43 protein-coding genes and 1 pseudogene are annotated in these 45745 nt (G+C 42.8%); 24 read left to right on the plus strand and 20 right to left on the minus strand.

Annotated features, from left to right (window positions below; genetic code table 11):
• Nucleotides 1-67 precede the first annotated feature (67 nt).
• The 5 genes and pseudogenes from U2P91_RS15970 to U2P91_RS15990 form a co-directional block, all read left to right on the plus strand.
• A pseudogene (locus U2P91_RS15970) lies at nt 68-373 on the plus strand (PLP-dependent transferase); the annotation flags it as partial.
• A 158-nt stretch (nt 374-531) separates the two neighbouring features.
• On the plus strand, nt 532-1452 hold the full coding sequence (locus tag U2P91_RS15975; protein WP_322520004.1) for a homoserine O-acetyltransferase/O-succinyltransferase family protein: 921 nt from the start codon (nt 532-534) through the stop codon (nt 1450-1452).
• Nucleotides 1449-2489, plus strand: a complete 1041-nt coding sequence (locus U2P91_RS15980) for a uroporphyrinogen decarboxylase family protein (RefSeq protein WP_322520005.1) — start codon at nt 1449-1451, stop codon at nt 2487-2489. The genes U2P91_RS15975 and U2P91_RS15980 overlap by 4 nt, the downstream gene beginning before the upstream one ends.
• Nucleotides 2490-2507: 18 nt before the next feature.
• On the plus strand, nt 2508-3668 hold the full coding sequence (locus U2P91_RS15985; protein ID WP_322520006.1) for a PLP-dependent aspartate aminotransferase family protein: 1161 nt from the start codon (nt 2508-2510) through the stop codon (nt 3666-3668).
• Nucleotide 3669: 1 nt separating this feature from the next.
• On the plus strand, nt 3670-4581 hold the full coding sequence (locus U2P91_RS15990; protein ID WP_322520007.1) for a cysteine synthase family protein: 912 nt from the start codon (nt 3670-3672) through the stop codon (nt 4579-4581).
• Between the two features lie 103 nt (nt 4582-4684).
• Here the strand turns inward: U2P91_RS15990 and U2P91_RS15995 are convergent, their stop codons facing one another.
• Nucleotides 4685-5014, minus strand: coding sequence for a DUF2325 domain-containing protein (locus U2P91_RS15995; RefSeq protein ID WP_322520008.1), 330 nt, complete (start codon nt 5012-5014; stop codon nt 4685-4687).
• Nucleotides 5015-5181: 167 nt separating this feature from the next.
• Nucleotides 5182-7065 (minus strand): ThiF family adenylyltransferase, encoded by a 1884-nt coding sequence (locus U2P91_RS16000; protein WP_322520009.1) that lies wholly within the window; start codon nt 7063-7065, stop codon nt 5182-5184.
• A gap of 229 nt (nt 7066-7294) precedes the next feature.
• Here U2P91_RS16000 and U2P91_RS16005 point away from each other — a divergent pair, with 229 nt between their 5' ends.
• From U2P91_RS16005 to U2P91_RS16015, 3 genes are all read left to right on the plus strand, one after another.
• Nucleotides 7295-8434, plus strand: a complete 1140-nt coding sequence (locus U2P91_RS16005; protein WP_322520010.1) for a PLP-dependent aspartate aminotransferase family protein — start codon at nt 7295-7297, stop codon at nt 8432-8434.
• 3 nt (nt 8435-8437) lie between these two features.
• Nucleotides 8438-9622: a MalY/PatB family protein gene (locus tag U2P91_RS16010; protein ID WP_322520011.1), complete on the plus strand. Its 1185-nt coding sequence runs from the start codon at nt 8438-8440 to the stop codon at nt 9620-9622.
• A 130-nt stretch (nt 9623-9752) separates the two neighbouring features.
• Entirely contained in the window at nt 9753-10082 is a 330-nt protein-coding gene (locus U2P91_RS16015; protein ID WP_322520012.1) for a hypothetical protein, read from the plus strand.
• Nucleotides 10083-10142: 60 nt separating this feature from the next.
• Here U2P91_RS16015 and U2P91_RS16020 read toward each other — a convergent pair whose 3' ends face one another.
• The 9 genes from U2P91_RS16020 to U2P91_RS16060 form a co-directional block, all read right to left on the minus strand.
• On the minus strand, nt 10143-11315 hold the full coding sequence (locus U2P91_RS16020) for a pyridoxal phosphate-dependent aminotransferase (RefSeq protein ID WP_322520013.1): 1173 nt from the start codon (nt 11313-11315) through the stop codon (nt 10143-10145).
• A gap of 12 nt (nt 11316-11327) precedes the next feature.
• Entirely contained in the window at nt 11328-12656 is a 1329-nt protein-coding gene (locus U2P91_RS16025) for a phenylacetate--CoA ligase (RefSeq protein WP_322520014.1), read from the minus strand.
• Entirely contained in the window at nt 12653-13564 is a 912-nt protein-coding gene (locus tag U2P91_RS16030) for a thiamine pyrophosphate-dependent enzyme (protein ID WP_322520015.1), read from the minus strand. The genes U2P91_RS16025 and U2P91_RS16030 overlap by 4 nt, the downstream gene beginning before the upstream one ends.
• Nucleotides 13557-14726, minus strand: a complete 1170-nt coding sequence (gene porA / locus U2P91_RS16035) for a pyruvate ferredoxin oxidoreductase (protein WP_322520016.1) — start codon at nt 14724-14726, stop codon at nt 13557-13559. Before porA ends, U2P91_RS16030 begins: the two co-directional genes overlap by 8 nt.
• Complete coding sequence (locus tag U2P91_RS16040; protein ID WP_322520017.1) at nt 14719-15018, minus strand: 4Fe-4S binding protein; 300 nt, start codon at nt 15016-15018, stop codon at nt 14719-14721. The genes porA and U2P91_RS16040 overlap by 8 nt, the downstream gene beginning before the upstream one ends.
• A 1-nt stretch (nt 15019) precedes the next feature.
• A complete protein-coding gene (locus tag U2P91_RS16045) occupies nt 15020-15553 on the minus strand; it encodes a 2-oxoacid:acceptor oxidoreductase family protein (protein ID WP_322520018.1) in 534 nt (177 codons plus the stop codon).
• Nucleotides 15554-15576: 23 nt separating this feature from the next.
• The gene (locus U2P91_RS16050; protein ID WP_322520019.1) at nt 15577-16236 is read right to left on the minus strand and encodes a methionine ABC transporter permease; all 660 of its coding nucleotides are present in this window, start codon (nt 16234-16236) and stop codon (nt 15577-15579) included.
• On the minus strand, nt 16226-17239 hold the full coding sequence (locus tag U2P91_RS16055; protein ID WP_322520020.1) for a methionine ABC transporter ATP-binding protein: 1014 nt from the start codon (nt 17237-17239) through the stop codon (nt 16226-16228). The genes U2P91_RS16050 and U2P91_RS16055 overlap by 11 nt, the downstream gene beginning before the upstream one ends.
• A 68-nt stretch (nt 17240-17307) precedes the next feature.
• Nucleotides 17308-18141 (minus strand): MetQ/NlpA family ABC transporter substrate-binding protein, encoded by an 834-nt coding sequence (locus U2P91_RS16060; protein ID WP_322520021.1) that lies wholly within the window; start codon nt 18139-18141, stop codon nt 17308-17310.
• A gap of 323 nt (nt 18142-18464) precedes the next feature.
• Here U2P91_RS16060 and U2P91_RS16065 point away from each other — a divergent pair, with 323 nt between their 5' ends.
• The 6 genes from U2P91_RS16065 to U2P91_RS16090 are packed head-to-tail and all read left to right on the plus strand — an operon-like array spanning nt 18465 to nt 22369.
• Nucleotides 18465-19166, plus strand: a complete 702-nt coding sequence (locus U2P91_RS16065) for a glutamine amidotransferase (RefSeq protein WP_322520022.1) — start codon at nt 18465-18467, stop codon at nt 19164-19166.
• 42 nt (nt 19167-19208) lie between these two features.
• A complete protein-coding gene (locus tag U2P91_RS16070) occupies nt 19209-20399 on the plus strand; it encodes an aminotransferase class I/II-fold pyridoxal phosphate-dependent enzyme (RefSeq protein WP_322520023.1) in 1191 nt (396 codons plus the stop codon).
• 21 nt (nt 20400-20420) lie between these two features.
• On the plus strand, nt 20421-20900 hold the full coding sequence (locus U2P91_RS16075; RefSeq protein WP_322520024.1) for a pyridoxamine 5'-phosphate oxidase family protein: 480 nt from the start codon (nt 20421-20423) through the stop codon (nt 20898-20900).
• 9 nt (nt 20901-20909) lie between these two features.
• Nucleotides 20910-21320 carry a hypothetical protein gene (locus U2P91_RS16080; protein WP_322520025.1) on the plus strand — a complete coding sequence of 137 codons (411 nt, stop codon included), beginning with the start codon at nt 20910-20912 and terminating at the stop codon, nt 21318-21320.
• A gap of 1 nt (nt 21321) precedes the next feature.
• Nucleotides 21322-21618, plus strand: a complete 297-nt coding sequence (locus U2P91_RS16085; protein WP_322520026.1) for an NADH-quinone oxidoreductase subunit I — start codon at nt 21322-21324, stop codon at nt 21616-21618.
• Nucleotide 21619: 1 nt separating this feature from the next.
• The gene (locus U2P91_RS16090; protein WP_322520027.1) at nt 21620-22369 is read left to right on the plus strand and encodes a VOC family protein; all 750 of its coding nucleotides are present in this window, start codon (nt 21620-21622) and stop codon (nt 22367-22369) included.
• Nucleotides 22370-22427: 58 nt separating this feature from the next.
• Here U2P91_RS16090 and larE read toward each other — a convergent pair whose 3' ends face one another.
• Nucleotides 22428-23234 carry an ATP-dependent sacrificial sulfur transferase LarE gene (larE, locus tag U2P91_RS16095; RefSeq protein WP_322520028.1) on the minus strand — a complete coding sequence of 269 codons (807 nt, stop codon included), beginning with the start codon at nt 23232-23234 and terminating at the stop codon, nt 22428-22430.
• Between the two features lie 287 nt (nt 23235-23521).
• On the opposite strand from larE, the gene U2P91_RS16100 reads away from it, so the two are divergent.
• Nucleotides 23522-24208 carry a DUF2786 domain-containing protein gene (locus tag U2P91_RS16100; protein WP_162624366.1) on the plus strand — a complete coding sequence of 229 codons (687 nt, stop codon included), beginning with the start codon at nt 23522-23524 and terminating at the stop codon, nt 24206-24208.
• A 196-nt stretch (nt 24209-24404) separates the two neighbouring features.
• A complete protein-coding gene (locus U2P91_RS16105; protein WP_322520029.1) occupies nt 24405-25088 on the plus strand; it encodes an L-2-amino-thiazoline-4-carboxylic acid hydrolase in 684 nt (227 codons plus the stop codon).
• Nucleotides 25089-25226: 138 nt separating this feature from the next.
• On the opposite strand, the gene larC is transcribed toward U2P91_RS16105, so the two are convergent.
• The 8 genes from larC to U2P91_RS16145 form a co-directional block, all read right to left on the minus strand.
• Nucleotides 25227-26378, minus strand: coding sequence for a nickel pincer cofactor biosynthesis protein LarC (larC, locus tag U2P91_RS16110; RefSeq protein ID WP_111886503.1), 1152 nt, complete (start codon nt 26376-26378; stop codon nt 25227-25229).
• Nucleotides 26379-26426: 48 nt separating this feature from the next.
• Nucleotides 26427-27176, minus strand: coding sequence for a nickel pincer cofactor biosynthesis protein LarB (larB, locus tag U2P91_RS16115; protein ID WP_322520030.1), 750 nt, complete (start codon nt 27174-27176; stop codon nt 26427-26429).
• A 44-nt stretch (nt 27177-27220) separates the two neighbouring features.
• On the minus strand, nt 27221-29080 hold the full coding sequence (locus U2P91_RS16120) for a non-ribosomal peptide synthetase (RefSeq protein ID WP_322520031.1): 1860 nt from the start codon (nt 29078-29080) through the stop codon (nt 27221-27223).
• 33 nt (nt 29081-29113) lie between these two features.
• Nucleotides 29114-29857 carry an SDR family NAD(P)-dependent oxidoreductase gene (locus U2P91_RS16125; protein WP_322520032.1) on the minus strand — a complete coding sequence of 248 codons (744 nt, stop codon included), beginning with the start codon at nt 29855-29857 and terminating at the stop codon, nt 29114-29116.
• Nucleotides 29858-29860: 3 nt separating this feature from the next.
• On the minus strand, nt 29861-30097 hold the full coding sequence (locus U2P91_RS16130; RefSeq protein WP_111886507.1) for a biotin/lipoyl-containing protein: 237 nt from the start codon (nt 30095-30097) through the stop codon (nt 29861-29863).
• A 27-nt stretch (nt 30098-30124) separates the two neighbouring features.
• Entirely contained in the window at nt 30125-30811 is a 687-nt protein-coding gene (gene lipB, locus U2P91_RS16135) for a lipoyl(octanoyl) transferase LipB (RefSeq protein WP_322520033.1), read from the minus strand.
• A gap of 3 nt (nt 30812-30814) precedes the next feature.
• Nucleotides 30815-32800 (minus strand): sigma-54-dependent Fis family transcriptional regulator, encoded by a 1986-nt coding sequence (locus U2P91_RS16140; protein ID WP_322520034.1) that lies wholly within the window; start codon nt 32798-32800, stop codon nt 30815-30817.
• A 107-nt stretch (nt 32801-32907) separates the two neighbouring features.
• Nucleotides 32908-34209, minus strand: a complete 1302-nt coding sequence (locus U2P91_RS16145) for a DUF362 domain-containing protein (RefSeq protein WP_322520035.1) — start codon at nt 34207-34209, stop codon at nt 32908-32910.
• Between the two features lie 385 nt (nt 34210-34594).
• Here U2P91_RS16145 and U2P91_RS16150 point away from each other — a divergent pair, with 385 nt between their 5' ends.
• The 8 genes from U2P91_RS16150 to U2P91_RS16185 all read left to right on the plus strand — a co-directional run bounded on the left by U2P91_RS16150 (nt 34595) and on the right by U2P91_RS16185 (nt 45674).
• Nucleotides 34595-36250, plus strand: a complete 1656-nt coding sequence (locus tag U2P91_RS16150) for an NAD(P)H-dependent oxidoreductase (RefSeq protein WP_111886511.1) — start codon at nt 34595-34597, stop codon at nt 36248-36250.
• A 53-nt stretch (nt 36251-36303) separates the two neighbouring features.
• Entirely contained in the window at nt 36304-37500 is a 1197-nt protein-coding gene (gene ilvA, locus U2P91_RS16155) for a threonine ammonia-lyase (RefSeq protein ID WP_111886512.1), read from the plus strand.
• Nucleotides 37501-37744: 244 nt separating this feature from the next.
• Nucleotides 37745-38140, plus strand: coding sequence for a hypothetical protein (locus tag U2P91_RS16160; RefSeq protein WP_322520036.1), 396 nt, complete (start codon nt 37745-37747; stop codon nt 38138-38140).
• On the plus strand, nt 38127-39758 hold the full coding sequence (locus tag U2P91_RS16165; RefSeq protein WP_111886514.1) for an ABC1 kinase family protein: 1632 nt from the start codon (nt 38127-38129) through the stop codon (nt 39756-39758). Before U2P91_RS16160 ends, U2P91_RS16165 begins: the two co-directional genes overlap by 14 nt.
• Nucleotides 39759-39980: 222 nt before the next feature.
• On the plus strand, nt 39981-42605 hold the full coding sequence (locus U2P91_RS16170) for a methyl-accepting chemotaxis protein (RefSeq protein WP_322520037.1): 2625 nt from the start codon (nt 39981-39983) through the stop codon (nt 42603-42605).
• 189 nt (nt 42606-42794) lie between these two features.
• Nucleotides 42795-43346, plus strand: coding sequence for a hypothetical protein (locus U2P91_RS16175; RefSeq protein ID WP_111886516.1), 552 nt, complete (start codon nt 42795-42797; stop codon nt 43344-43346).
• A 197-nt stretch (nt 43347-43543) separates the two neighbouring features.
• A complete protein-coding gene (locus tag U2P91_RS16180) occupies nt 43544-45469 on the plus strand; it encodes an FAD-dependent oxidoreductase (RefSeq protein WP_322520038.1) in 1926 nt (641 codons plus the stop codon).
• Nucleotides 45462-45674, plus strand: a complete 213-nt coding sequence (locus tag U2P91_RS16185) for a hypothetical protein (RefSeq protein WP_322520039.1) — start codon at nt 45462-45464, stop codon at nt 45672-45674. Before U2P91_RS16180 ends, U2P91_RS16185 begins: the two co-directional genes overlap by 8 nt.
• Nucleotides 45675-45745 lie beyond the last annotated feature (71 nt).

The following is a 45745-nucleotide window of genomic DNA, read 5'->3' on the forward strand; positions in this document are numbered from 1 at the left end:
GCTGCCTGATCAAAATGCGAAAGGAGATTTATCTAAATATTTCTGATTTCGTGTCTTGACAAGCGTGTACATTATACTGGGTCAAAAATATCTGCCATTGGGAGCCGGTTCCATCTTTACATTTTCCATTGATGGTACCATTGATCAGGCCAAAAAGTTCATTGACAGCCTTGAAATCTTCTCGTTGTTGGCGAATGTCGCAGATGCGAAATCGCTCGTTATTCATCCGGCGTCCACAACACACCAGCAGTTAAGTCCGGAAGAACAGGCAGCCGTCGGATTCGCCCCGGATGTGATCCGTTTGTCAATTGGGGTTGAGGATGTCGATGACTTGATTTACGATATCGAACAAGCTCTGGAAAAAGCACTTTAGTAAATGATCCCCCTTAAATAGTTTAGATATGAAAAAAGACATCTGCTGTTAGTGGCAAAGCAGCAGATGTTTTCTTTTCGGGCTGATAAGATTTCCACGAACCATTTTAAACTCAGTCAAAAAATTGATTTAAAACACTATGAATTAGAGGTGTCACTATGCCAATCTGTGTAAAAGAAGGTTTGCCTGCCATTGAGACCCTTGCCAATGAAAATATCTTCATTATGTCTGAAAACCGGGCAAAACGCCAGGATATGCGAACACTGCAAATATTGATTGTTAACTTAATGCCAACGGTGATTGCGACTGAAACCCAATTATTGCGGTTACTGAGTAATACTGCCCTACAGTTAAATGTTGAATTTTTAAAGATTTCCAATTACACAAGTCAGGAGAGTTCATTAAATCATTTCAAACAGTTTTATCAAACTTTTGATGAAATCAAAGAAAAACACTATGATAGGGTTATTATAACGGGAGCCCCGATTGAAAAAAATGAATTTGAAGATGTGGATTACTGGCAGGATCTATGCCGGATAATGGAGTGGACCAAATCGCATGTGTTTTCATCCTTATATATTTGTTGGGGTGCTCAAGCGGCACTATACCATTATTATGGGGTGCAAAAATCTGCTCTGCATGCCAAATTATCCGGGGTCTATTCGCATCTCGTCAATAATCAGCGACATCCCATTGTCAGAGGATTCGATGATCTCTTTTTTGCCCCACATTCTCGCTATACAGCCATCTCTCGAGATGATGTGTTAGCGGTGCCAGAACTGGAATTGTTGGCGGAATCCCCTGATGCTGGTGTTTATCTGGTTTCAGATACAAACAATCGACAATTGTTTGTTACCGGGCACTGTGAGTTTGACCGGGTAACCTTAAAGAATGAGTACATTCGAGATTATTTACAGGGATTAAAGCCTGAGCTTCCCAAAAATTATAAACTTAAGGGTGAGATTCGTTTGTCAGATCAAACCAGTTGGAGTAGTCATGCAACCCTGCTTTTTACAAACTGGTTGAATTACTACGTTTATCAGCAAACACCCTACTACTTAAAGGAGTTGAGTTCTTGACACATAAAGAGATAATACTTTCAGGAATTGCATTAAAAAAGACCCCCAGACTTCCGGTTATGATTCTTTCAAGCGGGGTTTGGACAGATTATCGCAATGGACTAACCCTTCAGAACGTCTTGGAGGATGCCCCGGAAAAGATTGCTGAAACCATCATTGGTGATAACCGTAAAGTTGAGTCGGATGTTGTCTGGGTTGGTGCTGATTGCAGCAATGTCGTTGTAAAAGCTATTGGCGGAAAATGTACCTTTAATCTGCTGGGAGAGGCATCAACCGTTGATGAACCGCTGATCACGCGACCTGAGGATGTTGATCGGCTGAGGGTTGAAGACCTGGAAAACTCCCGAGAGATCGCTAATCTTTTAAAAACAGCAAGTCTCGTGACCGAACGAATCGGCGCAGAGTATCTTGTGGCAGTCAGTCAGTGGGGTGCATTCACGATGGCAGGGCAGCTTTTGGGAATGGATAACATGATGAAGATAGCCATTAAAGACAAATCTGGACTTGCTCATATCATGGAATTTACGGAGAGACTCCTCTTAAAATATTTGAATTTGTTCATAGATGCCGGAGTCGAAATGGTCAATCAGGCAGAACCCCTCTCATCAGGGGATGTCATTTCAGCTAAATTGTTTAAAGAGTTGTCTTTTCCACGAATTAAATCTGCTAACCAGGCAATTGCCAGGCGGATTAATACAAAATCGCTGCACATTTGCGGAAACACAACCAAGATTCTGGATTTAATTACAGAGTCGGAGACAAATCTTTTTTCAATGGATTACAAGGTTGATTTAAACACTGCTAGAGAAGAACTTTCGGGTAAGGTTGCTTTTGGCGGACAATTGGATCCCATCAGAGTTTTACTGGAAGGGACGACCTCTGAAATTGAGGCCGAATCACTGGCCTGCGTCAGAGCTGGTGGAGCACCAGGTTTCGTTTTAATGCCAGGTTGTGATATTGCCCCTAAAACAAAACTCGCAAATGTCCAGACGATGATTCACACGGCACATCATTTTGATGTTGAAGAAATAATATAAATTTTGAAGGAGCATAGCATGAGTAAGTACAACAATATAAATTCGCAATTAATTCACGGTGGTATTGATGGGGATGAAAAGACCGGAGCAGTGAATGTTCCTATTTATCAGACCTCCACTTATAAACAGGATGCCCTCGGCAAGGATCGGGGTTATGAGTATTCTCGATCCGGCAATCCGACCCGGGAAGCCCTGGAAGCACTGATTAACGAATTGGAAGGCGGGAGTGCCGGGCTTGCCTTTGCTTCAGGTATGGCAGCGACCACTGCAGTACTTAGTCTTTTTAAAACCGGAGACAAGGTAATCATTTCCAGCAATGTCTACGGCGGCACCTTTCGGGTGCTCGACAAGGTCTTTAATAACTTTGGCCTGACCTATGAAATTGTTGAAACATCCGATCTCAAGCTTCTGGAGGATAGTCTGACAGACGATGTGAAAGCTATTTTTATCGAAAGCCCGGCCAATCCGATTCTGACCATTACCGATATTAAGGCGGTGGCAGATATCGCCAGAAAACACGGAGTTTTAAGTATTGTTGATAATACCTTTATGACGCCCTACCTCCAAAGACCGATCTCACTAGGTGTTGATATTGTCGTTCACAGTGCCACAAAATACTTGGGTGGTCACAGTGATCTAATCGCAGGTTTAGCGGTTGTCAACAGCAAAGAGCTGGCAGAACGACTCTGGTTTATTCAGAATGCCACCGGTGGCGTATTACAACCCTTCGATTCATTCCTACTAATCCGGGGGATTAAAACGCTGGGGGTTCGAATGGATCGTCACATTGAAAATGCAACATTTATTACCGAGGTACTTAAAAGCAATCCCGGGGTCAAAGCGATTTACTATCCCGGCTTGCCGGACAGTCAGGGCTACGAGATCAATAAACGTCAGGCGGACGGTCCTGGGGGGATGTTCTCTTTTGAGCTGGATGAACAATATGATCTTAGTAAATTTGTCGAATCCCTGGAGCTAATTACCCTGGCAGAAAGTTTGGGTGGGGTGGAATCACTTATTTGTCATCCATCGAGTATGACCCATGCCTCCATCCCCTATGAAATACGACAAAAAGTTGGAATTGTTGAAAACCTGATCCGCATTTCGGTGGGGATTGAAGATAAAAATGATATCTTAGCGGATTTAGAACAAGCATTTGAAAAGAGTTTAGAGGCATAGTATGGCTTATTATAATGATATCAGAGAATTGATCGGCAATACGCCAATGATTAAGCTCAATCAGTTTCAGGTAAAAGATCAGGTTAATATTTTCGCAAAGCTGGAACTCTGGAACCCCGGCGGCAGTGTCAAAGATCGAATTGGCCTTTCGATGATTGAAGATGCGGAAAAATCGGGTTTGCTAAAGCCGGGTGGGACGATTATTGAAGGGACTGCCGGAAACACCGGTTTGGGGGTGGCGCTGGCCGCTATTAACCGGGGATACCGGGTGATCTTTGTGGTGCCAACTAAATTTTCGGTGGAAAAACAGACCCTGATGCGAGCCTATGGCGGAGAAATTGTTAATACTCCAAGAGATTTGGGAATGCTGGGCGCAACAGCGAAAGCCCAGGAATTACTTAAAACAATTCCCAATGCCATCTCGCTACAGCAGTTTGACAATCCCTCAAATCCAGCCATTCATTATCAAACAACCGGACCGGAAATTTATGCCGATCTTGATGGAAATATTGACTACCTGGTGGCCGGTGCTGGCAGCGGTGGAACCTATTCTGGCGTTGTGCGCTATTTAAAAGAGAAAAACCCTAATCTCAAAGGGGTTCTGACCGATCCGATAGGATCGATTATGGGTGGCGGTACAGCAGGCTGCTATGACATCGAAGGTATTGGCAATGATTTTATTGCCGGGACAATGGATATGAGCCTGGTGGATGAAGTGATCAAAGTAGATGATAAAAATGCCTTTGAACTTGCTAAGCAACTGGCAAAAAAAGAAGGAATCATTGCTGGAACCTCTTCAGGGGCAGCCTTATATGGAGCACTCAAACTGGCTGAGAAAATTGACCGGGGAAATATCGTCACCATTTTTCCAGATCGGGGCGACCGTTATTTCAGTAAAAACCTATACGATTAAACACCGTAAAATAACGGCCGGTGAACATTGATACGAATAAAAAGCTTCAGTTAATTGGCATTAACTGAAGCTTTTTAGCATTTCTGAGTTTAGCGACCTGAGTTTATGAAACGGGTTGATTTAAATAATTGGGGCATCCGTGACAGTTTGTTCGGGAACAATAGTCATCCAGAATTTTATGGAGGGCACAGGCACTGCTGCTATGAGAACGAACAATTTTTGCACCTGTTTTCTCGCCACTCTTAAGTGCACTGTGAATCATCTTGTGCGAAACAGTATTGGTAAACAAAACCAGCAGATCCGGACTGCCAATGACATTTTTCATATTTGCTGGCATCTGGGTAAAAACCTTAACCTTACATTGATAGCTTTTGCAAATTTCTTTATACTTGCATACCATTCGGTCATGCCCTCCAATAATTACAATACCCATAGTCCGAACCTCCTTACAAATTAATCATACTAAATATATATGAATAGTATAGTATCACATTTTGTTCTGAAGGTCAAGCTTTTACGTCCGATTATGTGAATATTCTGATCCATAAATATAAAAAACAGAGCTATAATTTAGCTCTGTTAATAGAGATTATGTTTACACTAGACATCTTCGCAAACAAAAGAAAATAATCCGAGTTTATGAATACTGGGGTTTTTCCCACATAGTGGGCAGTCTTCGTATTTTTTAAAGTTGAACAAATCAAATGATGATTCTAGGGTATCAACCATTAAAAGTTTGCCTTTTAATGAAGGGGCAATTTCGAGTAGTTGCTTGATTGCTTCAACCGCCTGGAGGACGCCGATGACACCGGGTACCGGCCCCAGAACCCCAGTCTCAGAACAGCTGCCGGCAGTTTTTGTGTCTGCTTCTGGAAAGAGGCAACGAAAACAGGGTCCCTCATCAGGAATAATATCCGTCACTTGACCATAATAAGCCAGAGCACCTGCTTCAATCAGCGGTTTCTTTTCCAGATAACAGGCATCATTAAGCAGATAACGAGTCGGTAAATTGTCTAGTCCATCAATAACCAGATCATGTTGGCCAACCAATGCTCTGGCGTTCTCACTTGAAAAAGAACCAGTATAGGTATTCACATGAAGTAAAGGACTTACTGCTTCAAGTGCCATCTTGGCGGATTCAACCTTTAAATAACCGATACGTGAAGTTAAATGGAGGATCTGGCGATTTAGATTGCTGATTTCAACCTGGTCAAAATCAATCAGTGTCAGGTATTTAACACCAGCTTTAGCCAGCACCAGATTGGCTGGACAGCCAAGCCCTCCAGCACCGATGGTTAAAATTTTGGATTCTTTTAGTTTAGCCACTATTTCATTTTGGATAGGGTCGTAGTGGGTATAAAGAGTAGAACTAGTAGCGAATTGGTTGTCAAAAATCAGTTTTATCAGATCAAAATAGAATATATCAGTCTGCAAAGAACCCAAACCAAGACGAATCTTTACCAGCTCAATGGGGATAAGTGTCCCCAGAAAGCAACTACTTAGAAGTTTGCCAAGGGGGGATGATTCGGTTTTAGAACGATTTTGAGGGCTTGTTGGAAAACCTTTGTCAATAATGTTTTCCTGGAACAAACTCAAAGCATGCCAATTGTCACAATAGTTAAAGCATCCCTGCCAGCCTTCGCTAACAGCAATAATTGTCGGCACCAATGACGTTTCGGATGCGGCCTTTAATAATGATTGGGTTATTTTACAAGTAAAGCGGGAATCACCAAAAATAAGATTGAAGTCAATATTATCAGGCATTTCTTTGACTAACCCCAAAGTGACATCTGGGTTGAGATCTTTCAAGCTGTCAAAGACAGATTCCCATTTAGTGTCATTTTCTAAATAGCATTCGATGTGCCCAATCCCCAGAGCAGTTAGGTAACGAAGTAAAAAATCACAGTGATTGAGATCAGCAGCACAGACTAAAATCTTTGTATCCAGGAGCTTTTTCTGGCCATGGCCACCAATATCCGGCATGATGATATGTCTTAGATAGCGCTTTATCTGAGTGGGATCTGAAAGGCTTCCAGGTTCTTCTATCAGGTTATTCTGGACGTGTTCTTGTTCCTTAACAGCGATAGCGGGGAGTACTTTTTTTTGAGCAGTGTCTTTTTTTCTGGCTTCCATATAATTGTGAATCGCATCATGAAGGGCATCGGCAGCAATATTTGAGCACAGTAGTTTTTCGGGAGGAAGACCACCAAGGGCTTCGGCGACATCATCATTTGTAATTAGCAGTGCCTCGGATAAGGTTTTTCTGGTTGCCAACTGAGTCAGCATACTGCTGGCTGCAATGGCAGCACCGCAGCCAAAGGTTTTGAATCTAACACCGCTAAGCCGTAGATCATCGACCTTTATATAGATCGTAATTGTGTCTCCATCGATGGGATTTCCCGAGTGTCCGACACCATCAGGATTGGGGAAGTCACCGACGTTTCGAGGATTGGCAAAATGGTCAAGTACGGTATTGTTGTACATGGTAAACCTCCAATTTGTAATAACGTAATTATACTATGGAATTAATATGAAATACAAGTGCGACTAATAGTTTTTGTGCTAACAAAAAAAACGATTAGAATTGGTTTTCATATGATAGAATCAATATGATAGAATAAAAAAGAATCAGCTTGACAAAAAATCGAGAATCAGATAGTATTTATTAAACATATTGAAATGCTATGAATTAAATATAAGAATGGAGAAAATTATGAATTTTAGCACCCTTTGCGTACATGGAAACACAGAAAAATACGATAATACCGGAGCTGTCAGCGTTCCGATTTTTCAATCGGCAACCTTTGCTCACCCGGGGGTGGGAGAAAGCACCGGTTATGATTATAGCAGACAACAAAACCCCACCCGGGAGCATCTGGAGAACGTTATAAAAAAACTTGAGGGCGGCCTCGATGCGATTGCCTTTGCCACCGGAATGGCAGCCATTGGTGCGGTCATGGAGCTATTTTCACCAGGTGATCACATCATTGCTTCTGATGATCTTTATGGAGGTTCGCACCGCTTGTTTCACCATATTTCGATAAAAAACGGAATTGCTTTTGACCTGGTCAATACATCCAATCTTTCTTTGCTTGAAGCCCTAGTCGGGCCCAATACCAAAGCGCTCTTTGTTGAAACGCCAACTAATCCGATGATGCAGGTAACTGATATTGCCGCAGTGGCGGAGATTGCCAGAAAACATCAGCTTTTATTAATCGTTGATAACACCTTTCTGACCCCCTATTTTCAGCGGCCGCTTAAACTCGGGGCAGACATTGTGATTCATAGTGGCACCAAGTATTTGGGGGGCCATAATGATACCTTGGCAGGCTTTGCAGTTGTAAAAGAAGAGGCGCTCGCTGAGCGATTGCGATTTATATATAAGACCACAGGGGCTTGTTTATCGCCTTTTGACAGTTGGCTCTTAATCCGGGGAATAAAAACCCTGCCGATCCGGATGGACAAACAACAGGAAAACGCCGAAAAAATTGCCAATTGGCTGTGTCAGCAGGAGAAAATTACCGCGGTCTACTATGTCGGGCTTCCGACCCATGAAGGTTATGAAATTTCTAAACGCCAGGCCACCGGTTTTGGCGGAATGATTTCTTTTGAGGTCGACAGTGAAGAAACAGCTAAACATATTTTAGAAGGGGTTTCAATTATTCAATATGCTGAAAGTCTCGGCGGGGTGGAAACGCTGATCACCTATCCGATGCTACAGACTCATGGGGATATCCCGGAAGAAGAACGGGAAGCAAAGGGTATTAACAACCGTTTGCTGAGATTGTCGGTAGGAATTGAAAGTGCCCAGGATTTAATTGCTGAATTAACCAGGGTAATAAAGGGGGAATAAGACTTGAAATATAATTTTAATGAAATTGTTCAAAGGGATAACACCAATTCGATCAAATACGATTTTGCCCATCATCGGGGAAAACCGGAGGGGCTACTGCCGCTGTGGGTTGCTGACATGGATTTTAAAACTCCTGCACCAGTGGTGGAGGCCCTGGTGGAAAAAAGCAAGCATGGTATCTTTGGTTATTCGGAAGGCGGACAGGATTATTTTTTTATTTTAAAAGATTGGTTTAAAACTCGATTTGACTGGAATATCCAGCCGGAATGGCTAATCACCACACCGGGGGTGGTTTATGCCATTGCCACAGCAATCCGCGGTTTGACACAGATCGGTGATAGTATTATTATTCAGCAGCCGGTATACTATCCCTTTGCCGATACCATCACCATCAATGAGCGCAAACTGGTGGTGAACCAGCTTGTCTATGATAATGGTCGATATTCGATTGATTTTGCTGATTTTGAAAGTAAAATTATCGAAAACAATGCGAAGTTGTTTATTCTCTGCAATCCTCATAACCCGGTTGGTCGGGTTTGGACACGAGAAGAACTGGTTCGTTTAGGTGATATTTGCCTCGAACATGGGGTAATAGTCATATCGGATGAGATCCATCAGGATTTTATCTATCCGGGACATAAACACCTGGTATTTGCAGATTTGAAACCCGAATTCTTAGGGATCACCATTACCTGTACAGCCCCCAGTAAAACCTTCAATCTGGCCGGGCTTCAAGTTTCCAATATTTTTATCGAAAATAAGGAAATAAAAAGAAAGTTCAAAAAGGAAATGCGAAAAGGTGGCTATAATGAGATTAATATTATGGGCATTGTCGCCTGTACGGCGGCCTATTCAAAAGGCCGAAAATGGTTGGAGGAGTTAAAAATCTATCTCGGCGAAAATCTGGATTTTATCAGAGACTTTTTACGCGAACAGCTCCCTCAGGTTAAGCTCATCGAACCGGAAGGAACCTATCTGATCTGGCTTGATTTTAGCGAACTGGGGTTAAATGATGAACAGTTAGAAGATTTAATTATTAACAAGGCTGGTCTCTGGCTGGACGCCGGCACCATGTTTGGTGCTGGTGGGGAAGGTTTTCAACGGATTAATATCGCTGCCCCTAGACTTATACTAGAGCAAGCATTGACCCAGTTGGAACGGGCTGTGCTCAATCAGGATCAAGTATAATCATTAGTTGACAGGGGTTAAATGTTGTGAAATTCTTTTTTATTTGAAGAATCCACCCACTTGCTAAAATAAATGTTTTTTATAACTTAATAGGGGGTATAAAAGTAATAAATAAATTTAAGGAGATAGGGTGATTGATATGAACACTGAGTATGCAGTTAGTGTTGATAATGAAGTAATAGAGTATATGAAAAAAATGGATAAAAAAGAACTAAAACTTGATATTGTGCTGACCGGCGGCGGATGCTGCCCATTCTTTGATGTTTCAGAGATACAATTTGCAAAACCGGACCAGCCGGACTTGTATGATGTGTATGAGGAAGCTGATATAAAGCTTAATATCAGCAAAAAAACAAAGGTAATAGAACCACTTCTCCATTTCAAGCTAAAAGAAGTATTTGGCGGAGAAATGATTTATGTTGAAGGCATTGATGTAAAACAACAGTATTTTGAAGATTAAAAAATTGGAGCATCTGGTATAAAAACCAGGTGCTCCAATTAATTTTGTAAGCAAATTAATTTAGTAAGAAGAGGAATGCCATCTTTTGTCAACTTCAGATAACCGATTCAATGCTTCATAAAGGGTATCTTCTTTTTTGGCAAAATGCAGACGGATTAAATGGTTGACGTTTTCTCTAAAAAAAGTTGATCCAGGAACTGCTCCAACCCCGACATGCTGAGCCAGCCAGGTACAAAAGGCCAGATCGTCATCTGATTTGTATTTGGAAATATCAATCATCACATAATAGGCACCCTGGGGCCTGCTGTAGGTGAGCCCAATGTCATCCAGGCCAGACAAAAACAGGTCTCTTTTTTTTGTATATGTCTTTTTTAGGTCGCTGTAGTAGTCAGTGCCAAATTGCAGACCAACGGTGGCAGCTTCCTGGAGTGGTGCTGCCGCACCGACGGTTAAAAAATCATGAACCTTTTTAGCCACATCAATGATCGGCTCCGGTGCGATAATATAGCCTAAACGCCAGCCGGTAATGGAATAGGTCTTTGATAAAGAACTACATGAAATGGTACGCTCAAACATACCCGGCAAAGAGGCCAGATAAATGTGCTCATGGGGCTCGTAAACAATGTGCTCATAGACTTCATCGGTGATCACATAGGTATCATATTTTTTAGCCAAATCAGAAATAATCGTCAGCTCTTCGCGGTTAAAAACTTTACCGGTGGGGTTAGACGGGTTACACAGAATCAGTGCCTTGGGGTCTTGTTTGAAGGCTGCCTCCAATTCATCCGTATTAAAGTTAAACTCAGGGGGATGAAGCGGAACATAGATCGGAATAGCACCAGATAAAATGGTATCCGCCCCATAGTTTTCATAAAAAGGCGAGAAAACGATGACCTTATCACCCGGATTAGCAACGGTCATCATCGCCGCCATCATCGCCTCGGTACTCCCACAGGTCACGACAATTTCGGTTTCCGGATTAATGGATCGGCCCATTAATCCGGATTGTTTTTGTGCCAGGGCTTCACGGAAATTTTGCGCCCCGCAAGTAATAGAATATTGATGAGGACCCTGATGGGCGGCTTTTTCCAGGGCTTCAAGGATTTGTTTCGGTGGATCAAAGTCTGGAAATCCTTGGGATAGGTTGACCGCATTATACGAATTGGAAATACGTGTCATCCGTCGGATCACCGAATCGGTAAAGTCAGTGGTTCGGTTGCTAAGTGTTTTCATCATGCACCTTCTTTAGATTTCATAGATTAGGGTTCGTTCATCAATTAAGCGTTTTGCTTTATGGGTGGCCCGCTCCAAATCACCATCGTTTAAGATCGTGACGTCACCGGGTTTTACCCCTAACCGGGTTTTTAGTGAAGCGGCAACCCGCTCTGTTAAGATTTCGTCCGGTTCGTCGTTATCATTAGATTTTTCGATTTCAAGCCGATATTTGACCGAGTGATTCTGCTCGTACAAACGAATCATGTATTCACCGGTTATCCCTTTTGTTCCTCTAATAACAAATTCAATATCACTAGGGAAGATATTAACCCCAGAGACTATAAACATATCATCGAGACGGCCATGAATCTTAATCCGGGCGTGGGTTCTGCCACAGCTACATGGTTCTCGGTTAACAGAGCCTATATCACCCGTTCTGAAACGGATCAGCGGTCTGGCTTTTTTACGCAGGGTGGTATAAACAAGCTCACCCCGTTCACCGTCGACTACCGGTTCGCCGGTTTTTACATCCAGAACCTCAACTAAAATATGATCTTCAGCAATGTGGAGGCCATCTTTGGCTTCGCACATGCCGGCACAGGCCCCAAAGATGTCCGATAATCCAAAAAAGTCATACAGCTGTGCACCCCAGACTTTTTCAATTGTCTCCCTGGTGGTTGCGATCGATCCGCCTGGTTCGCCGGCCACAATAATGGTCCGAATGGCCAGATCCTTGGCTGGATCAATACCCATTTTAAGTGCTGTTTCGCCAAGATACAAAGCATAAGATGGGGTTGTCCAGATGATCGTTGGTTGGAATTCTTTTAATATGAAAAGCAGTCGTTCTGACGGTACGGTTCCGGCCCAGATACAAAGGGCACCCAAATTTTGGGCGCCAATGACATCCGGTCCGCCGACAAATAATGAGAAGTTCAGGGCATGGACATAACGATCATGTTTACGCATTCCGGCACCGTAAAACAAGCGACTCTCAACATCCTGCCACTCGTCAAAATCCTGTTTGGTAAAGGGGCTGAGTGTTGGCACCCCGGTTGAACCACTAGAAGCTGAGACAAAAACGACATCATCTTCACTGACCGCAATCATATCGCCTAAAAGCCCGCCTTTAGCCTGCCGTTCACGTTGAGTGGCCTTATTGGTAAACGGGAATTTTTGAATATCTTCGAGATGCTTAAAATCAGCAGGGCTCAGCCTAGCTTTGTCAAAGGCTTCTTTATAATAAGTAGAATTATTGTAGGCAAAAGTCAGCATTTCACTTAATTCGCGGCGCTGTAATTCTTCTAGTTGTACTCGTGGTAGGGTCTCTATTTTTTCGTCCCAATATTTTTTCTCGCTCATAAGTCCTCCTCGATGGTATTCCAATTTTTTCGTATCGCTGCCCACTTAGCATCCCTTTGTGCGGCCAGTATTTCAATATCGGTATCGTCTAAATGTTTAAAACGATTTTGTGATAGCAGATAATCTTTAATGGAAGAAAAGTCGCTGGGGTTTTTGTTTAGCTTAAACTGTCCATTTTCATATTCGGCCAGGTACCACAAACCACAATCCATCATTTTTCGGGCGATGTCGATGGTTTCATTGACGGGGATGCCCCAACCGATGGGGCAGGGGGCGACAACATGGATATAAGCCGTCCCCTTTATTTTTGAAGCTTTTTCAATCTTATTCATAAAATCTTTTAGATTGCCAATACTGGCTGTCGCAGCATAGGCAATGTCGTGGGCAGCCACAATTTCAAAGAGATTTTTCTTTGGGCGGAGATTGCCGTGAATATTCTCACCGCTTGGGGTAGTGGTGGTCTTGGCTCCAAAAGGCGTTAAACCGCTCTTTTGGATGCCGGTATTCATGTAGGCTTCATTATCATAACAGATATAGAGGATATCATCGTTGCGATCAATGGCACCGGATAAAGCCTGAATGCCGATATCGGCAGTGCCGCCATCGCCGGCCAAGCCCACGGCTTTGAAATTCTTGATTCCAACCGCCCGGGCACCGGCCTCCACGCCAGTCAGCATCGAAGCGGTTCCGGCAAAGGTGGAAATGATCGAATTATTGCTAAAACACAAATGCGGATAATTAAATCCAACGGCTGACATACATCCAGCGGGGAGTACCGAGATGGCCCCCTCGCCCAGAACTTTAAGGGCAATCCGCACGGCTAGACTGCCACCGCAACCGGCGCAGGCCTTATGGCCATAAAAAAATTCACTGTCCGTGATCGTTTTTGCATTTATTTGATTACTCATCAATATTTACTCCCAGTCCGATAAAATTAACATGTTGGCCACCGCTTTGAAGATGGCGAAAGATTGCTTTGATGTTTTCCCGGCTGATATCTCGCCCACCGAGGCCGGCAATAAAATTATAAGTTTCCAGACGCAGACCGTTTTTTGCAATAACCGAGTTGACATTGGTATAGACGGTGCCTTCATAACCAAAGGAAATATCTTTCTCTAACACCCCAACGGCTTTGGCCGATTCCAGTGCCGCAGCCAGGTCTTCATCGGGAAAGGGCCGCAAAAAGCGAAGCTTAAGCAGACCGACCTTTTCGCCGTTTTGTCGCAGTTCATCAACGACTTCCCGCCCAAGACCGGTGATGCTGCCAAGTGTAATTAAGATATAATCGGCATTGTCAATCCGGTAACCCTGGGTCAGACCGCCATAACCGCGGCCAAAAATTTCAGCGAATTTTTTGTCAGTTTCTTCGATAATTCGTTTGCTGTCCAGCATCGCTTTGTGTTGGAGGTATTTAAATTCCATATTATTGTCGGGACCAACGCTAAAAGCCAGGTTTTTGGGGTTATCCAAGCTCATTTTGTTTTCGGTATGGAAGGGCGGTAAAAATCGATCAGCATCCGTTTGATTTGGTATTTCCACGGTTTCGTAGGTGTGGGTAAGGACAAAACCATCCAGATTAACCATAACCGGGGTTGAAACTAATGGATTCTCAGCAATATAGTAACCTTGCAGAGCCATATCCAGACTTTCCTGAGCATCTTCCACATACACCTGGATCCAACCGCAGTCAAGCTGTGAAAGGGAATCCCGCTGGTCACCATAAATATTCCAGGGCAAGGCGGTGGAGCGGTTGGCGTTCATCATAACAATGGGAAATCGACCGCCGCTGGCATAGTGCAGACACTCGGCCATGTATAATAGACCCTGTGAAGAGGTTGCCGTAAAGGTGCGGGCTCCCATGGCACTGGCACCAATGGCACATGATAACGCCGAGTGTTCTGATTCAACATGGATGAGTTCACTTTTTAAGCTGCACTCCTCGACCATTTCTGAAAGTCTTTCAACCACTGTTGTCTGAGGGGTGATGGGGTAAATCGAAATAACCTGGGGACGGGCCAGCCTGACCCCTTCGGCAAAGGCGTCATTGCCTGATAAAAATGCTTTAGTCATGTGTTTCTACCTCCATTTTAATGGCTTGTTTGGGACAGATTTTTTCACAGATTCCGCAGCCTTTGCAAAAGTCATAGTCAATATCCAAACCGTGTTCGGTTTTAAAAATAACGCCATCAGGACAGTAGAGATAACATTGCAGGCAGTTTATGCATTCATCTGTTATAATCGGCCGTTCGTTTCGCCAACCGCTATTTTTGGTGACCAGATAGCCGGCTTCGCTGGCTGTCCCCAAGGGATAGTCTGACAATTTTTGGGGCTTTTGATAGGGTCTTAAATAGGGTTTTTTCATATCAGCGAACCTCCTTAAAATGCTCAAAGGACTCTTTTAGAATCAATTGATTTTTGGCCGTATTGTTGGCGGATAAATACAGATCACAGGCTTGCTGCAATGATGATAGCGAAACATCGTCTGAGATACTCGCCAAGGCACCGAGTATCGCCGTGTTACTGATCGGCTTCTTGATGATTTTGAAGGCAATCTGATTTGCATCAATTGACCTAATCTGCGAGAAAGGGCTGAACTTTTCTGGGGTTGTGGTATTAATGAGGGCGATGCCATCGTCTTTAAGATCTTTTAAATAGTCGGTAGAAAATAAAGTATCATCCAGAAAAATCAAATAATCACAGCTTTTTATTTCACTCCGATCAACAATTGCCTTACCATCAATTTTATTAAAGGCCTGAATTGGAGCACCGCGGCGTTCAGGACCAAAAGAGGGAAAAGCCAACGAAAATTTCTGATCAATTAATGAAGCGGCTCCTAGAATTTTAGCGGCGGTGAAGGCACCCTGTCCACCGCGTCCGTGCCATCGTATTTCAGTCATAATGATTCCTCAATTCTTATTTTTTATTTATTGGATTTATCCAGTTGTTTTGCGGATGAATCCCCAATAATTTGGAAGATCTGCACCAGTAGCACCAAAACGATCACACAGATAAACATCACTTCGGGCTCATAGCGCTGATAGCCGTAGCGAATAGCCAGATCACCAATACCACCGCCGCCAACGGTTCCAGCCATGGCCGAAAACCCGATTAATGACACCGCGGTCACGGTGATATTCTTAATCAGCGAGGGTAATGCTTCAGGCAGTAGAATCTTTAGTACAATCGACAATTTACTGGCTCCAGAAGCAATCGCTGCCTCCAGAACACCATTATCAACATCTGAAAAAGACGCTTCAGAAAGTCGGCCGAAAAAGGCGATTGCGGCTACCGCCAGGGGAATCACCACGGCGTTGGGACCAATGGAGGTATGAACGATTGCTTTTGAAACGGGAATCATCAAAACAAGCAAGATAAGAAAAGGGATTGAACGGGTGATATTAATAACGACACCGACAATTTGATTGATGATCCGGTTCTTGAGAAAAAGAGTATTGGATGTTAAAAACAATAACAGGCCAATACTACCGCCAATGATAATTGCGGCGAGGAGTGACGAAATGACCATTTGCATGGTTTGACCAAAGGTCAGAAGTAGTGCTGCTTTTAAATCAAAGTCCATGATTGATTACCTCCAAATCGGCTGTATTTTCGGCAAGATAATCAATTGCCAGTTTAAGGGTGTCCACTTCGCCGATTAACTGGACATAGAGTATCCCAAGCGGTAAACCGTTGATATATTCGATCTTTCCCAATAAAATATTAAAACCAATCTGAAAAGTATTGGCAGCGTAATAGAGAATCGGATTGTTGGCATTGTCACCCTTAAAGGTGAGGCGAATAATCGGACCCTCCATCTTGTCTAGAATTTCTTCGGGCAAGCTGAAATGATTGGTATGACTAAGTAATTGTCGGGTGAACTCTTCCTTGGGCTTTGTAAAAACACCATATACATCGCCGATTTCTACGACGGAACCTTTGTTCATCACGGCACAGCGGGTACAAATGTTCTTAATAACATCCAGTTCATGGGTGATAATGACAATTGTGATCCCAAATTTTTTATTTAAATCTTTTAATAAGCCCAATATGGATGAGGTTGTTTCCAAATCAAGAGCGGATGTGGGTTCATCACAGAGAAGTATCTTGGCATCATTAGCCAGTGCTCGGGCAATGGCAACCCGTTGTTTTTCACCACCCGAAAGATTGGCCGGATAGGAATTTGACTTATCTGACAAATTAACCAGACCCAGTAATTCAGAGACCCGAGCATCGGTTTCTGATTTTGATTTTCCCGCCGCTTTTAGAACAAAGGCAATATTTTGATAGACGGTTAGATTTCTGGCCAGATTAAAGTGTTGAAAAATCATCCCGATATTGCGGCGGAGAATGCGTAGTTGAGTTTTTTTATAATTGGTAACATTCTCCCCGTCGACAAATATTTGTCCGGACGACACAGTTTGTAATAAATTAATGGTGCGAAGCAGGGTGCTTTTGCCGGCACCACTTGAACCGGCGATGCCGAAGATCTCACCCTTTTTTATTTTAAAATTAGCATCATTAACAGCCGCAAAGATTTGCTTGTCCTGTTTAAAGCTGACAGAGATGTTTTTGAATTCGATCATAGTATTTACCTTATTTCTGTATTAATTTGGGGTAAAAGCTCAGTTGTAAAATCAACTGAGCTTAATTTTTAATAATCAGAGGGTCTTTGGAATGAAACATATTGTTTAGATGGATCTTCAATAACCTTTTTAAAGGCATCTGACTCAATCACAGCAATAACATCTTTGGCAAAATCGGCATCTTTGTCTTTAGTTCGAACAGCGACACCATTAATATAGCCTTCAGACAGTTTTTCATTATAAAGGGCATCAGAAAGGTTGAGTCCTGAGCTTAAGGCATAATTACCGTTAATTACGGCAAGACCAACACTATCTAGACTTCTTGGTAATTGGGGTGCTTCTATTTCAATAAATTGAAGATTTTTAGGATTGCTGGAAAGGGTGTTTTGGGTGGCTGTTTTAGGATCGACAGCCGGGTCGATCGTAATAATATTGGTTTGAGCCAAGACTCTAATGGCACGGGATAAGTTAGTCGCATCATTTGGAATTGCAACGGTAGCACCGTCTTCGATGTCATTAATTGTTTTGTATTTTTCCGAGAAAATCCCCATCGCGGCAGTCGGTATTTCCTTGATAAAGGTTAGTTCTAACCCGTTTTCTTTGGCAAAGTTAGTTAGATAGGTAGAGTGTTGAAACATATTAAGATCAATTTCACCTGCAGCTAACGCTTTGTTTGGCTGAACGTAGTCTGAGAATTCGACGATGTTAATCGTATAACCTTTTTCCTCTAAGGATGGTTGAATCGCTTCGATAAACATATCACCATATGGTCCAGCCGCCACGCCTACTTTCAAAACCTTTTCAGGTTCTACGGTTGAAGCCGTTGGTGAAGAACAACCCGTCAGGGTAATAAGCAAGATGCTTACAATTGTAATAAATCCGATCATTCGTTTAGTTTTCATTTGATATCCTCTCTTTTTCGAAGCATTAAATTTTTATTATTTTTGTATATCTACATAGGATTAAGACATGAGTCAACATATGGATTTATCCATTGGTACACCACCCTTCAAATCATAGTAATACTATATGATTAATGTGTTTTATTATAACAGCTACGACAAGTTTTTGCAATAACAAAAAACATAAAACATATAAAAATAATATGAATAAAAAAGTACATATTTTAAAGCCATTTCTATTGACAATTGCCAGATTTTTGTATAAAATTTATATCATATAGGAAAAGTATGAAAACGACGTACTAATTGGAGGAGGGGCTATTATGAAAAAACTACTTATTATTAAAACCGGATCATCGGATGCACATGTGATCAACAAATGCGGCGACTGCGACATGCGGATTGCCCAATGTGTTGGAATACCATATGAAGAAATCTGTGTGATCTCGGTCTATGAAAATGCAGTACCGATCTTGCCAGACGACATTGGTGGGATTATTATTACTGGTTCTCCTTCAATGGTAACTGATTTGGAACCCTGGGGAGTTGCTACGGCTCAGTGGTTAAAACAGGTGGTTAACAAGAACATTCCTGTTTTGGGTATCTGTTTTGGACATCAATTGCTTGCCCATACCTTTGGCGGTTCGGTTGACTATCATGAATTGGGAGAAGAAAAAGGAGAGGTTGAGATTCGTCTTACGGAAGCAGGTAAGAAAGACCCATTACTCGGGGTATTACCGGAACACTTCACCTCTTATGCGTCCCACTTTCAGACCGTTACCAGACTACCCCAAAATGCCGTAGTACTAGCTCATAATGATTTTGAATCGTCACATGCACTGCGGTTTAAGGAGAATGTATGGGGGGTTCAGTTCCATCCGGAATGTGTTGGGGATGTATTTTGCAATACGGTGGAACATAAAACATATGGGATGGCCTTACTCAAGCGCTTTTATGAATTAGCGATGAGCAATGCGGGCATGGATATTAAAATAAAAAACGAATTTAATACAGCTTCTTTATAATTTTTGCAGATTTGATAAAAGACAGAATTGGAGGAGACAGAAATGGGAAAGCGAACATATGGCAGAGAATTTGGTTTTCAAACCCGGGCTATACATACCGGGAACGATGTGGATCTGGAGTCTGGTGCCATCAAGCGGCCCATTACAATGGCCAATAGCTATGAGTTACCCTACGATCCTACCGATATAAACTGGAGCAGTTCTGATAGAAGTTTATATACGCGTAATGGTGGCACCAATCAAAAGTATCTGGAAGAAAAAATCGCGGCATTTGAAAATAGTGAAGATTGCATTGTTTTGGCTTCTGGGGTGGCAGCCCTTTCAGGACTATTCTTTGCACTGTTAGAAACCGGAGATCATGTTGTTTTTTCAAATGTTACTTATGTGGCAGCGTATCGGCTCTTAAATGAATTGTTAAACAACAAATTTAAAGTAGAAACAACAATTATCGATTCTACGGATCTAAAGGCAGTAAACGCTGCAATCAGACCAAATACGAAACTGATTCATATTGAAACACCTGGTAATCCAACAATTCGAATTTCAGATATTGCTGAAATTGCCAAGCTAGCTCATGCAAATGGTGTACTTCTATCGGTTGATAATACCTTTGCATCGCCGTACAATCAACGACCCATCGAGTTGGGTGCAGATTTTTCGATTGAAAGCTTAACAAAGTTTATAAACGGACATGGTGATGCAATGGGGGGAGCCATTGCAGGCCGCAAAGAAGATCTCGACAAAATTCGATTTCAGTCTCAAGTGAACTTAGGCGGTACGATCAGTCCCTTTAATGCCTGGCTGATTATGCGCGGAGCGGTTACCTTTCCACTCCGCATGAAACAGCATAACGAAAATGCCTTGAAAGTGGCTGAGTTTTTAGAAAAGCTTGATGCGGTCAGTTTTGTTGCCTATCCGGGACTACCCAGCAATAAAGGACATGAGGTCGCAAAAAAACAGATGAATGAAGGTTATGGTGGGGTATTATCCTTTGGACTGAATGCGACTCACGATCAATGCAATGAATTTGTCAGTCATTTGAACGTGATTACTTCAGCAGTCTCATTGGGTCATGATGAAAGTTTAATCGTATTTCTCGGAGAAAATGATGAAAGACAGTATCTCTATCCGGAAGAATTCGCTCGCGGTTTTTTTAGATTTAGTGTTGGATTAGAAGATGTAGAAGATATCATAAAAGACTTAGAGCAAGCACTGGCTAAAACGGGATTTTAATAAAATGAAAGAGGTAGGGCAATGGCTATATTAACAAATGAAATTAAAGACGCTTTAAAAGTAGTGGGTAAAGGTGGGTCGGTTGTACATCTGGCGACTAGTAGTGTTGATGGAAAAACCAATATTGTTGCCGAACGCTTTGTGACTAGTTATTTAGATGATTATATCCTAATTGCCGATATGTTCGCCCAAAAGACAAAGGTTAATCTCAATGAAAACCCTCAGGCTGCTATTTCGATTGCACACCCCATTGGAGAGCGTTCCTGGGTATTCAGAGGACCGGCGACAGTTATTAATATCGGGGCACCGTCGACTGAAAACTGGTATGATGTAAACTATGGTGAGGTATTAGACGAGTGGGGTGACTGGGCAGCAAAAGAGCCACCAGTGGAAGTGCCGCCGGATATTGCACCACCTAAAGTAGCACAACGTGGATTGATTGTCTTAAAAGTAGAAGAGATTATCTCTTCCAAGCTACAAAATTCTGGAGAAATCTTATAGGAGGAAGTCATGAAATTAACACTGAGAATTAAGAACTGGATTGAGCGTTTTGGCGTACATGCAGCACTTTCAGATGAAAAGGGGCAGATTACAATTATTGTGTCCGAAAAAGTGTCAGTTGATGGAAGCCTGGTCACCATCGACTTGTCTGAAAATCAAAGAAATCAGATTGAAGGAGTGTTGTCTCAAAACGACTATATCGCATTGGCACCGGGTCAGCTTGGTGCAATTCGGGCTCCCTACCAACTAAAAGGCAGTGCCCATCTTGTTAATGGCTATTTAGAAGTTGAAATATTTGAAATCTATTGTACAAAGCCTGGACCAGAAGCCGGTATTCGACTGGATGTGTTAGGGTATGACGGGATGAAACACTTTGATGAAAGTCGATGGACCGATTTGGCACCCGCTAATTCGAACTAAAATGAAACAACCGAAAAAACTGCCTTGGACAATTTCTTCTTTATGTGATGGCTGTGCCAGCTGTGAAAATGCCTGCCCAATAGAAATAATTACCATGGTAGAAACAGAACATAAGGGCTTTTCGATTCCTATTCTTAAAAAATATGAAGATTGCATCGGGTGCGGAAAGTGTGCTAATGCCTGTGCAATGGGAGGCATTGCCATGACGGCCTATATCAGTGATGCAATAGAAAAATGTGAACGCGATCGGAAACGATTTTTAGCTTCCGATTTTACACCTTGGGAGAGGAGTGAATAAAATGGGAGAACTATTGTGGGATCATACCATTCAATATGTCAATGACCTTCAAAAAGCCGGTGATATTCTTGAAGAGCATGGTTTAGCAGCCAAACCAGGTGGAAGCCATCAAGGGTTTGGTACCCATAATGTACTTAGTTATTTTTGGGCTTCCTATGTGGAATTTGTGGGAATTGAAGATTGGTCTGTCAACGAAAAACCGGTAGAAGATATTTTAATCTTCAAAGAAGCGGGAAGGTTTCTTCCTGAAAAAGAATCTTTCGGACGGGTGGGATTAAGAAGCCATGATATTGGGTCGTTGAGCGAGCACTTGGAATCGAAAAAGTTAAGCCTATCACAAATATTTAATGGAAACCGAATGACACCGGATGGCGTAAAAATGAGTTGGAAGCTACTCATGATAAATGGCGGATTTGGAGGTCTGCCATATCCGTTTATTATTGATTGGGAGATAACTGAAGAACAGCGATTTCGACAGCTTAAAGAAAAAGGGCTAATCAATCAACATCCACTTGGTCAGCAATTTCTATATAAAGGTGTTTTTAACGTCGAAAATCCGAGTGAGACTACAGCCCATTGGGCAGATGTTTTTGGTCTTGTTCCTAAAAATGAAACAACACTTCTTATTGGACAGCAATTGTTTTGCTTTGAGAAGGGAAAAGAAAATCGTTTAGTAGAACTTTGTTTTTTAAGTGACGGCGAAAAGGCCTTTGATTTTAATGTTGGTGAAGGACGTTATCGAAGCTTATAAAAAAGGGACGTAATAAAACGAATTCGTTTTATTACGTCCCTTTTTTTAAAATATCAGATTACAGGGTTTCATTCATACTGCCGGTGCGATAACCCTTTAAATCAAGGCTGATATAGGTAAATCCGATACGCTTAAAGTGAGCATGGATTTTTGTACGGGTATTCTGATTGAGTAAAGTATCAAAACCGGCTTCATCAGTTTCGATCCGGGCTAGATCGCCATGATATCGAACGCGAACCTGATGGAAGCCCAGATCAAGCAGATATTGCTCAGCCTGGTCGATCATATGCAGTCGATCCGGGGTAATACTCTCACCATAAGGGAATCGAGACGACAAACAGGCGAAGGATTGTTTGTTCCAGGTTGGCAGGTCCAGTTCTTTTGACAACTGACGGATTTCTTCCTTGGAAAGATTGGCAAACCGTAGCGGACTTTTTATACCCAACTCAGTTACCGCTAAGAGACCCGGCCGATAATCACCATCATCATCGGTGTTGGAGCCTTCAACAACGTAGTTAAGTTTTTGAATCGCAGCAATTTCTTTGATCTTTGTAAAAAGCTCAGATTTGCACAAATAACAGCGGTTCTTGGGATTATGAGAAAAACCTTCAATGTCCAGTTCTTCCGAATCAATAATAAAGTGATCGGCACCTAATTCTTCGGCATAAGCGGTGGCTTCTAACAATTCACGTTTGGGAAAACTCTCTGACCGAGCTGTCACGGCAACCGCCTTTTTCCCTAAAACATCATAGGCGACCTTTAGTAAAAAGGTCGAATCAACGCCACCAGAGAAGGCCACTGCCACACTTTCAAGTGCAGTTAAATAATCTTTTAAAGCTCGATATTTATTAGTCAGGTTATTCATAACACACTCCTTGATAATATTAATCATATATAGTTACTATGATTAATATTTTATTTTATTTTTATGTCGTTGTCAAGTTTGATTATAGGGAATCACGGATTAAAGCAGTGATTGGCATCACTTTAAATAATTAAGAATTTAAAATTTATTCGTCTTCGTTCTTGACAGTTTAAGACTTACCAAATAAAATAAGAGATATAGAATAAAATGATATTTAATTAAGATGGATTCTATATTGAGGTATTTGTTTTTGACAAAAAAACAGAAAGTTCATAAAGAGGAAGAAAATGGAAGCCAATATAAAAGATCGAATCAAAAAATTGTTAGCTCTTGGCAAAAGTCCCAATCCCAATGAAGCAAATTTTGCGATTCTAAAAGCAAAAAAGTTGATGGTTGAATATAAATTGACAGATCGGGATTTATTAAGATATGATGAAAAACCCATAAAGGTTGACACGGACATTTATTATACCACTCGCAGTGAACACTGGATGACCGGTTTGGCTGATGTCATTTCAGAAAATAATTGTTGCGTTTTCTATATGATCACACCGCCCGGGACTCAACGGCACTATATTATTTTTTACGGTTATGAAGAAGACGCCCAAATCTGTAGCAGTATTTTTGCTTATGCGGTTGATTGCGTCCGTTCTCAGCTTAAAGCAATCAAGAAGGCGATGAAACTTGATGAAAAACCAAGTGCCATCATTAATGAAGCCTGTGAAACCTACGGAAAGGGTTTTTACGAGGGTTTGGATGACGCATATACGGTTCAGGATTTTGAACATCAGGAATGGGGTCTGGTGATGACAGTACCGCCGGAAGTGAAAGAAATTCTCAGACCAATGGAGCATGCCCAGCATAAAGTGGAAAATCACGAAGACCACTATTCTTTTTATGCGCAGGGCTATCGGGAGGGAAAAGAATTCACGACCCAGAATAAATTGGATGAAGTTAAAGAAGATGTTGTGTAATGATGCCAGCAGTTAAAAACCAGTTACATACTGAAAATATGTCGCTGGTTTTTTTATTTTGATGCACTATCAGGATATGTTAAAATAGATAAAAGATTGGCAGTATCGAGATGAGCCGGTATCCTGAGATCGTTGCGCTGAAAGACGATCAGAATAAAATTGATTAAAGTTAGAAAAGACAGAATGGGAGTCAACGATGATGAAAAATAAGCAGGACAGAGATGTTTTCAAAAAGACACGACTCTCCAATATCCAGGAAACCCTGGTTATCCTATTTGGCGAAATCAGAGGCCGTCACTATTTTGGTAAAGCTGAGGCGATTCTGGAGAATGAATTGAAAAATGTGGATGATCGTGGCAGCAAGGCCATTGGCAGGCATTTAAGAACATCGATATTACCGGGCTATGCCTGTTATCGGGCACTAGTGGAGTGCGGTGTTTACTGGGAGGTGGCCTATGCCGTTGTTGAAGAAGAAATTTCAGCAGCTGCCCTTCGCATGGGAACCATTTCCGAACTGCTCAGAAGCCTGCCATTTGCTTATCCCTTATTTAAACTTCTGATTAAACCCGCCCTGAAACGGGGCTACCCAAAGGAGGGATGGACCATCAAGTGGCGGGAATGCAGCGGGAAACGCATCTATTTTCATATTACCAGCTGTTTGTACTGCGAGGAGCTGTTAAAAAGGGATGCCCTGGAGCTGTGCCCGGCTTTTTGTCATTCAGATCATGTCGCCTACGATCCTTTAGCCCCCCGGATTTTATTTCGTCGGAAATGGACTCTGGCAGCAGGGAATGAAATATGTGATTTTTGTTTTAAGAACGGGAAAACAGCCAATAAAAAAATAAAAAATTCTGAGGTTAAAGGTTATCGTTTAATGTGATAAAGAACAGATTAGTCAATTTTAGTGCCAATATAAATTTGTTTAATGAGATGTTTAGTGAAATGATCACAGAAATCATAACAAAAGACTCAGATTTTTAATCCTCCGAGTCTTTTGTATTTTTATCACGTTAAAATACTATTTTAATTTTTCGACCATTTCCAGAACTTCCCAAAGGGATTTGCCGGATTCCCGGGCGATTTTCTTGACATCCTCATATTCCGGGGTAGCCCGGGTAATATCGCCCTGTTGGGATATTTTGATGGTGACCTCACCTAAAGGGGTAGTAATTTTTTTAAAATGCCGGTGCATGCAGGTGCGTTCCACCGGATATTTGCGAATGCCGATGGTGGAAGTTTCTTTTAAAACAATGGATTCAATTAGTTCAAGCTTAGCTTCAACACACAAAACCGTCAAATGGATGCCCGGACGGTTTTTTTTCATATAAACGGGCGTGTAGAAGGCATCCAGGGCACCGCTTTGCAGTAATACCTCCAGCACATAGCCGGCCATTTCACCGGTCATATCATCCACATTGGTTTCCACCACCATGATGGTATTAGATTCGGATTTGCGGCCCTGAATAATTCGCAGTGCATTTAAAATACCAAAATCCTTGCCGCCAAAGCCATATCCAGTTTTTTCCGGAATAAAACTGGGTGTCGTGGGGGAATAAGTGGCCAGTTCGGCCAGAATGGCAACCCCGGTGGGGGTTGCTGATTCGCCATCAATGGCTTTGGAGTACATTTCAAAATTAGACTCACAGAGAATTTCGGCGGTGGCCGGAGCAGGCACCGGTAGTAGTCCATGGGCACAGCGCACCCAGCCGCTACCAACATTTATTCTGGAACCATAAACCAGATCCGGTTTCAGAGCATGGTAACAGATAGCAGCACCAACGATATCAACAATCGAATCCAGAGCACCGACTTCATGAAAATGAACCCGTTCAACCGGAACACAGTGAACCTTGCCTTCAGCCACCGCTACCCGCATAAAAATGGCCAAAGCAGTATTTTTTACCTCATCCGAAAGGGTTGAATTTTCGATGATTTCTTTAATATCGTTAAAGTGCCGATGATGGTGATGATCAGCTTCTAATACCACATGACAGCGGGTCCCGGAGATTCCTTTTTTCATGGTTGATTCGGCTTCGATGCGAAACCCGCTAAGATTGAGCTTTTTCAGCTCGGCGTAAAGGTAAGCCGGATCAATACCCAAATCAATAAAAGCACCCAAAACCATATCGCCACTAATACCAGAAAAACAATCGAAAAATAAAACCTTCATGGACAATTCTCCTTCTTCGGGCCACGCCCTGATGAAATACTATTTAATTTATAGTTTGTTAATTTTTGATGCCATACAGGCAGCCCCAAAACCATTGTCAATATTGACAACCCCAATGCCGCTGGCGCAGGAGGTCAGCATCCCCAGCAAAGCGGAGATGCCGCCAAAGCTAGCGCCGTAACCGATACTGGTGGGAACGGCGACGATGGGCTTATCGGTGAGCCCACCCACCACTGAGGCCAGCGCTCCTTCCATGCCGGCAACCACAATAATTACTTTGGCATGATTGATAATCGGGACGTTGCCAAGGAGTCGATGGATGCCGGCCACCCCGACATCATAAAGCCTTTTAACCTGATTACCCATAACCATGGCAGTAACAGCGGCTTCTTCAGCGACCGGGATGTCAGAGGTTCCGGCAGTAACCACGAGAATATAACCATCAGTGGTTTTATATTCTTCCCGTTTGACAACAACCGAACGGGCTTCCTCGTAATAAATGGCATCAGGGGTAATGGATTTAATCGTATCAAAGACATCCCGTTCAGCCCGTGAAGCCAGAATATTTCCGGTGGATCGTGCCAGCATGTTTTCAACAATCCCTTTTATCTGGTTGAGTGTTTTACCGGGACTATAAATCACCTCGGGATAACCGTTTCGCAGTTCCCGATGATGGTCTACTTTGGCATAGGAAAGATCTTCATAGGGTAAGGTTTTAAGCAGCTCCAGTGCTGCAGATACTTCGCATTGCTGGTTCTTGACGTCTTCTAATAGTTTTGTTAATTGATCTACATTCATAATTGTCTCCATGACTGCTGATGCGTCAGCATATATTAAAATTACTAAAGGGCTTTGAGATAATCGGTCATTTCTTTGAGCGTCAGGTGATTTCTAATCTGATCGGTGTCCATTTTAAGAGCATAGGCCTTTTCAAGCTGCTGAATCAGGTCAATAAGACCCAGAGAGTCGCCACCAAGATCATAGACAAAATGACTACTGGGTCCAATCAGAGCAGGCGAAATTTTTAGAATTCCGGCCCAGTAGTTGGCCATCTCTTGATAGGCGCCTTTTAGGGTTGATTCAGATATGTTGCCTAACGGGATGGCCTGATCATAATCTTGGTAGTCGCCGTTTTCCCAGGCAATGGTTAGGGCCAGTCGGTTAATTTTGCCCGAGGTGGTTTTGGGAATTTCATCAATTATTATACCCCAGGAGGTGGGAATCTGCCAAGTGGCTGAAATGGCCTGGCCGGCAAGGGTTAGGGTTTGCGGATCTTTAGAATCACTAAAGAGAATCAGACAGTTTTTTTGAGTGATTCGATCTTTTCCCTGGACAACAATCAGGTTGATAGTGTCAGACAAGGCCTGTTTACCGGTTTTTTCTAAATCTGAGACCAGATAATTCTCGCCGTTAACGATAATAATATCCTTATAGCGACCAAAAATATTTAGCCAGTCGTTTCTAAAAAAGCCCAGATCGCCAGTGTTAAACCAGCCGTTTTCATCTAGTCCGGTGGGCGCATTTTTGTCTTTTGAATAGTAGCGCTGCATCACATTGGTTCCCCGAATATGGATCAGGCCCAGATATTCCGGTTCCAAAACATTACCGTCAAGATCTTTGATAACTACTTCGTTGCATGCATCTAAGACACCCACCGACATGCGGCCGAGGGTATCATCATCAGGATCACAGAAGAATAGTTTTTCACCAATACTGATGCCGCTGCCCAAAAAATAATCCATTCGGAAAGAGGAACCATAAGGGGTGTAGGCAACACCCATGGTTGTTTCGCTAAGACCGTAGGCTGGCTTTAAGGTATCTTTGGTCCAACCCATCGAGGCTGTTTGAGCCTCAAAAGACGTTAGTGAGAGCGGATTGACGTCCTCACCGCCGCAAAAACAGATATATACAGTTGATAGATCGACTGCTCGCTGCTGTTTAATGCCGACCTTGAGTAGCAGTTCAATCCCAAAGAGGGCAGCTCCGGTAACGGTGGCAGAAAACTGGGCCAATTTTTCCAGCCAGCGGTTGGGGCTTTTTACAAACTGCATGGGGCTCATTAAATACTGAGGGAAGTTATTAACAATCGGAACCAGGTGATAGCCGACAAAGCCGAAACAGTGGGAGAGCGGCAGCCAGCTTAAATAACGTTCCTGGACATTTTTCCGGACAATGATACTACTGGCAATTCCGCCTTCTAGCAGGTTTTTGGTGGTGAGAACCGCCCCCTTGGGGTCAGAAGAGGTACCCGAGGTGAATTGAATCATTCCGGGATCAGTATCAATTACAGAAGCGATGGTTCCCGGGGGGGATTCTACCAAAGTTCGAAACATCACCAGGTTGTTTTCGAAAAGGGTGGTGATCCCGTCAAGGTCACTAATGATGACGGGATTATTCAGTACAGTCAGTACACTTTTAAGGTAAATCCGGGATTTTTCATCCTGGGCAATGGGCAGGATAGAAGGAACCATCCCTCCCAGAATAGCGGCCCAGAAACAGGTGATCTGAGCCTGAATGCTGGTTAATTGGAAAACAAGAAGAGAACCCTTTTTTAGCCCACAGGACTGGTAACCGCCAAGGACTTTGATAGCATTCTCAAAAAGCGTGGCGTAGGTCTGTGTAAACTCCTGGCCATCCGCTTCCAGATAAGTGATCGTTACATTACTAGTTTTCAGCTTTTTAAACGCGTCTTGTATATTCATGGGCGTCTCCTCAACAATTTTGTCAGATTTGCATTAGATCATGGTATAGCCGCCATCGATGGCAATGGTCTGTCCGATGATGTAATCACTTCCGGATGAACAGAGGAAGGAAATAACTCCAAAAAGGTCTTCTTCGGTGCCTAATCGTCCAGCTGGGGTGTTTTTGATGTGTTCGGTGAGGGCATATTTAGGGAAATTTGATTTGGCCATATCGGTTTCAATAACACCGGGGGCAATGGCGTTGACTTGGATGTTGAGACGGGCGGCTTCACGAGCCAGGGCTTTAGTAAAAGCAATGACCCCGCCTTTAGCGGCAGAATAATGGGTGAAACCCAGTCCCCCAACCCGGCCGGCAATGGAGGCAACATTAATAATCTTGCCCCGTTTCTGTTTTTCCAGTACCTTATAAACCGCATGGGTAGCGATAAAGGTTCCGGTTAAATCAATGTCAATCACTGCTTTCCAGTCTTCCAGAGTCATCGCGCTAAAAGTTTTAACCGGGAAGATGCCAGCATTGTTGATTAACACATCAATTTTTCCGTAGGTTTCCATAACCAGATCAACCATTCTAATGGCATCTTCTTCGGATGATATATCGCACTGGACAGCAATACAGTTAGTGGGCAGTTTTTCGGCTGCAGCTTTAGCCGTATCAATATTACGACCGATAATGACAATATTGGCACCCTCATTGCTGAGATATTCGGCAAATGAGTAACCAATTCCCCGGGATGAGCCAGTGATAATAATAACCTTATCCTGATGAATTCCAGCCATGATCTAACCCTCAATTTCGCCGATGATCTGGCCAACCAGAACCCGGTCATCTTCTGATGATAACATGGTAGAAAGAACCCCATCAGCGGGAGATTCAATATAAATGGAGATTTTATCGGTGGCAGCTTCAGCAATGTTGTCGCCTTTCTTGACAGTATCTCCTATAGCTACAAGCCATTGTCTTAAATTTATTTCTTCAGCGCCTTCGGCAAATTCAGGAATTGCAATTTCATATTTCATTTTTAGTTCTCCTTAATCGTATTTATTTTATAACTCTGCGATTGTTCTTTTTGTCGTTCGGGTGCCAAACATCCCATCAAAGGCGAGGATAAACTGATCTCGGAGATCGCCCAGGGTAACGGGGGAGCAGCCACAGGCTGCCATCGAAGTAACACCCTTATCTTCGATGCCGCAGGGAATGATGGTTTTAAAGTGTTCGAGGTTGGGGTTGACATTAATGGATATCCCATGGAGGGTAACACCATGGGATACGGCGATGCCTAAAGCGGATATTTTTTTTTCCTCGCCAGTTCCGGGTTCGGAAACCCAGACTCCGCTTCGCCCTATGACGCGTTTACCTTTAAGATTGTAATGGGCCAGCAGATTAATCACGACCTGTTCCAGACACCGCACATATTGGTGGGCCCCTTTCACATATTGATCAAAATGAAGAATCGGCGAAACGATGAATTGTCCGTTCCCATGATAGGAAATATCCCCGCCCCGGCTGACTGCGGTCAGTGTAATACCCATTGCGTCCAGTTCTTCAGCAGTGTAAAGCAGGTTCTTTTCCTGGGTTCCCCGACCCAGCGTAATAACGGGATAATTTTCCTGAAAAAGCAGGGTGTCCGGTCTGAATCCATCGACGCATTGCTGGTGGAGCTGTTCCTGGATGATAAAGGCATCCTCATAGGAAATCAGTCCCAGGTCAAGCCAGGTAAGATTGTTCTTCATGGTCTAATCCTCCAGGTGATACTGTTTCATTTTGCGGTACAGAGTACTGCGGGAAATTCCTAGATATTCAGCAGCTTTCTTGCGTTCTGAGAAAAGCGCCAACGCATTTTTAATAGCGGAGCGTTCCATTTTTTTTAAATCTACATCAGGTTGTAAAACCTTTGTCTCGATGGCTTGTGGTTCTTCTCTTAGGGTCAGCTCGGCGTCAAGGTTGGGTAAATAACTGGAAATAAAATAATCGTCAATACGATTGGTTTCAGTGAAATTTACGGCTTGTTCGATGGCATTTTTAAACTGTCGCACGTTTCCCGGCCACTCGTACTCCTGCATTGTTGCGAGGGTAGAGGGGTGAAGCGGTTCAATGAATTTACCACAGGTCCGGGTAATATCATTGAGAAAAAAAGCAGCTAGAATTGGAATGTCATTTTTTCGTTTCCGTAGCGGCGGAATGTTAATTTGTAGTACATTTAATCGATAGTAAAGATCTTGTCGAAACCGCCCCATTTTTACTTCTTCAGCAAGATTCTTATTGGTAGCAGCAATCACCCGCACATCAATGGCAATGTCCTTGTCGCCACCAATGCGTTGAATATAACGCTCCTGTAAGACCCGAAGCAGAATGGTCTGGGTGTTTAGAGGCATTTCTCCGATTTCATCCAGAAAAATAGTGCCGCCCCTGGCTAGTTCAAATTTCCCGATTTTTCCGTGTTTGCTGGCTCCGGTAAAAGAGCCTTCTTCGTAGCCAAAGAGGACACTTTCAATCAGGCTTTCAGGAATACCGGCACAATTAATGGCAATAAATGGTTGATCGGATTGATAAGCGTTATGAATCGCCTGGGCAAACATTTCCTTGCCGGTTCCGCTTTCACCTTCTAACAGGACCGTTGCACTGCCTTTAGCGGCAATTTGAGAAAGGTGAACGGATCGTAGTAACGCAGAACTGTCACCGATGATGTCATCAAAGGTAAAGCGGGTGCCTTTTCGTTTGGCTTTATCAGAAAGCGGGGTTTTTTTATCCATATCCTTCAGCGTTGCAACAGCTCCGGCGATGGTCCCATTGTCGTGAAGGATCAGCTTACTGTTAATTAAACAGTTTATTTTTTTGCTTTTGGTAATAATGTGTTTATCTTTTTCTTCAAGAGAAGGCGGTACATTTCCGTTATGATCCAGAATGGTTTCACCGTCCATAATCTCCAGAATGTTTTTTCCATAGGAATCAAAGGTGGTCGTTTTTAAAATTTTGGCACCATGAGAATTAATACCAATTATTTTACCATTGACATCCACCGCAACCACACCATCCGTCATGGAGTCGATAACCGTGCTCAAATAGTGGTTGGTTAAATCGACCTGACGATTAGATTCGGCAATACAAAGCTGCCGCGAGATAGCTTTTGTTGCAGCAACGACCATTCCCAGCGTATGGGGATAAGCCATTTCTTTAGGCCCAGCCATGTCCATAACTCCCAGCAGTTTGCCATGGGCGTCAAGAATGGGTGCAGCAGAGCAGGTTAGTTCGTGATAACATTCATAGTAGTGCTCGGCCCCGATCACCTGAATGGGTTGGAGGAGATCGATGGCTAAACCGGTGGCATTGGTGCCGGCCATGTGTTCATTCCAGATACTGCCCCGGACCAGATTTTTAGTGAAGGCCTCCTTCAAAATGGATTGGTCACAAATTAGTTCCAGAATAACGCCATTTGGATCGGTGAGCGTGGTTGAAAAGCCGGATTTGTTAACAAATTCTTGTAATTCCACCATAAAGGGGATGCTGACGTCCAGGAGCACCTTATTTTGTTCCAGGCGTTTTCTAAAATTTGTTTCACTAACAGTAGGAGTGCGATTTAAGGCCTGGGGATCAAGCCCAGCCTTTTGACAGCGTAGCCAGGAATCAATAATCGGCTTGCGAATATGGTTACCGATTTTTCCAGATAACACAAAATCGTCCCAGGTATTTTTGATTGCATCAAAGTCAGCAGTAAGTTTCAAAGCGTTCACGCTCCTTTTTGATGTTTTTTTATCATTCAAGGTGATTGCTCGCTGCTGAAAAGATAGTAAATTGGTATCAGGGAGCCCCCTGATACCAATTAGAATAATTATTTAGCAGCAGCTAATTTCTGAAGATCGGCATTGAGTTGTGCAAAAATATAGACAGGCGCACATCCGGGATAATAAGTAACGGATTTCGCCAGCTCAGCCCCTTCTTTTACCTTGTCAACAGATGGGAAAAGTTCCCAGCAGTCGCCGCAAATAAAGACGTTTTTATCAACACAGATTTGCGGATCGAAATCTGGCACACCGCCGGCAATAACAACAACCTCTCCAGATTTTTCGAGGAATTTATTCATATCAATACCGCTTAATGCAAAAGAATCGAGCGCACCACGAACATTAACAAAACATCCGGGACAGGTTTGTTGCATCACGCAGGTTAAACCGGCGTACATACCAATGGGATCACCACCGGGGCGTCGGAAGTGTTTCATGACCGATTCAATCGAGTTGCCGACAACATCAATTTTGGCTAAATCGATTTCGCCCTGACCTTCGGTTCCGGCACAGCGGATAGCTGGAATTTCCATGGGTTCAAAGCCCATGATGGAACAGGCCACCGAGTCAACAGCAACGGTATCGGCTCCGGCAACGATCAAGTTCATTTCAATAGGTGAACCGGCGTGAGGTCCCTGGCCTTCCATTCCAATTACGGAGTCAACAATGGTCAGATCGGCATGACGGATTCGATACATATCAGCCATTTTCTGGCCCAATTCAATACGATGAGCCCCTTGCTGCTGATCATTTGGATGACAGTTGGGGATGATCCCATTCCAGTTTTTAAGCCCTAAGGTTACGGTTCCGGCTAAATGCACCTTCATTTTGGGAAGGTTAATAACGACATCCGCATCCAGAAAAGGTTTGAAAACAGTGGCGTGTTTGAATAGTTTTGCGCCTTCAATTTCGACCGCAACAACATCATGTTCGTCAAAATAGATAACTTCATCCGCACCGCCAAGCCTGGCTGCTTCTTCCATTTTTGAATCTTTAAATGCCGGTTTAGCGCGACCAACATGCATCCCTAATGATGGGTTGTCACCAATGACAACTTTTCCGGCTTTGGAGTTTTTCTTAACATAAGAAACAACGGCTTCAATGGTTCGGGGATCGACAACCGCATGGCTTTCAGGAGGAGCCTGGAAAGCGAGGTTTGGTTTGATTAAAACAGTGTCACCTTCTTTGATGATGGTGTCAAGCGAACCTATCGCCAGTTCAACTGCTTCGGCAACAGCGGCTTCGATTTTTCTTACATCCTCTTCAATGCGAATGTATTTTCCACCCATGAATGAGGCATTGCCTTCAGGTTGTGCAACCTTTACAACAGATACTTTTGTTTTGCTCATGATCGTCTCCTTTAAGTAGTTTATATTTATCCAAACTTATGGACATATACAAATATACCCGCAAAGATCATGCCAAATCAGAATAGTGCGAAAATCCAGTTAGATCTGGGATTGCGAAGGAAAGTTTGATTATCTGAGGTGTGTCATGTGTCAGAATAGGACACGAATATGTGTCATTATAACACGTGACACACCTTGGAAATCTTAATCTAAAAATATCAGTTAAACGATTAGTTCGAAATTAGTGGTATTCGATGAGAATATTTTTTGTTATAATCATAGGATATGAGGTATTATATAGAAGGTAAGATTATCAATATGAAAGTTAATCGTTTGATTCATAATACTTTCGTAATTTGAATTTAGAAAAGAAAGTGAGGATAAAATGCGTAAAGTTTTATTATTAAACGGTAGTCATAAATCAGGTAAGAGTTTTACCATGATCATAGCTGAGCAATTTGTTTCCGGTCTGTTGGAATTTGATCCGGATACGGTAATTCAAACCGTTGATTTAATTCAGAAAAATATTAACGCCTGTACGGGATGCCATACCTGCTGGACCACCACTCCGGGGGAGTGTATTTTTCAGGACGACATGACAGAACTTTTCCATCAATATGAAGAGGCTGACATTGTGATCTGGGCCACCCCGCTTTACCACTACGGGATCTCAAGTGCCATGAAAAAATTTATGGAGCGGACCCAACCGGCACTGCTGCCATTTATTGACAATGAAGGTGGCGGAACCTATGGCCATCCCTTCCGGAATCCTGAAAAAATGAACAAGAAAAAGCATGTGCTCATCAGCACCTGCGGCTTTCCATCAACAAAGAATAATTATGAAGGGGTCGAAGAACAGTTTAATAATCTTTTCGGAAAAGATAAGTGGGAAAAAATAATCTGTGTTGAAGGTGAGCTCCTGGGAATTCACCAGCTCGATAACCTGACCGGGCCTTATCTAGATTTAGTTAAAATTGCGGGTAAAGAATACGGCGAAAATCTGAGTATTTCGCCAACGGTCAAGGAAGGCCTCTCAAAGCCTTTTGTCGAAACCCCCACCTATCTCCAAACCACTAACCTGAGTTGGGGGGTGGACGATACCCGGATGAAGGATTCTGATGGTGGACTCATTGCCTGGAATTATATGAAAGAAGTGCAGACGGCTTTTAATCCCAAGGTGCGACCTAAAATGAATGCGGTGCTTCAGATCGATTTTACTGACATCAAGGAGCGTTACCAGTTTGTCATAAAGGACGAGACCTGCACCCTGTTACGCAATGATTTTGCCCGAGAAACAGCTGCAATCAGTATTAATCTCACCACCCTTGAACGGATTTTAGAAGGAAAAATTGATGCTGCCCAGTCATTGCTAGAAAAAAAGTATGCGGTTACCGGCGATATGCGGGTGTTCAACGCCTTTTTGGATGGGCTGTTTGGCCCGGTTAATCTGAGTGCTGATAAGAAAAAAAGGCTGGTTCCGATCAGTTTTAAAAATACCCCGTATTGGTTTTTTCTAGCCTTGTGTCCGTGGCTTTTCTGCTTTCTTTTTGCTGAGTACAGCCCCTTGATTGGGGTGGTGGTTCCACTTATGATCAGTGGTGTATTATGCAGTATCAAGCGAGGGCCCGATCTGGTTTACTTTGAACGCGCTACGCTATTGACGTTTTCTTTGCTCGGTTTAGCGGTGGTGACCTTTGGATCGGATTATCAGGGAAACACCTTTGCCATTATCGGGTATTTTGCACTCGCTTTAATCTGGGCGATCTCGACGCTAAAAACGATTCCGCTAACGGCCGACTACACCCACTATTTCAATGGTCGCAATGCTCTTAAAAACGTATTGTTTTTGAGAACCAATCGGTTGTTATGCTATGTCTGGTCACTGGTTTTCCTGGCTCAGGCCGGCATTACACTTTGGCTAAATACGACGGTACTGATTAATTTTGCAGCGATTATTCCGATCCTTTTAAGCGTTCCAACCTTTGTGTTTTCACTCTGGTTTCTAAAATGGTATCCTACTGATGCGGCTAAACCAAAATAAATGCGGAAGAGAATTTTGCCGCGATACCCATGAATATAAGAAGAGGAGTTTAAATGCTAACACTGGATAAAATATACCACGCATCATTTACCCTAAAAAAATATATTCGCCCGACTGATTTGATTCATGCTCCTAAAATATGTCCCGACAGCGATATTTATTTAAAAACCGAAAATTTGCAGATCACCGGGTCTTTTAAGGTTCGGGGCGCCTGCTATAAGATATCTCAGCTTAGTGACGAAGAACGGGCGAAGGGCGTGATTGCCTGCTCGGCTGGCAATCACGCCCAGGGGGTGGCTATGGCCGCCGCGATTAACCATATCAAAGCCCTGATCTGTCTGCCGGATGGAGCCCCGATTTCCAAGGTGGAAGCAACAAAAGCCTATGGCGCCCAGGTCTGCCTGGTGGAAGGCGGCTATGATGAGGCTTATGCAAAAGCGCTGGAACTTCAGGCTGAGAAAGGTTATACCTTTATTCATCCCTTCGATGATGAGTTTGTCATCGCTGGTCAGGGAACCATCGGTCTGGAACTGCTAGAAAGTCTGCCGGATCTGGATGCGGTAATCGTTCCGATTGGCGGTGGCGGATTGATTTCCGGCATTGCCTACGTGCTCAAGGCTTTAAAGCCCGAGGTAAAGGTTTATGGGGTTCAAGCCTGCGGCGCACCCAGCATGCACGAGTCCATCAAAAACTGTAAAATTTGTCGGTTGCCCCAGGTATCAACCATTGCCGATGGAATTGCCGTAAAAGAACCAGGAGATTTAACATTTAGTCTGTGCAGAGATTTTGTGGATGAAATAGTCACCGTTACCGAGGATGAAATATCCACCGCGATCCTGACCCTGATCGAGCAACAAAAGCTCATTGCCGAAGGGGCCGGGGCAGTAGCGGTGGCCGCCGCCATGTTTGGTAAGTTGCCAATAAAAGGGAAAAAGACGGTTTGTATTGTGTCGGGTGGCAACATTGATGTGACAATCCTATCCCGAATCATCAAACGGGGTCTATTAACCTCTGGTCGCACTTGTTCGTTTAACATCGAATTGATTGATAAGCCAGGACAGCTAAAAAAAGTGTCGCAGATTATTGCAGATTTGGGTGGAAATGTTATCTCAATTCATCATGAGAGAAGCAATGAAGGCTCTGATATCAATGGCTGTTTCTTGCGAATTGAGTTAGAAACAAGAAATTATGATCATATTGGTGAAATCCGTGAAGGTCTGGTCCAGGGCGGATTTAAATTGCAGAAATAAAGCTAAAAATTGTTTTTCTCAATTGATTGGCGATGGGAAAAAGGGGTATAATTCAACTGATAAGTTGTTTAACATCTGTTATCGTTGGTGTGCTTTTTAAAAAAGGGCGACCCCTCTAAAAAGAGCACACCAAGATAATGAGTGGGAGCTGATAAAAGAACATTTTATCGGCTTTGATTAACCATTCTAAAGGGATTGTATAGCTTTTCTTTAAAAAATATAGTTTTAACACAGGAGGAGAAAAATGTTAGCCGATATTAGCGACGATTTAAAGAAGATTTTTTTATTTGGCGTAGGCGCGGTGGCTGTTACAGCCGAGAAATCAAAGGTTCTCATTGATGAGTTGGTGGAAAAGGGTGATCTCACGGTCCAGCAGGGAAAGATTCTCAACGAAGAATTAAAACACAATATCAAAGAAACCATCAAAGACACGGTGACGGTTAATGTGGTTAAATCAGAAACACCACCTTCAGCCGATTCCGTTATAGAAGGCCTGGATACGATGACTCCTGATGAGATAAAGAAGATTCAAGATAAGTTAGAGGCCATCATTGCAACGCAACAAGTGGAAAAAGAAATCATCGAGGTATCTGATTTAGCAGAAAATGTCAGTGAAAAGGAAATCGATGAATTTAAGTGATTCCGGTCTAAGCGTAAAAGATATACCAAAAGGACCAATGGATACAAATGGAAAACGGTTAAAAAAAATTGTATCCATTCTGGTAAAACACGAAATTACCAAAGGGTTGACCCCGGAAAAACTTCGACTTATCATTGAAGATTTGGGGCCAACCTTTATTAAGATTGGTCAGATTATGTCAATGCGCCGGGATATTTTCCCTAATGACTACTGTATCGAACTCGAAAAATTGCGCTCACAAGTGACGCCGATGCCCTTTGATGAATTCATTCGAATTATTGAAGAAGAGTATCAGTGTCCGGTGGATGATGTGTTTAGCAACATTAATCAAGACCCCCTGGGATCGGCCTCTATTGCTCAGGTTCATGCTGCCGATTTAAGCGATGGGGCGAAGGTTGTGATTAAGGTCCAGCGCCCGGGGATCTATAAGGTCATGGCTCAGGATGTGGTGTTACTAAACCGGGCCACCGGTATTCTCAATATCGCCAGTGGTATTGGCGATGTGGTCGATTTTAAAATGATTGTTGACGAAATGTGGAGTACGGCCCAACAGGAAATGGATTTTCTTTTTGAGGCTAAAAATGCTCAGTTATTTAATGAACTTAATGCAGAGATCAAATATATCGGTTGTCCTAAAATTTACAATCAATACACCACCTCCAAGGTTCTGGTCATGGAAGACATCGTCGGCATTGCAATTGATGAAACAAGAACGCTACAGGATGCCGGCTATGATCTTGAAGAAATTGGTGTGAAGCTGGCTGAAAACTATGTCAAGCAGATCATTGATGATGGCTTTTTTCATGCTGATCCCCACCCGGGAAATATTTTTATCAGAAATGGACAGATCGTCTGGATTGATTTAGGTATGATGGGAAGACTGTCCAAGCGGGAAATGGGACTCTTAAGAAGAAGTGTCAAAGCTGTGGCGACACGGGATGTCGAAAGTCTCGAAGGGGCGATCCTTTCGCTGGGAGTCCATAAGGGCCGGCGAATTAATCATTCACTTTTATATGAAGCGATTGATCGGATGCTGGATGTCTATGGTACCGAGGAACTCAGCAACATCAACATGGGGCGATTTCTGGAAGAAATATTGCGAATAGCCGCCGAGAATCATATTGGTATGCCCAGAGGTATCAGTATGCTCAGTCGCGGCATGATCACCATTGAAGGCGTGATTGCAAAAATATCTCCCGACGCCAATTTTGTCCGTATCATGGCCAACCATATGGCCGGTCAGCAGATCACAAATTTCGATTTGAATAATTTTATGGAGTCGAACAGACAAAAAATCCTAACTTCGGGAGAAAAGGCAATTAGTGTACCTGGACAAGTCTCTGATTTCTTGAGTCTGACGAATAAGGGACAGTTGAAAGTGAATCTTGAGATTCTCGGATCAGATGAACCCCTGGCGGAAATCGATCAGATGGTAAATAAGATCGTGATCTGCATCATTCTGGCGGCGCTTTTAATGAGTTCCAGTTTCATCGCAACCACCAACATGACCCCCCAATTTATGGGAATCCCGGCTTTGGGCGCGTTGGGTTATTTTACCGCTATTATTTTAAGCCTGGCGTTGATGATTTCCATCCACCGAAAAAAGCGAAAACGTTGAAAACAGACTACTATAATGTCTTTTGATCCATTTCAATTGAAGTCATTTTGGGGTAAATTAACAGACTCTTAATGTAATCTTTCCAAACCGTTAACATATGATGCTGCCGTGCATGTTAGACTTTAACAGCGACGAAGATAATCGGGAAACCGGAATCTTTTGCGCTGTTATTTTTTTAGTGCATCAATCGAATAAATATGCAGCAGATGGGGAGATGAGTAGATGAAATGGTTTTACAACTTAAAAATAGGAAGCAAGGTAATTTTGGGGTATTTAGTCATTGCGGTTATCGCCGGAGGGATCGGCATGATGGGACTGGCAGGTATCCAAAAAATCAGTGAACAGGATGTGTACCTTTATGAGAAAATGGCAAAACCGCTGGGAGAACTTATCTATATTGTTGACGCTTTTCAAGGTCTTGTAGGAAACACCCAGGATTTGTTAGGTGCAACCAGCCCCGAAGAAATTGATGCCATTGAGCTTGAAATTCTAAAACGAAATTCCCGATTTGATGCAAATCTCAAAACCTTTCAAACAACTTTAAGTTCACTGGAAGCAATCGAAATTGCGGACGAAACCTACCTGCTAAAAGATGATTTTGACCTGATCGTAACCAATGTCATCGATCTGGTTCGACAAGGAAACCAGGGAGAAGCCCTGGGGTTGATTAATAGCAGTGATTTTGAAGTGGTAAAACAAAAAATCGAAGAAAATTACCGGGCAATGATGGACATAAAGTTAGAAGCTGTTAAAGGTACCGCAAAAAGTAATCATGATATCGCCACAGAAACCACTCGAATGACGATTGCCCTGTTGGTGATCGGGGTAGTGATTTCTTTACTGTTAGGTCTTTTTATTGCGTCAACAATTACCAGACCGATTGCAAAAATTAGGGATATGATTAAAGAAATGAGTCTGGGACACCTGGGCATGCGGCTTTATATGGACAGTCTCGACGAGGTAGGTGAAATGGCTACCGCCATGGATCATTTTGCCGATGATCTTCAAAACGTGGTGATAAAAACCATCCAACAGATTTCTGATGGGGATTTATCGGCGGAAATTGAGCAAAAGGATGAAGCCGATGAAATTATACCGGCACTTAAACAAACAATAAAGACCGTGCGCGATCTGATTGCTGAGTCAACCATGCTCGCTCAGGCAGCAGTTGATGGAAAACTCCAGATCAGGGGCGATGCCAATGCGTTTAAAGGCGGTTTCCGAGAGATTCTAGTGGGATTTAACGACACCTTGGATGCACTTGTAACCCCTTTAAATGTGGCAGCCAGCTATGTGGAACAAATCGGCAACGGCGTTATTCCGGAGAAAATCGATGAGACTTATTATGGCGACTTTGATACCTTTAAAAACAATATCAATGCCTGTATTGACGGTCTGGCAGCCCTGGAAGAAGGCAACCGGGTGTTGGGACTGATGAACCGCAACGATTTTTCCCAGGCAATCGTAGGTAATTATCTGGGGATTTACGCAGAAATTGCCGAATCCATCAATGGTATCCGGCAGCTTCTTTTGACGATCACGCGGATTGCCGGCAATATTAGAGAAGGAAATCTTTCTGATTTGCCAAAGCTTAAGCAGGATGGCAAACGCAGCGAAAATGATCGACTGATGCCCACCTTGGCCGGGATGATGGAAAATATTTTTATGCTGGTAGAAGAAACCGAAACCATGGCTCAAATTGCGGTGCAAGGAAATCTTAGTTTTCGAGGTGACAGCAGTAAATTCAGGGGTGAATATGCCCAAGTTATTGAAGGATTCAACCAGACCCTGGATGCAGTGATTGAACCAGTTAAAGAAGCTTCAGATGTCCTGCGTGAATTAGCACAGGGAAATCTTCATGCCATGGTAAGGGGTGATTATCAGGGTGATCATGCAAAGATTAAGGACGATCTCAATGAAAGCATCATGTCATTGGCAATCTATGTCGGTGAAATCACAAGTGTCCTTGAAGCAATGGGGCAGGGAAATCTCAAACAGGAAATTGAAGCGGAGTTTAAAGGTGACTTTAAAGAAATAGAAAATTCCCTTAACACGATTAATACCCGACTTAGTACCACCCTTTCGGATATTGACAGTGTTTCGGCCCAGGTGGAAATGGGAGCGATTCAAATATCAGATAGTGGCCAGGCGCTGGCCCAGGGAACAACAGAACAGGCCAGTTCGATTGAGGTTCTAACCACTTCGATTGAACAAGTCGCCGACAAAACAAAGCACAATGCGATCAGGGCCAATGAAGCCAATGAAGGGGCGATCGCGGTGCGAAAAAATGCCGAGATCGGCAATCATCAAATGAAAAAAATGGTTGCCGCCATGGATGAAATAGATGAATCAGCCAACAGTATTTTTAAAATTATCAAAGTAATTGATGATATTGCGTTTCAAACCAATATTCTGGCACTTAATGCTGCTGTCGAAGCAGCCAGAGCCGGTCAGCACGGCAGAGGATTTGCCGTGGTTGCCCAGGAAGTAAGAAGTCTGGCCATTCGTTGCAGTGATGCTGCCAAAGAGACAACCGCTCTCATTGAAGGTTCGATCGATAAGGTGGAAGTTGGTACTCGGGTAGCAGATGAAACCGCCAGTAGCCTGAAAGAAATATCCAGTGAGATAAAAAAAGTCACCCATTTAGTTGGAAATATTGCGCAGGCTTCCAGTGATCAAGCCGCAGAAATCGAGCAAATTAATCAGGGGATTGAGCAAGTTTCACTGGTTATTCAAACCAATGCGGCCACAGCAGAACAAAGCGCGGCAGCCAGTGAAGAACTCTCTGGCCAGGCGCAACTGCTTAAGCAGATGGTTGGTACCTTTGAAATTAAAACGATCGGTTAAGCCAAAGCCATCGATTAGTAAAAAGTGTCTTTAATCTTGGTATTACATTAATAATCGAGTAAAAACTCCGTCTTTTGGGCGGAATTTTTTGTGTTGTTAAAAAATTTAGATTAGAATGATTAATTTTGGGTAAAAATAATTATAGCTGTTAAAAGCGAATCTAAGTAACAAAAAAAGGAGAAGAAAAAAATGAAAAGAAAATTATTTCTCGGAATGATTATCGGCCTTGTTCTATTGATTGCAGGTTGCGCCCAAGCTCCAGCAACAACAGATGATAAAGATACTGGGTCGGAAACTGATGTCGTAACAACTGCTTCAATTGTTGATACGGAGGAAGCCTTTATTAAAGCCATCAGCAAAGATGGAACCTGGATCATTGCCACCATTGATGATTTGGAAATTAGTTCGGACCTGGTCTTAGACGGCGATTTTGTTAATGGCAAGAAAGATGATGGCGGAAATGATATCGTTCAGCGCAAGATAGGCCTTTATACGCAAGATGAGGACCGAAATGTTACCGCCAGATTTACACTGACGGCACCAAAACTAACCATTAATAGTCCCAAAGCAAGCATTGAACACGGAACCTTTGTTGGTGATGTTTATGTAAATGCCAATGACTTTCAGCTTAAAGACCAAAAAATCGAGGGAAATTTGTATTTTACAACACCCGAAGCTCAATCAACATTTATGATGGACGCGACCAGTTCAGTAACCGGTGTTCAGGAGTTAAAACAGTAATGGTTTGACATTTCACAATTAAAATTTTGGGAACCTCTAAATTGAAGCGTGAAATACATCAATTTAGAGGTTTTCCTTTTAGAAAATTTAAAAAGAATGATAATTGACTGGCGTAATGTGTTACTCGTTTAAATAAAAGTGTAATGTTTAAGCGTCTGGGCAATAGTCAAAATTCAGTTAAAATTCGGAGGTGCATTATGGAAAAAAATATTATTATATTAGGCGCCGGATACGCGGGAATTCTAACGGCAAAAAAGCTTGCCAAACGTTTAAAAGATCACCAGGATATTAAAATCACCGTAATCGATAAAAAAAGTTATCATACCATGCTTACTGAGCTTCATGAGGTAGCTGCGAATCGTGTTGAGGAGGATAGTATCCGAATCAGCTTAAACCGTATTTTTGAGGGACGAAATGTCGATGTACAGGTTGATACGATCACGGATATCGATTATGAAAAAAAACAATTAACCGGGAAATTAAAAACCTATCCTTACGATTATCTGGTCTTAGCTTCCGGTTCTCAACCGACTTTTTTTGGGGTTGAAGGGGCCAAAGAATTTGCTTATAAACTATGGTCTTATGAAGATGCCGTAAAGCTTAAAGGACACATTCTTAATATGTTCACAAAGGCGTTACAAGAAACGAATCAGCAGGAAAAACAGCGGTTGCTCAGTTTCTATGTTCTAGGAGCAGGCTTTACGGGTGTCGAAATGGCTGGGGAACTTGCTGAATGGGTACCGGTACTTTGTAAAGAATTTGAAATTGACCGTGAACTGGTAAAGATTACCCTAGTTGATATGATGGACAGAGTGGTACCAAATCTATCAGAGCCGCTATCAGAAAAAGCAAAAAGGCGATTGGAAAAAATGGGCGTCACGGTCATGCTAAACACGTCGTTTAATAAAGTTGGTGAAAATTTCATCGAGCTTAAACAGGGGGATCAGTATCAAGAATTCCCGACAAACAGCGTTGTTTGGGCAGCCGGCATCGAAAGCTCAGATATAGCTAATAAGGCAGTTGCGCTTAATCAAATTGGGCGGGGGCGGATTAAAACCGATGAATTTCTGCGGGCAGAAGGAAAAAACGATGTTTTTATTGCGGGAGATAATATTTTTTTTATTCCGGATGGTGAAACAGCGCCAGTGCCCCAGATGGTCGAAAACTGTGAACAATCAGCAGATACAGTTGCCCATAATTTAACCAGGGCAATTACAGAGGGCGGCGAAATGGAGAAGTATGCTCCCAAATTTCATGGAGTAATGGTGAGCATTGGCGGGCGTTATGGCATTTCTTATGTTGGTACAGAAAAAAAGAAGTTTGCATTGCCCTCCTTCCTGTCTCAATTTGTGAAGCATTTTATTAATATTATTTATTTTATCCAAATTTTGGGATGGAATAAGGTCTTTAGTTATATCCGACATGAATTCTTTACCATTAGAAATTGTCGTAGTTTTGTCGGTGGTCACTTTTCTAATCGTACCCCCAGTTTTTTACTGGTTCCGCTCCGCGTTTTCTTAGGTGCATTTTGGGTATATGAAGGTGTCAAAAAAGTCGATGAAGGGTGGCTTTACACACCTAAATTGACGCCATTCTTTCAAGGTGCAAGTGATTTATTCAATGCAGTGATTAACGCTAGCGGTGGTGGTGAGGTGATATCGACGGCGACAGCGGTAGGCCAGGGAACCGAAGCCGCTGGAAGCCTGCTCATTAATTGGAATATTTTAGGTCTTTTTAAGATTATTCTGATTCAAACAACAGATATTGCTATCAAATTGCAAGTTGGCCTCATGGATTGGTTTACCAGTACCATCATTTTAAGCAGTGAGAGTTCAGAGGTGTTTTTTCAGTCTGTAATTGTTTATTCCGAAATAATTGTCGGGATATTGCTGATTTTAGGTCTGTTTACAACTATCTCTGCGCTATATTCTATTGTTCTGCAGGGCATGTTTGTCACAACGACAGGGCTTTACCTGAGTACATGGTGGATGATTTTTGCGGCGGTAGCTGTTATTATTGGCGGAGGGAGAGTATTCGGCCTTGACTATTATGTAATGCCTTGGTTAAAAGAGCGCTATAAGAATATTAAGATTGTCCGGAAACTATATATCTATCATGATTAAAAATGAATTAGCCGAAAGAATAGAATACCTTGCTTCACTCGAAGCAGTCAGACAATTGATAAAAGAAACTTTACTGGATACGGATGAGTTAATTTTAGAGATGATGGAACACCTGACGTCCGGAAGTGGAAAAAATTTAAGGGCGATGTTATTGCTGGCTTCAGCAATGGATCGTGAAGGCTTTGTACCGCGTGACGCAGTATAATGTTCACAAATAGTTGGACACAAAATCCAGAAAATAAGATAAACTATACACATGAGTAAAAAACGACGAAC

The sequence above is a fragment of the Acetobacterium sp. K1/6 genome, assembly GCF_034438075.1.
GTDB classification, from domain to species: domain Bacteria; phylum Bacillota; class Clostridia; order Eubacteriales; family Eubacteriaceae; genus Acetobacterium; species Acetobacterium carbinolicum.

Excerpts from the sequence above, each read along its gene's own strand:
- U2P91_RS16045 (WP_322520018.1), bottom strand. The coding sequence starts at position 15,553 with ATGACTGAAATACGATGGCACGGACGCGGTGGACAGGGTGCCTTCACC.
- U2P91_RS16065 (WP_322520022.1), top strand. The coding sequence starts at position 18,465 with ATGAAAAAACTACTTATTATTAAAACCGGATCATCGGATGCACATGTG.
- U2P91_RS16060 (WP_322520021.1), bottom strand. The coding sequence starts at position 18,141 with ATGAAAACTAAACGAATGATCGGATTTATTACAATTGTAAGCATCTTG.
- U2P91_RS16090 (WP_322520027.1), top strand. The coding sequence starts at position 21,620 with ATGGGAGAACTATTGTGGGATCATACCATTCAATATGTCAATGACCTT.
- U2P91_RS16050 (WP_322520019.1), bottom strand. The coding sequence starts at position 16,236 with ATGGACTTTGATTTAAAAGCAGCACTACTTCTGACCTTTGGTCAAACC.
- U2P91_RS15985 (WP_322520006.1), top strand. The coding sequence starts at position 2,508 with ATGAGTAAGTACAACAATATAAATTCGCAATTAATTCACGGTGGTATT.
- U2P91_RS16000 (WP_322520009.1), bottom strand. The coding sequence starts at position 7,065 with ATGTACAACAATACCGTACTTGACCATTTTGCCAATCCTCGAAACGTC.
- U2P91_RS16105 (WP_322520029.1), top strand. The coding sequence starts at position 24,405 with ATGATGAAAAATAAGCAGGACAGAGATGTTTTCAAAAAGACACGACTC.
- U2P91_RS16185 (WP_322520039.1), top strand. The coding sequence starts at position 45,462 with ATGATTAAAAATGAATTAGCCGAAAGAATAGAATACCTTGCTTCACTC.
- U2P91_RS16165 (WP_111886514.1), top strand. The coding sequence starts at position 38,127 with ATGAATTTAAGTGATTCCGGTCTAAGCGTAAAAGATATACCAAAAGGA.
- U2P91_RS16080 (WP_322520025.1), top strand. The coding sequence starts at position 20,910 with ATGAAATTAACACTGAGAATTAAGAACTGGATTGAGCGTTTTGGCGTA.
- U2P91_RS16100 (WP_162624366.1), top strand. The coding sequence starts at position 23,522 with ATGGAAGCCAATATAAAAGATCGAATCAAAAAATTGTTAGCTCTTGGC.
- U2P91_RS16175 (WP_111886516.1), top strand. The coding sequence starts at position 42,795 with ATGAAAAGAAAATTATTTCTCGGAATGATTATCGGCCTTGTTCTATTG.
- porA (WP_322520016.1), bottom strand. The coding sequence starts at position 14,726 with ATGACTAAAGCATTTTTATCAGGCAATGACGCCTTTGCCGAAGGGGTC.
- U2P91_RS16075 (WP_322520024.1), top strand. The coding sequence starts at position 20,421 with ATGGCTATATTAACAAATGAAATTAAAGACGCTTTAAAAGTAGTGGGT.
- U2P91_RS16040 (WP_322520017.1), bottom strand. The coding sequence starts at position 15,018 with ATGAAAAAACCCTATTTAAGACCCTATCAAAAGCCCCAAAAATTGTCA.
- U2P91_RS16150 (WP_111886511.1), top strand. The coding sequence starts at position 34,595 with ATGCGTAAAGTTTTATTATTAAACGGTAGTCATAAATCAGGTAAGAGT.
- U2P91_RS16055 (WP_322520020.1), bottom strand. The coding sequence starts at position 17,239 with ATGATCGAATTCAAAAACATCTCTGTCAGCTTTAAACAGGACAAGCAA.
- U2P91_RS16070 (WP_322520023.1), top strand. The coding sequence starts at position 19,209 with ATGGGAAAGCGAACATATGGCAGAGAATTTGGTTTTCAAACCCGGGCT.
- U2P91_RS15995 (WP_322520008.1), bottom strand. The coding sequence starts at position 5,014 with ATGGGTATTGTAATTATTGGAGGGCATGACCGAATGGTATGCAAGTAT.
- U2P91_RS16005 (WP_322520010.1), top strand. The coding sequence starts at position 7,295 with ATGAATTTTAGCACCCTTTGCGTACATGGAAACACAGAAAAATACGAT.
- ilvA (WP_111886512.1), top strand. The coding sequence starts at position 36,304 with ATGCTAACACTGGATAAAATATACCACGCATCATTTACCCTAAAAAAA.
- U2P91_RS16085 (WP_322520026.1), top strand. The coding sequence starts at position 21,322 with ATGAAACAACCGAAAAAACTGCCTTGGACAATTTCTTCTTTATGTGAT.
- U2P91_RS16170 (WP_322520037.1), top strand. The coding sequence starts at position 39,981 with ATGAAATGGTTTTACAACTTAAAAATAGGAAGCAAGGTAATTTTGGGG.
- U2P91_RS16025 (WP_322520014.1), bottom strand. The coding sequence starts at position 12,656 with ATGAGCGAGAAAAAATATTGGGACGAAAAAATAGAGACCCTACCACGA.
- U2P91_RS16125 (WP_322520032.1), bottom strand. The coding sequence starts at position 29,857 with ATGGCTGGAATTCATCAGGATAAGGTTATTATTATCACTGGCTCATCC.
- U2P91_RS16160 (WP_322520036.1), top strand. The coding sequence starts at position 37,745 with ATGTTAGCCGATATTAGCGACGATTTAAAGAAGATTTTTTTATTTGGC.
- U2P91_RS16145 (WP_322520035.1), bottom strand. The coding sequence starts at position 34,209 with ATGAGCAAAACAAAAGTATCTGTTGTAAAGGTTGCACAACCTGAAGGC.
- U2P91_RS15975 (WP_322520004.1), top strand. The coding sequence starts at position 532 with ATGCCAATCTGTGTAAAAGAAGGTTTGCCTGCCATTGAGACCCTTGCC.
- lipB (WP_322520033.1), bottom strand. The coding sequence starts at position 30,811 with ATGAAGAACAATCTTACCTGGCTTGACCTGGGACTGATTTCCTATGAG.
- U2P91_RS16130 (WP_111886507.1), bottom strand. The coding sequence starts at position 30,097 with ATGAAATATGAAATTGCAATTCCTGAATTTGCCGAAGGCGCTGAAGAA.
- larE (WP_322520028.1), bottom strand. The coding sequence starts at position 23,234 with ATGAATAACCTGACTAATAAATATCGAGCTTTAAAAGATTATTTAACT.
- larB (WP_322520030.1), bottom strand. The coding sequence starts at position 27,176 with ATGAATGTAGATCAATTAACAAAACTATTAGAAGACGTCAAGAACCAG.
- larC (WP_111886503.1), bottom strand. The coding sequence starts at position 26,378 with ATGAAGGTTTTATTTTTCGATTGTTTTTCTGGTATTAGTGGCGATATG.
- U2P91_RS16030 (WP_322520015.1), bottom strand. The coding sequence starts at position 13,564 with ATGAGTAATCAAATAAATGCAAAAACGATCACGGACAGTGAATTTTTT.
- U2P91_RS16180 (WP_322520038.1), top strand. The coding sequence starts at position 43,544 with ATGGAAAAAAATATTATTATATTAGGCGCCGGATACGCGGGAATTCTA.
- U2P91_RS16120 (WP_322520031.1), bottom strand. The coding sequence starts at position 29,080 with ATGAATATACAAGACGCGTTTAAAAAGCTGAAAACTAGTAATGTAACG.
- U2P91_RS15990 (WP_322520007.1), top strand. The coding sequence starts at position 3,670 with ATGGCTTATTATAATGATATCAGAGAATTGATCGGCAATACGCCAATG.
- U2P91_RS16020 (WP_322520013.1), bottom strand. The coding sequence starts at position 11,315 with ATGAAAACACTTAGCAACCGAACCACTGACTTTACCGATTCGGTGATC.